The 56202-nt window shown below is 72.3% G+C and carries 52 protein-coding genes and 1 tRNA gene; 25 read left to right on the top strand and 28 right to left on the bottom strand.

Annotation, left to right across the window (positions count from 1 at the left end):
• Nucleotides 1-211 precede the first annotated feature (211 nt).
• Genes PZ894_RS08395 through PZ894_RS08380 form a run of 4 tightly spaced genes read right to left on the bottom strand, consistent with a single transcriptional unit; the run spans nucleotide 212 to nucleotide 2984 of the window.
• Nucleotides 212-832, bottom strand: coding sequence for an HAD-IA family hydrolase (locus PZ894_RS08395; protein WP_275744049.1), 621 nt, complete (start codon nucleotides 830-832; stop codon nucleotides 212-214).
• 7 nt (nucleotides 833-839) lie between these two features.
• The gene (locus PZ894_RS08390) at nucleotides 840-1628 is read right to left on the bottom strand and encodes a 3'(2'),5'-bisphosphate nucleotidase CysQ (RefSeq protein ID WP_275744048.1); all 789 of its coding nucleotides are present in this window, start codon (nucleotides 1626-1628) and stop codon (nucleotides 840-842) included.
• 22 nt (nucleotides 1629-1650) lie between these two features.
• Entirely contained in the window at nucleotides 1651-2247 is a 597-nt protein-coding gene (pth, locus tag PZ894_RS08385; RefSeq protein ID WP_275744047.1) for an aminoacyl-tRNA hydrolase, read from the bottom strand.
• Nucleotides 2248-2300: 53 nt separating this feature from the next.
• Entirely contained in the window at nucleotides 2301-2984 is a 684-nt protein-coding gene (locus tag PZ894_RS08380) for a 50S ribosomal protein L25/general stress protein Ctc (protein WP_275744046.1), read from the bottom strand.
• A 268-nt stretch (nucleotides 2985-3252) separates the two neighbouring features.
• On the opposite strand from PZ894_RS08380, the gene pepN reads away from it, so the two are divergent.
• The 3 genes from pepN to PZ894_RS08365 all read left to right on the top strand — a co-directional run bounded on the left by pepN (nucleotide 3253) and on the right by PZ894_RS08365 (nucleotide 7446).
• Entirely contained in the window at nucleotides 3253-5679 is a 2427-nt protein-coding gene (pepN, locus tag PZ894_RS08375) for an aminopeptidase N (RefSeq protein ID WP_275744045.1), read from the top strand.
• Nucleotides 5680-5778: 99 nt separating this feature from the next.
• Nucleotides 5779-6435, top strand: coding sequence for an acyltransferase (locus tag PZ894_RS08370; protein WP_275744044.1), 657 nt, complete (start codon nucleotides 5779-5781; stop codon nucleotides 6433-6435).
• Between the two features lie 252 nt (nucleotides 6436-6687).
• Nucleotides 6688-7446: a response regulator transcription factor gene (locus tag PZ894_RS08365; RefSeq protein WP_275744043.1), complete on the top strand. Its 759-nt coding sequence runs from the start codon at nucleotides 6688-6690 to the stop codon at nucleotides 7444-7446.
• 16 nt (nucleotides 7447-7462) lie between these two features.
• On the opposite strand, the gene PZ894_RS08360 is transcribed toward PZ894_RS08365, so the two are convergent.
• Complete coding sequence (locus PZ894_RS08360) at nucleotides 7463-8110, bottom strand: LuxR C-terminal-related transcriptional regulator (protein WP_275744042.1); 648 nt, start codon at nucleotides 8108-8110, stop codon at nucleotides 7463-7465.
• Between the two features lie 415 nt (nucleotides 8111-8525).
• Between PZ894_RS08360 and PZ894_RS08355 the strand changes: the two genes are divergently transcribed.
• The 4 genes from PZ894_RS08355 (at nucleotide 8526) to PZ894_RS08340 (ending at nucleotide 13228) form a co-directional block, all read left to right on the top strand.
• Nucleotides 8526-9956 (top strand): sensor histidine kinase, encoded by a 1431-nt coding sequence (locus PZ894_RS08355; RefSeq protein ID WP_275744041.1) that lies wholly within the window; start codon nucleotides 8526-8528, stop codon nucleotides 9954-9956.
• A complete protein-coding gene (locus PZ894_RS08350) occupies nucleotides 9953-10639 on the top strand; it encodes a response regulator transcription factor (protein WP_275744040.1) in 687 nt (228 codons plus the stop codon). The genes PZ894_RS08355 and PZ894_RS08350 overlap by 4 nt, the downstream gene beginning before the upstream one ends.
• Nucleotides 10640-10780: 141 nt before the next feature.
• A complete protein-coding gene (locus PZ894_RS08345) occupies nucleotides 10781-12217 on the top strand; it encodes a sugar transferase (protein WP_275744039.1) in 1437 nt (478 codons plus the stop codon).
• A 309-nt stretch (nucleotides 12218-12526) separates the two neighbouring features.
• Nucleotides 12527-13228, top strand: coding sequence for a LuxR C-terminal-related transcriptional regulator (locus tag PZ894_RS08340; protein ID WP_275744038.1), 702 nt, complete (start codon nucleotides 12527-12529; stop codon nucleotides 13226-13228).
• A 163-nt stretch (nucleotides 13229-13391) separates the two neighbouring features.
• Here PZ894_RS08340 and PZ894_RS08335 read toward each other — a convergent pair whose 3' ends face one another.
• The 3 genes from PZ894_RS08335 to PZ894_RS08325 form a co-directional block, all read right to left on the bottom strand.
• On the bottom strand, nucleotides 13392-14363 hold the full coding sequence (locus PZ894_RS08335) for a ribose-phosphate diphosphokinase (protein ID WP_345799143.1): 972 nt from the start codon (nucleotides 14361-14363) through the stop codon (nucleotides 13392-13394).
• Nucleotides 14364-14407: 44 nt separating this feature from the next.
• Entirely contained in the window at nucleotides 14408-15862 is a 1455-nt protein-coding gene (gene glmU, locus PZ894_RS08330; protein ID WP_275744036.1) for a bifunctional UDP-N-acetylglucosamine diphosphorylase/glucosamine-1-phosphate N-acetyltransferase GlmU, read from the bottom strand.
• Nucleotide 15863: 1 nt separating this feature from the next.
• Nucleotides 15864-15942, bottom strand: a tRNA-Gln gene (locus tag PZ894_RS08325).
• 320 nt (nucleotides 15943-16262) lie between these two features.
• Between PZ894_RS08325 and PZ894_RS08320 the strand changes: the two genes are divergently transcribed.
• Together PZ894_RS08320 and PZ894_RS08315 are read left to right on the top strand one after the other, a co-directional pair.
• Nucleotides 16263-17348: an ATP-dependent DNA ligase gene (locus tag PZ894_RS08320; RefSeq protein ID WP_275744035.1), complete on the top strand. Its 1086-nt coding sequence runs from the start codon at nucleotides 16263-16265 to the stop codon at nucleotides 17346-17348.
• 11 nt (nucleotides 17349-17359) lie between these two features.
• Complete coding sequence (locus PZ894_RS08315; RefSeq protein WP_275744034.1) at nucleotides 17360-17917, top strand: hypothetical protein; 558 nt, start codon at nucleotides 17360-17362, stop codon at nucleotides 17915-17917.
• A 90-nt stretch (nucleotides 17918-18007) separates the two neighbouring features.
• Here PZ894_RS08315 and tsaE read toward each other — a convergent pair whose 3' ends face one another.
• The 6 genes from tsaE to glmS all read right to left on the bottom strand — a co-directional run bounded on the left by tsaE (nucleotide 18008) and on the right by glmS (nucleotide 24769).
• Nucleotides 18008-18922 carry a tRNA (adenosine(37)-N6)-threonylcarbamoyltransferase complex ATPase subunit type 1 TsaE gene (gene tsaE / locus PZ894_RS08310; RefSeq protein ID WP_275744033.1) on the bottom strand — a complete coding sequence of 305 codons (915 nt, stop codon included), beginning with the start codon at nucleotides 18920-18922 and terminating at the stop codon, nucleotides 18008-18010.
• Complete coding sequence (locus tag PZ894_RS08305) at nucleotides 18919-19956, bottom strand: alpha/beta hydrolase (protein WP_275744032.1); 1038 nt, start codon at nucleotides 19954-19956, stop codon at nucleotides 18919-18921. The genes tsaE and PZ894_RS08305 overlap by 4 nt, the downstream gene beginning before the upstream one ends.
• Nucleotides 19957-19958: 2 nt before the next feature.
• On the bottom strand, nucleotides 19959-21092 hold the full coding sequence (gene alr / locus PZ894_RS08300; protein ID WP_275744031.1) for an alanine racemase: 1134 nt from the start codon (nucleotides 21090-21092) through the stop codon (nucleotides 19959-19961).
• A 17-nt stretch (nucleotides 21093-21109) separates the two neighbouring features.
• Nucleotides 21110-22489 (bottom strand): NAD(P)H-hydrate dehydratase, encoded by a 1380-nt coding sequence (locus tag PZ894_RS08295; RefSeq protein ID WP_275744030.1) that lies wholly within the window; start codon nucleotides 22487-22489, stop codon nucleotides 21110-21112.
• Nucleotides 22490-22564: 75 nt separating this feature from the next.
• On the bottom strand, nucleotides 22565-22915 hold the full coding sequence (locus tag PZ894_RS08290; RefSeq protein WP_275744029.1) for a holo-ACP synthase: 351 nt from the start codon (nucleotides 22913-22915) through the stop codon (nucleotides 22565-22567).
• Between the two features lie 9 nt (nucleotides 22916-22924).
• Nucleotides 22925-24769 carry a glutamine--fructose-6-phosphate transaminase (isomerizing) gene (gene glmS / locus PZ894_RS08285; protein WP_275744028.1) on the bottom strand — a complete coding sequence of 615 codons (1845 nt, stop codon included), beginning with the start codon at nucleotides 24767-24769 and terminating at the stop codon, nucleotides 22925-22927.
• Nucleotides 24770-24835: 66 nt separating this feature from the next.
• Here glmS and coaA point away from each other — a divergent pair, with 66 nt between their 5' ends.
• On the top strand, nucleotides 24836-25819 hold the full coding sequence (gene coaA / locus PZ894_RS08280) for a type I pantothenate kinase (protein ID WP_275744027.1): 984 nt from the start codon (nucleotides 24836-24838) through the stop codon (nucleotides 25817-25819).
• Here coaA and PZ894_RS08275 read toward each other — a convergent pair.
• The 6 genes from PZ894_RS08275 to rplM form a co-directional block, all read right to left on the bottom strand.
• Entirely contained in the window at nucleotides 25805-26230 is a 426-nt protein-coding gene (locus PZ894_RS08275; protein WP_275744026.1) for a hypothetical protein, read from the bottom strand. The genes coaA and PZ894_RS08275 overlap by 15 nt on opposite strands.
• A 161-nt stretch (nucleotides 26231-26391) precedes the next feature.
• Nucleotides 26392-27192 (bottom strand): ABC transporter permease, encoded by an 801-nt coding sequence (locus PZ894_RS08270; RefSeq protein ID WP_275744025.1) that lies wholly within the window; start codon nucleotides 27190-27192, stop codon nucleotides 26392-26394.
• A 67-nt stretch (nucleotides 27193-27259) separates the two neighbouring features.
• Nucleotides 27260-28165, bottom strand: coding sequence for an ATP-binding cassette domain-containing protein (locus PZ894_RS08265; RefSeq protein ID WP_275744024.1), 906 nt, complete (start codon nucleotides 28163-28165; stop codon nucleotides 27260-27262).
• A 2-nt stretch (nucleotides 28166-28167) separates the two neighbouring features.
• Nucleotides 28168-29514, bottom strand: coding sequence for a phosphoglucosamine mutase (gene glmM, locus PZ894_RS08260; RefSeq protein ID WP_275744023.1), 1347 nt, complete (start codon nucleotides 29512-29514; stop codon nucleotides 28168-28170).
• 124 nt (nucleotides 29515-29638) lie between these two features.
• Complete coding sequence (rpsI, locus tag PZ894_RS08255; protein ID WP_275744022.1) at nucleotides 29639-30136, bottom strand: 30S ribosomal protein S9; 498 nt, start codon at nucleotides 30134-30136, stop codon at nucleotides 29639-29641.
• 53 nt (nucleotides 30137-30189) lie between these two features.
• On the bottom strand, nucleotides 30190-30633 hold the full coding sequence (rplM, locus tag PZ894_RS08250; RefSeq protein ID WP_275744021.1) for a 50S ribosomal protein L13: 444 nt from the start codon (nucleotides 30631-30633) through the stop codon (nucleotides 30190-30192).
• A gap of 280 nt (nucleotides 30634-30913) precedes the next feature.
• Here rplM and PZ894_RS08245 point away from each other — a divergent pair, with 280 nt between their 5' ends.
• Together PZ894_RS08245 and PZ894_RS08240 are read left to right on the top strand one after the other, a co-directional pair.
• A complete protein-coding gene (locus PZ894_RS08245; RefSeq protein WP_275744020.1) occupies nucleotides 30914-32203 on the top strand; it encodes a citrate synthase in 1290 nt (429 codons plus the stop codon).
• A complete protein-coding gene (locus PZ894_RS08240) occupies nucleotides 32200-32808 on the top strand; it encodes an HAD family phosphatase (protein ID WP_275744019.1) in 609 nt (202 codons plus the stop codon). Before PZ894_RS08245 ends, PZ894_RS08240 begins: the two co-directional genes overlap by 4 nt.
• Nucleotides 32809-32827: 19 nt before the next feature.
• On the opposite strand, the gene PZ894_RS08235 is transcribed toward PZ894_RS08240, so the two are convergent.
• Entirely contained in the window at nucleotides 32828-34096 is a 1269-nt protein-coding gene (locus tag PZ894_RS08235; protein WP_275744018.1) for an MFS transporter, read from the bottom strand.
• A gap of 58 nt (nucleotides 34097-34154) precedes the next feature.
• On the opposite strand from PZ894_RS08235, the gene PZ894_RS08230 reads away from it, so the two are divergent.
• Nucleotides 34155-34676, top strand: a complete 522-nt coding sequence (locus tag PZ894_RS08230; protein ID WP_275744017.1) for a MarR family transcriptional regulator — start codon at nucleotides 34155-34157, stop codon at nucleotides 34674-34676.
• Between the two features lie 236 nt (nucleotides 34677-34912).
• Nucleotides 34913-36187, top strand: coding sequence for a trypsin-like peptidase domain-containing protein (locus PZ894_RS08225; RefSeq protein WP_275744016.1), 1275 nt, complete (start codon nucleotides 34913-34915; stop codon nucleotides 36185-36187).
• Between the two features lie 177 nt (nucleotides 36188-36364).
• On the opposite strand, the gene PZ894_RS08220 is transcribed toward PZ894_RS08225, so the two are convergent.
• Nucleotides 36365-37378 carry a GNAT family N-acetyltransferase gene (locus PZ894_RS08220; RefSeq protein WP_275744051.1) on the bottom strand — a complete coding sequence of 338 codons (1014 nt, stop codon included), beginning with the start codon at nucleotides 37376-37378 and terminating at the stop codon, nucleotides 36365-36367.
• 5 nt (nucleotides 37379-37383) lie between these two features.
• A complete protein-coding gene (locus PZ894_RS08215; protein WP_275744015.1) occupies nucleotides 37384-39084 on the bottom strand; it encodes an ATP-binding cassette domain-containing protein in 1701 nt (566 codons plus the stop codon).
• A gap of 65 nt (nucleotides 39085-39149) precedes the next feature.
• On the opposite strand from PZ894_RS08215, the gene PZ894_RS08210 reads away from it, so the two are divergent.
• A complete protein-coding gene (locus PZ894_RS08210) occupies nucleotides 39150-40139 on the top strand; it encodes a phosphatase PAP2 family protein (protein ID WP_275744014.1) in 990 nt (329 codons plus the stop codon).
• Here PZ894_RS08210 and mgrA read toward each other — a convergent pair.
• The gene (gene mgrA, locus PZ894_RS08205) at nucleotides 40108-41151 is read right to left on the bottom strand and encodes an L-glyceraldehyde 3-phosphate reductase (RefSeq protein WP_275744013.1); all 1044 of its coding nucleotides are present in this window, start codon (nucleotides 41149-41151) and stop codon (nucleotides 40108-40110) included. The genes PZ894_RS08210 and mgrA overlap by 32 nt on opposite strands.
• 351 nt (nucleotides 41152-41502) lie before the next feature.
• On the opposite strand from mgrA, the gene PZ894_RS08200 reads away from it, so the two are divergent.
• Nucleotides 41503-42753 (top strand): HNH endonuclease signature motif containing protein, encoded by a 1251-nt coding sequence (locus tag PZ894_RS08200; protein WP_275744012.1) that lies wholly within the window; start codon nucleotides 41503-41505, stop codon nucleotides 42751-42753.
• A gap of 5 nt (nucleotides 42754-42758) precedes the next feature.
• On the opposite strand, the gene PZ894_RS08195 is transcribed toward PZ894_RS08200, so the two are convergent.
• Nucleotides 42759-43322, bottom strand: coding sequence for a winged helix-turn-helix domain-containing protein (locus PZ894_RS08195; RefSeq protein ID WP_275744011.1), 564 nt, complete (start codon nucleotides 43320-43322; stop codon nucleotides 42759-42761).
• 67 nt (nucleotides 43323-43389) lie between these two features.
• Here PZ894_RS08195 and PZ894_RS08190 point away from each other — a divergent pair, with 67 nt between their 5' ends.
• Entirely contained in the window at nucleotides 43390-43959 is a 570-nt protein-coding gene (locus PZ894_RS08190; protein WP_275744010.1) for a dienelactone hydrolase family protein, read from the top strand.
• Nucleotides 43960-44020: 61 nt separating this feature from the next.
• Here the strand turns inward: PZ894_RS08190 and PZ894_RS08185 are convergent, their stop codons facing one another.
• The 3 genes from PZ894_RS08185 to PZ894_RS08175 all read right to left on the bottom strand — a co-directional run bounded on the left by PZ894_RS08185 (nucleotide 44021) and on the right by PZ894_RS08175 (nucleotide 47770).
• Nucleotides 44021-44827, bottom strand: coding sequence for a PIG-L deacetylase family protein (locus tag PZ894_RS08185; RefSeq protein ID WP_275744009.1), 807 nt, complete (start codon nucleotides 44825-44827; stop codon nucleotides 44021-44023).
• Nucleotides 44828-45049: 222 nt separating this feature from the next.
• Entirely contained in the window at nucleotides 45050-47095 is a 2046-nt protein-coding gene (locus PZ894_RS08180) for an acyltransferase family protein (protein ID WP_275744008.1), read from the bottom strand.
• Nucleotides 47096-47155: 60 nt separating this feature from the next.
• Entirely contained in the window at nucleotides 47156-47770 is a 615-nt protein-coding gene (locus PZ894_RS08175; RefSeq protein ID WP_275744050.1) for a TetR/AcrR family transcriptional regulator, read from the bottom strand.
• Nucleotides 47771-47824: 54 nt separating this feature from the next.
• Here PZ894_RS08175 and PZ894_RS08170 point away from each other — a divergent pair, with 54 nt between their 5' ends.
• The 8 genes from PZ894_RS08170 to PZ894_RS08135 are packed head-to-tail and all read left to right on the top strand — an operon-like array spanning nucleotide 47825 to nucleotide 56023.
• Entirely contained in the window at nucleotides 47825-48577 is a 753-nt protein-coding gene (locus PZ894_RS08170) for an SDR family oxidoreductase (RefSeq protein WP_275744007.1), read from the top strand.
• The gene (locus PZ894_RS08165; protein ID WP_275744006.1) at nucleotides 48577-49380 is read left to right on the top strand and encodes an SDR family oxidoreductase; all 804 of its coding nucleotides are present in this window, start codon (nucleotides 48577-48579) and stop codon (nucleotides 49378-49380) included. Before PZ894_RS08170 ends, PZ894_RS08165 begins: the two co-directional genes overlap by 1 nt.
• Complete coding sequence (locus PZ894_RS08160) at nucleotides 49377-50423, top strand: phosphotransferase family protein (RefSeq protein WP_275744005.1); 1047 nt, start codon at nucleotides 49377-49379, stop codon at nucleotides 50421-50423. Before PZ894_RS08165 ends, PZ894_RS08160 begins: the two co-directional genes overlap by 4 nt.
• Nucleotides 50424-50432: 9 nt before the next feature.
• Entirely contained in the window at nucleotides 50433-51662 is a 1230-nt protein-coding gene (locus PZ894_RS08155; protein ID WP_275744004.1) for an acyl-CoA dehydrogenase family protein, read from the top strand.
• Nucleotides 51663-52841, top strand: a complete 1179-nt coding sequence (locus PZ894_RS08150; protein WP_275744003.1) for an acyl-CoA dehydrogenase family protein — start codon at nucleotides 51663-51665, stop codon at nucleotides 52839-52841.
• Nucleotides 52838-53905 carry an acyl-CoA dehydrogenase family protein gene (locus PZ894_RS08145; RefSeq protein ID WP_275744002.1) on the top strand — a complete coding sequence of 356 codons (1068 nt, stop codon included), beginning with the start codon at nucleotides 52838-52840 and terminating at the stop codon, nucleotides 53903-53905. The genes PZ894_RS08150 and PZ894_RS08145 overlap by 4 nt, the downstream gene beginning before the upstream one ends.
• Before the next feature lie 4 nt (nucleotides 53906-53909).
• Nucleotides 53910-55073: an acyl-CoA dehydrogenase family protein gene (locus PZ894_RS08140; RefSeq protein ID WP_275744001.1), complete on the top strand. Its 1164-nt coding sequence runs from the start codon at nucleotides 53910-53912 to the stop codon at nucleotides 55071-55073.
• A gap of 11 nt (nucleotides 55074-55084) precedes the next feature.
• Nucleotides 55085-56023 carry an alpha/beta hydrolase gene (locus tag PZ894_RS08135; protein WP_275744000.1) on the top strand — a complete coding sequence of 313 codons (939 nt, stop codon included), beginning with the start codon at nucleotides 55085-55087 and terminating at the stop codon, nucleotides 56021-56023.
• Nucleotides 56024-56202: the final 179 nt, after the last annotated feature.

Here is a 56202-nt window from a genome sequence, read left to right as displayed (position 1 = left end):
GTCTCGAAACCACCCGAGCCTCACGGTGGTTGAGGAAGGCGCCCTGGCGCCTGTCTCGAAACCCCCGCAGTCGGCAGGTCACGGTGGTTGAGGAAGGCGCGCTGGCGCCTGCCCTTCGAGACGGTTACCAGCGCAACCTCCTCAGGAACCATCTCGAAACCACCGCAGTCGTGCAGGTCTCGGTGGTTTCGAGACGGGACTTCGTCCCTCCTCAACCACCGTCTGGCTCGACCTCGACGCCGTGCCGCGCGAGGACACTCAGCAGGCTCGGCAGGCCGTCGTCGAGCCGCCAGTGCTCGGCGGCCAGGCCGGCCGACCGGGCGCCCTCCACGTTGGGGAGGCTGTCGTCGACGAAGAGCACCTGGCCCGGGTCGGCGCCGATCATCGCCACGGCTCGCTCGAAGTAGGCCACCTCGGGCTTGGCCAGGCCGAGCTCGCAGGAGTAGCAGCTGACGTCGAAGAGCTCGTCGTACCCGAGCTCCGTCCGCATGTACGCCGCCCGCTGGCGGTGCTGGTTGGTGGCGAGGTGCACGCCGTAGCCGGCGCCGCGGAGCCCGCGCACCAGCTCGACCACCTCGTCCGAGACCTCGATGCGGTTCCAGAGCGCGGCGTACAGCTCGTCGGCGTCGCCGTCGATGCCGTGCCGCTGGAAGGCGCGCCTCAGCTCGGGCACGAAGTCGCCCTGCCCGCGCAGCGCGGGCAGCTCGGCGACGAGGAGCTCCTCGAGGATCTCCGGCGACCGGTCGCCGAGGAGCCGCCGCGCCGGCTCCTCCCAGCCACCGGGGATCCTCTGGACCACGCCGTCGGCGTCGAGCAGCAGGTGTCGGATCATCGGCGGGTCACCCGGCGGAGGTGACGCCGTGCTCCTTGACGAAGGCGACGATCCGGTCCGCGAGCTCGGGACGACACACGATGAGGTCGGGCAGGTAGACGTCGTCCTGGTTGTACTCCAGGGGTGAGCCGTCGATGCGCGAGGTGAAGAGGCCGGCGGCCCGGGCGACCGCCACCGGCGCGGCGGAGTCCCACTCGTACTGGCCACCGGCGTGCACGTAGGCGTCGGTGACGTCGCGTGCCACCGAGATCACCTTGACCCCGGCCGAGCCCATCGGGACGAGCTCGGCGCCGAGCTCCTCGGCCAGCGCGTGCACGAACTCCGGCGGCCGGCTGCGGGAGACCGCGATCCGGGGCCGGGCCGCGCTGCTGGGCGGCACGACCGGCGGTTGACCGGTGTTGAAGGTCTCGCCGAGCGCCGGGTGCGCCACGGCGCCGGCGACCAGGTCGCCGTCCTGCCAGAGCGCGACGTGCACGGCCCAGTCGTCGCGCGGGACCTCGGAGAACTCGCGGGTGCCGTCGAGCGGGTCGACGATCCAGACGCGGCTGCTGCGCAGCCGGGCCTTGTCGTCCTTGCCCTCCTCCGACAGCACGGCGTCGCCGGGACGGTGCTCGGCGAGCAGGCTCATCAGGAGCTCGTGCGCGGCGCGGTCGCCGGCGTCCTTGAGCTCGCGACCCTCGAGGCCCTCGCCGCGCACCTCGAGCAGACGGGCGCCGGCGGTCGTGGCCAGCCAGGTCGCGAGGACGTGGTCGTCGGTGGCGGCTGCGGCGGGCGGGGTACGGGGTTCGAACGTCACGGGGTCACCTTAGGAGAGGGGATCAGGAGTTGAACTGCTGCTGGGTCCGCTCGAGGCCCTCGGTCACGAGCGACTCGACGGCGTCGGCCGCCTTGTCGATGCCGAAGGGCAGCACCTTCCGCTCGACCGAGGAGTAGTTGGAGAGCACGAAGTCGGAGACGTCCTGGCGGCCCGGGGGCCGGCCGATCCCGACCCGGACCCGGTGGAAGTCGCCGGTCCCGAGCGAGGAACGCATCGACCGCAGGCCGTTGTGCCCGTTGTCGCCGCCGCCGAGCTTGACCCGCATCGTGTCGAACGGGATGTCGAGCTCGTCGTGGATCGCGACGACCCGCTCCGGGGGGACCTTGTAGAAGCCGGCGAGCTGCTTGACGGGACCGCCCGACTCGTTCATGTAGCAGCGCGCCTTCATCAGCACGACGCGCGGACCCGGCGTACCGGGCGTGCCGAGGCGACCCTCGACGACGTCGGCGCGGCCCGACTTGTGGGCGCGGAACGACGCGCCCATGCGCCGGGCGAGCTCGTCGACGACGAGGTAGCCCACGTTGTGCCGATGGCCGGCATAGGTCGGGCCGGGATTCCCCAGCCCGACCACCAGCCACACGGGCGTGGAGTCGGCCATGGAATCCCGGCCCTTTCTGGGTCTCGACAGGCTCGACGACCGCGAGCGGAGGATCACTCCTCCGAGGCGGCCTCACCCTCGGCCTCGGCGGGGGACTCGCCCTCGGCGGTCTCGCCCTCCGCGACGCCCTCGTGCTCCTCGCGCTCGATGCCGGCCTCGGCCTCGGCCTCCTCCAGCTCGGCCTCGAGGGCCTCGGCGGAGATCTGCTCGGTGACGTTGACGATCAGCGTCTCCGGGTCGAGGAGCAGGGTGCTGCCGGACGGGAGCTTGAGGTCCGAGGCGTGGATCTGGGTGCCCGCGGTCGCCCCGTCGATGTCGATCTCGACGTACTCGGGGATGTGCGTCGCCTCGGCCTCGAGCTGGATGGTGGCGGTCTCGGTGACGACGACCGTCTCGCGGGCGGCGTCGCCGTTGAGGTGCACGGGGACCTCGACGGTGACCTTCTCGCCCTTCTTCACCGCGACGAAGTCGACGTGCTCGAGGTGGCGCTTGATCGGGTCGATCTGGACCTGCTTGGTCAGCGCGAGCTGGGTCTTGCCGTCGATGTCGAGCTCGAGCAGCGCGTTCGCGCCACCGTGCTTGAGCGCCATCATGGTCTCGTGGCCCGGCAGGGTCACGTGGACGGGGTCGTTGCCGTGGCCGTAGATGACGGCGGGGACCTTGTCGTCGCGGCGGATGCGACGGGCGGCACCCTTGCCGAACTCGGTGCGGGCCTCGGCCTTGATCTTCTCGCTCATCGCGACTGTCACTCCTCGTGCGTGCTGGCTGTGGTCGTGCTTGCGTCTCAGGGGCCTCGGCTCGACACGCTGCAGATCGAGCACCCTGCAGATCGAGCGGGCAGACCCGGGAGGTCCAGCCAGCCCTGTCGATCACGGAGCACGTGACGCGCTCCCTCGCCGAGGCAACCTCGCAAGCCTAGCGGCGCCGCCGCGATCAGGCGAAATCCAGCTCCTCGGCTGCCCGGAGCGCGAGGTCCGACACCTCGGCGTCGTAGTGTCCGAAGCTGTGCCCTCCCTCACCCTCGCCGAGGCCCGCGCCAGGGCCGCCGCCCTCTCCGACGTCGAGTACGCCGTCGCGCTCGACCTGAGCGACGCCGGAGGTGCGACGTTCGGGTCCCGGACGGTCGTGCGCTTCCGCTCCACCCTCCCGTCGACGTTCCTCGAGCTGACGGCGGCCGAGGAGCTGTCGGTCACCGTCAACGGCGCGACCACGGACGCGTCGTACGACGGCCACCGGATCCGCCTCGAGCACCTGCGCACCGACCCCGACGGTGAGGCGAACGTCGTGGTCGTCGACGGCCGGCTCCCGTACGTCACCGACGGCGACGGCATGCACCGGTTCGTCGACCCGGCCGACGGCGAGACCTACGTGGGCGCCTACCTGGGCATGGACATCGCACAGAAGGTCTTCGCGTGCTTCGACCAGAACGACCTCAAGGCGCCGATCGCCACGAGCGTCGTGTCCGACCCGCGCTGGACCGTGCTCGCCAACGGACGCACGCTCGCCGCGGAGCACGGCCGGTGGACCTTCACCACGACCCCGCCGATCCCGCCGGCGCTGTTCGTGGTGGCCGCCGGCCCCTGGGCGTCCGAGCGCTTTGAGCACGCGGGCCTGCCCTTCGCCTGGCACGCGCGCGCGTCGCTCGCCGAGGAGCTCGCGCGGGACGCCGACGAGCTCCGCACGATCACCGAGGACTGCTTCGACCACTACGCGGAGATCTTCGACGAGCCGTACGCGTTCGACTCCTACGACCAGGTGTTCGTGCCCGGGCTCAACTGGGGCGCCCAGGAGATGCCCGGGTGCGTGACCTACCGCGACGAGCTGCTCCCCCGTGGCCAGGTGCCCGCCGACGTCCGGGTCCTGCGGGCGTCGATCATCGCCCACGAGATGTCGCACATGTGGTTCGGCGACCTGATGACGATGACCTGGTGGGAGGACACCTGGCTGCAGGAGTCCTTCGCCGACTACATGGGCTACCGGGTGGCGGCCGACGCCGCCGGCTGGTCCGGGGCGCAGGTCGCGCACGAGGTCACGCAGAAGCCGACGGCGTACGTCGCCGACGAGCGACGCTCGACGCACCCGGTCGCCCCGAGACCCGAGGAGGTGCCCGACGTCGACAGCGCGGCGACGATCTTCGACGCGATCTCCTACGCGAAGGGCAACTCCGTGCTCCGGCAGCTCGCCACCTGGCTGGGCGACGAGCCCTTCCTGCGCGGGGTCAACCTCCACCTGACGCGGCACCGGTTCGCCAACGCCACGCTGCCCGACTTCGTCGACGCGCTCGCGGAGGCGACCGACCGCGACGTCCGCGCGTGGGTGGAGGTGTGGCTGCGACACAGTGGGTTCGACACCGTGCGCGTCGAGCGCGACGGCGACGTCCCGGTGCTCCACCGCGACGGCATCCGGCCGCACCGCGTGCGCGTCACGGCGTACGACGACGCGCTGGTCGAGACCGACAGCCTGCTCGTCGACGTGGCCGACGACCCGGTGCCGCTGCCCGCCCTCGCCGGTCGGGTCGTCGTGCCCAACGCGCACGGTGAGACCTTCGCCCGGATCGTGCTCGACGACCGGTCGCGGCGGGCGATCGACGACGGCCTCTGCCGGATCGAGGACGACCTGGTGCGGGCGGTGCTGTGGGCCTCGCTGGTCGACCGGGTCGAGACCGGCGAACTCTCGGGGAGCACGTTCGTCGACGTCGTCGAGCGCCACCTGCCGGGCGAGGGGAACCCCACCGTCGTCACCGCAGTGCTCGCCCACGTCCTCCGGCGGGTGGTCGTCCTCCGGGTCCCGGCGGCGAGGGCGGGCGACGCCCTCGAGCGGCTCGCGGCGGCGTGCCGCACCGGACTCCTGCACTCCACGTCGCCCGAGCTCGCCCTGGCGTTCGCGCAGGGGGTGGCAGCGGGGTCGCACGACGCCGAGGGGCTCGCCGGCTGGCTCGAGACCGGCCGGGTCGGCGAGCTGGCGCTCCCACCGACCCTGCGCTGGCAGGTCGTCCGCCGGCTGGCGGCCCTGGGCGCCCTCGACGCGGACCGGATCGAGGCCGAGCGGACCCGCGACCCGGGCACCGACGCCGAGGTCGGCGCCGCCACGGCGCTGGCCGCTCGTCCCACCACGGACGCGAAGGAGGCGGCCTGGCGCGACGCCGCGGACCCGGCGGTCGGCAACCGCGCCTTCAGCGCGCACCTCACCGGGCTCTGGTCCCCCGAGCAGGCGGAGCTCCTCGCGCCGTACGTCGAGCGCTACCTGCGCGAGGCGCCCCGCTGGGCGACTCGCGGTCAGGCCTTCGCCCAGGTCGTCGGCCGGGCGCGTCCCGCGCTGACGCTCACCGGTGCCCAGGTGGCGCTGCTCGACGAGGCGCTCGCCGGCGACCTGCCGACGGTGCTGCGACGACAGTGGCAGGACTGGCGCGACGACGTCGGCCCTCGTCGGTGACCCTCGGCGGAGCCGATCGGCCGCCGACCCGGTCCCGACTATTGGGGAGCGGCCCGGAACTAGCGCCCGAGCACACCGACCGTGCCTTCTGATGTCGGCATGACGATCTCTCCAGAGACCACGGTCCAGGGCACCGCCGATGTCGATCCCGACGCCATCATCGGCGAGGGAACCGTCATCTGGCACCTCGCCCGGGTGCGGGAAGAGGTCGTCGTGGGCAGGGAGTGCATCATCGGCCGGGGCGCCTACCTCGGCCCGGGCGTGGTGATCGGCGATCGGTGCAAGATCCAGGACGACGCGCTGGTCTACGAGCCGGCCTTCGTCGAGAGCAACTCCTTCATCGGGCCCGCTGCCGTGCTCACCAACGACTCCTACCCGCGCGCGGTCACGACCGACGGGGTGCTCAAGACCGCCGACGACTGGCAGCCCGTGGGGGTCCACGTCGGCGAGGGCGCCTCGATCGGCGCACGGGCCGTCTGCATCGCGCCCGTGAGCATCGGCCGGTGGGCCATGGTCGCCGCGGGCGCCGTCGTGACCCGGGACGTGGCGGACTTCGCGCTGGTCGCCGGCGTGCCCGCTCGACAGGTGCGCTGGGTCGGACACGCCGGCGTACCCCTCGAGAGCGTCGGCCGCAGCACGTTCCGCTGCCCCGTCACCGACCGCCGCTACGTCGAGTGGAAGGGACGGCTGGAGGAGCAGGTCACCGACGGACGGTCGCCGAGTTTTGGTGATGACCGCCACCCGGCGCGGCGCTGATACTGCGAGGCAGGGTGACCTGACCCCCCACAGGTCACCCGATCTGGTTCGCCAGCCGGTCAGCCATCGAGACACCTGCGCGGCTCCCGCCAACCCCGAGAAGTCTGCGGGCGTCCGGGCAGCCGACGCCGCCACCCCATGGGCGGCATCGAGATGGTGCGGCCGGCTGGCGGGCCGCCGCGTCCCGAAGATGGGGTATCCCGGTCGGCATCGCGACCCACCGGCCACCGGCTCTCGGCGAGCCTTGCCGTCGTGACCACGCACGAGACCACCGCCACCGTCCGCGAGTCCGTCACCGCGCCCGCTCCGAGCGGGGTGGTGCCGCCCAGCGGTCGCGGCCTGCGCCGGCAGCGGGTCCTGCTGATCGACGACCACCCGCTCTTCGCAGAGTCGCTCGAGCTCGCGCTCTCCCGCGCCGGATACGAGGTACGCCGAGCCGAGGTGCCGGCCAGCCCCGGCCGCTCGGCCAACCTGCTGGCGCAGGTCTCGCGCAGCCGGCCCGGCATCGTCCTGCTGGACCTCGACCTCGGCCAGTTCGGCGACGGGGCGCGCCTGGTGCCCTCCCTCGTCCAGAGCGGATGCGCGGTGGTCGTCGTGACGGCCGACCAGGACCGGGCGCGCTGGGGACAGTGCCTGGCCCAGGGTGCGCGCAAGACGATCAGCAAGACCGCTCAGCTCAACGAGATCCTCGCCGTGCTGCGCCGCATCGACTCCGGCCTGCCCGTGCTCGCACCGGGCGAGCGCGACGACCTGCTCCGGGTGTGGCAGGAGCGCCGCGCGCAGCACCAGCACGTCCGCGCTCGGCTCGAGCAGCTGACCGTCCGCGAGTCGCAGGTGCTCGGCAACCTCACCCACGGCCGGACGGTGCGCGAGATCGCGGCTACGTCGTACGTCTCCGAGGCGACGGTCCGCACCCAGGTGAAGTCGATCCTCGCCAAGCTCGGCGTCTCGTCCCAGCTCGCGGCCGTCGGCCTGGCCCACCAGGTCGGCTGGCAGTCGCCGGTCGACTGACCCCGGCGCGCCGCGGTCAGAGCGCCCTGTCGATGGCGTGCAGCATCGCGACGGCGCCGAGCTGAGACCGGGCGCCGAGCTTGCGCAGCACGGCGCGGACCTGGGTGCGGACCGTCGTCTCGGACAGCCCGAGGCGCTGTGCGATCGTCTGCACCCGCACGCCCCGGTAGAGCATCACCAGGACCTCGAGCTCGCGCGGAGCCAGGCTGTCGAGCCGGCCCTGCAGGTTCCCGTGCCGCTCCTGCAGCTCGCGCCAGGCGGCGACGTACTCCTCCATCTGCTCGCTCTCGCTCTCGGGCTCCGGGTCCCCGGCGGCGATGCGGCGGACGAGCGACTCCACCTCCGAGAGGGACAGGTTGCTCGGTCGGACCGCGGCGGCGCCGGACCTGCCCAGGCCGCCCCAGACCGGGCCCGGGGACGTGCCGGTGAGCACGAGCCACGGTCCCGACCACGACCGGAGCAGGCCCCTCGCCTCCGTCATCCGCAGGGACATGTCGACGTCGTACAGGAGGACGCCCACGTCCGCGACGATCATGCCGAGCTGGCGTTGCACGGGTGTGGCGCGGCCTCCGCGCGGCCAGGCGAGCACGGTGATCCGGAACCCCCGGCTCGCCAGCGCAGCAGCCACGGCCTCCGCGATCAGGTGCTGGTCGGAGGCGAGCACGACTCCGACGGTGGGGCTTCGCTCCTCGCCGGGAGACGATCCGACCGCCGCACTCTGGGGGGGAGGAGGGGGCGCGGGCATTGCCGTCCATCGTGGCGCCGCGCGTCGAGTGCGCGCAGCAAGGGACCGGCAATGTCCCCTGCATTCGGCATGCGCCTCCACTTCGAGGAGTGGAAAGTGGCCCGGGAGGACTTCCTCCCCGGCATACTCGGGCACGAGGGATGGTCGAGTGTTGCCGGTTCCTATCCCCAATCTGGGGGATACGTCATCAACTCGGTCGAAATCAGGGGCGTTCAGTAGCGATATTGACGCCAACAGGGCATTGCACGCGGGATTCCGTCGTGAGGGCTGTCGACCGGGGGCTGGCCGAGGTCCGAGGCGGTGTCTCGGTGCAGCGCCGGAGGGGGAGGGCACGGTGACGTACGACGGAGCCGTTCGCTCGACCGTCGCTGCCGGTGCGGCGGCACTCCTGGTGGTGGCGGCGCTGACGGCCGGTGAGGCGGGCGGCGGGGCCGACGCCATCGGCGACGCGGCCACCCGGTGCATGCTCGTTTCCGGGGTGGCCATCCTGTGCGCCGCGGTCTTCTTCTACATCCAGTGGCACCTCACCCAGGACCGGTTGATGGCCTGGCTGGTGACGGCGACCGCGGCCTTCGCGCTGCAGGAGCTCAACTGGTTCATGCTGATCCTCGGCGACACCACGAACCCCGCGGCGCAGTCGACCTGGGCCGCGCTCTTCCAGATCGTCGTCACCGCCGGACTCTGGACCCTGGTCGTGTGCGGTGACCGCCTCCCCGTGCGCTACGACCCGTTGTGCGTCGGCATGCTGATCGGACTGGTGCTGGTCCTGCTCCGGATCGCCAGGCTCGAGCTCGCCCTGCCGGTCCCCTCGGCCGTGGTCTACGCGGCCGTCGTCGCCTGCCTGGGAGTCGTCGGGCTGTGGAACGCCGCGCGCCTCCTGCGCGCCCCCATCCTGACCGCCGACCTCCGGCACCGGATCGCCGTCGCCACGGTGCTCCTCGCGATCGGCCAGGTCACGGCGATGTCGGCCGGCTCGACGGAGTGGGTGCTGTTCGCCGGCGCCGTGGCGAACACGATCGCCGCCGCGCTGTTCCTGCTGACCGCGGCGGGCCGCGCGAGGGCCACCATCGTCGACGAGGTGTCCGCGCTCCGCGTGCTGCGCCGCCGCCTGGCGACCGTCGAGCACGACCGGCACACCGACCAGGCGCGCCTGCACGAGATCCGCAGCACCCTCGCCGGGATCACGACCGCCACCGAGCTCCTGCACCGCGCCGAGATCAGCCGGCCGCGGCGCGACCAGCTCCAGCACATGACGGCCGCGGAGCTGCGCCGGCTCGACCGGCTCCTCGGCAACCGCTCGACGGCCGCCCCCGGACCGACCGAGCTCGACGCCACCTTGAGGCCCGTGGTCGTGCGGCACGAGTCCGACGGGCTGCCGATCGCGTGGGAGCCCGGCGGACAGGTCGTGATCGCCCGTCCCGATGACGTCGCGGAGATCGTCAACGTCCTGCTCTCGAACGCCCGGCGACACGCCGCCGGCGGCATCGTCCGCCTGGAGGCGCGCACGGTCGGCGACGACGTCGAGGTCTCCGTCAGCGACGACGGTCCGGGGGTCGATCCCCAGCTGCGCCCACGGCTCTTCACGTGGGGTGCGCGCGGCGTCCGATCACCCGGCGAGGGGATCGGGCTGGCCAGCGCTCGCCTGCTCGCCGAAGGGCTCGGCGGTCACCTCCGGTTCGACCCGGCCCCCGGGCGCGACGGGGCGCGGTTCGTGCTGTCGCTCGCCGCGGCCGCTCACCCTGCATGCCTGGACGTCCGGTCATGAGCGAGCCGACTCCACGCAGCAAGCTCAAGGTCCTCATCGTCGAGGACCACACGCTGTTCGCCGAGTCCCTCGAGCTCGCGCTCAACCTCGAGGGGTACGACGTGCAGCGGATCCCGATCCCCGAGGAGGGCGGCGCCCAGGCCGTGCTGTCGGCCGTCGTGCGACTGCGTCCACGCATCGTGCTGCTCGACCTCGACCTCGGCGGCGTCGGCGACGGTGTCCGCCTGATCACACCGATGGTGAAGGCCGGCGCCAACGTGGTGGTCGTCACCGCCTCCAACGACCGTGCCCGCTGGGGCGAGAGCCTCCGACACGGCGCCCGCCGGGTGCTCAGCAAGTCCCAGCCGCTGAACGAGATCCTCTCGACCGTGAGGCGCATCAACCAGGGCTTCCCGGTCATCGACCGGGCCGAGCGCGAGGCGCTCATCAGCCACTGGCACGAGCAGGGGCTCGAGCGCGTCGCCCTCCAGCGGCGACTCGCCCTGCTGACGCCGCGCGAAGAGGCCGTGCTCGGCGAGCTGATGCAGGGCCGCACGGTCCGCGACATCGCAGCGAGCAGCTTCGTGTCCGAGGCGACCGTGCGCACCCAGGTCAAGGCGATCCTCTCGAAGCTGGAGGTCTCCTCCCAGCTCGCGGCGGTCGGACTGGCGAACACGGCGGGCTGGCAGCCACCTCAGCGCTGACGCCGACCTCGCAGGTTGCCTCATTTCGGGCATGCCAGCGACGCCTCCGATTTCCTAGGTTTCTGCCACGAGACCTGCACCACCACCACCACTCGGGAGGAGTGCTGGCAGGTCGGCTGCAGGCTTGGGGGGAGACCGACCGTGACTTCACTGACGTCGACGCTGCTCGACGCGCACCGGGCGACCCCGGAGGGCCGCGCCGCCTCCGGAGTCGCCCGACCCGGTGCACGCGGGCTCCGGATCCGACAGCTGCTGCCGGCCGCCGACCTGGCGGGCGCCACCGCGGTCGTACTCGTCGCGGGTGCGCTCGCCCCGGGAGAGTCGACACCCCGACTCGCCTGGGTCACCGTGCTCGCGTGGTGCCTCGCGCTCGCCGTGTCGGGCGCCTGGACCGCCTCCGACCGGGCCTCCGGCGCGCGGGCGGTGTTGCGCGCCGGCGTCGTGATGGCGCTCGCGTTCTGGGTCACCGGCGAGACGCTCGCTCCGCAGCTGGCGTCGGACGCCCAGGTCGGGGTGACCGCAGCACTCGCGCTCGTGGCCGCCGCGCCGCACCTCCTGGTCGGCGCCCGCCCGCTGCGCGTCGCGATCGCCGGCGGTCTCGACGACGTCGGCGCCCTGGTGGACGAGCTGCGTCGCGACGACGGCCGCCGGTGGGACGTCACGTCGATCTGTCTCGCCACCGACGACCCGGTGGCGCTCTCCGAGAGCCTGGATCCCGGCCTCTTCGCCGTTCCCGTGTGGCTGGGTGCCGACGCCGTCGTCGTCGCCGCGGAGGCGACCGGCGCCCAGGCCGTCATCGTGGTGCCCGGGAGCTCCCTGGACGCGGCCGCCGTACGCCGCACCAGCTGGTCGGCGCACGAGGCGGGGCTCGACGTGTACGTCGGCACCGGCCTCCTCGACGTGGTCCCCTCCCGGGTCCGGCACGTGTCGGCCGGCGTGCTGAGCCTCGCCCGGGTGCGGCCGCGCACCGGTCGCTCGGTGGCGCGCGCAGCCAAGCACCTCGCCGACCGCGCCCTGGCCGGTCTGGCGCTTCTCGCGTTCCTCCCCCTGCTGGGGGCCATCGCCCTGGCCATCCGCTGGGACTCGCCCGGGCCGGCGCTGTACAGCCAGCGCCGCACCGGACGTGGCGGCGACCCGTTCACGATGTACAAGTTCCGCACGATGCGCACCGATGCCGAGCAGCTGCTCGCCGAGCTGGCGCAGCGCAACGAGTGCGACGACGTGCTGTTCAAGATGCGCGAGGACCCTCGCATCACCCGCGTCGGCAGGATCCTTCGGCGCTACTCGCTCGACGAGCTGCCCCAGCTGATCAACGTCCTCCGCGGCGAGATGTCGCTGGTGGGGCCGCGCCCGGCGCTCCCCACCGAGGTCGCGCAGTACGAGCGCGACCCCCGGCACCGGCTGGCCGTCAAGCCGGGACTCACCGGCTTGTGGCAGGTGTCGGGCCGTTCCGACCTCAGCTGGGACGAGTCGGTCCGGCTCGACCTGCACTACGTCGACAACTGGTCCTGGGCCCTCGACCTGCGGATCCTGGGGCGCACGGTGGGCGCCGTCGTCGGGCACCGCGGCGCCTACTGACCCGTCCGCTCCTCATCTAGACCGCATGACGATCGTCTGCGGAACTGCCGCCCTGCTCTTGACAGCCGTGCTAGATAAGGACTAGTGGTCATCGACGGAAGTTCGTCGAGGGTAGCCGTCGTCCGGGTGCGTGCAGCGCAAGGCGGCGGCGCGAAGGCAGACTGGAGTCTTTCGAGCGCTGCCAACGCAGCGATGTGCGTGCCTGGGCGGCGGGGACCCCGACGAACTAGCGGAGATGGCCACTAGTTCCGGTGGGATGACCGGGCGGTGCCGGACTGGGGTCCGTCGCCGGCCGAGCAGGGAGAGGGCATGGCGGCGACGACACGGAGCCCCGCCTCCCGGCCGCGCGTCGCGGTGGCCGGGCAGTTCCGGCTGGTCGTCGAGGCGATCGGCCGCTCCCTCGCCCCCTGCGCGCGGGTGCTGCCCGTCCCCCTCGAGGCGTGCGCCTCGATGAACGGCGCCCGCGACATGGTGCTGCGGACCCGGCCCGACCTCGTCGCGATCGTGCTGGCCGCCCACGACACCATCGACGTGCACCACCTCGTCGCCGAGCTCGGCGCGCGCGGCCAGCGCGTGGTGGTCGCCGGTCAGCTGGGTCCCGACGAGGCTGCCGAGCTGCGGGGCGCCGGCGCGGTCGCCGTGCTGGAGGACGACGGGATCACCGCGCTCGTGGCGCTCATCGCGCGGTACGCCGCGGGTGAGTCGCTCCAGCCCGCCGCGGGTGCGACGCGCGCGCGTCGACCCGAACCGGCGGACGGTCGGGCGGCCGAGCGGCGCACCCGGCGCAACCTCGCCCGCCTCACGGCCGCGGAGGCTCGCATCCTGTGGCGGCTCATGCAGGGCAGCTCGGTCACGGAGATCGCGCGGGCGCACGTCGTGTCCGTCGCGACGGTGCGCTCCCAGATCCGGGCGCTGCTCGCCAAGCTCGAGGCCAGCTCGCAGCTCAGCGCGGTCGCCCTCGCCTGGCAGGTCGGCTGGACGCCGTCCGCCGCGGTCGTCGACGCGGCCTGACCTAGTGCCGCGACTGGTAACCCTTGCCCTGCGAGCGTCGTCCAGCGCGTGCTCTCGCAAGGCGCCGGAGCGAAGTCATACCGAACCGTCTTCCGAGCGACGGCAACGCAGCGAGAGTGCGTGATGGGCGGCGCGCAGCGGGCGAAGGTTGCCGGTCGCGGTACTAGGCGTGCCCGTCGAACATCGAGGTGACCGAGCCGTCCTCGAAGACCTCGCGGATCGCGCGTGCGACGAGCGGCGCGATCGACAGGCAGGTGAGCTTGTCGAACTCACGCTCCGGAGGGATCGGCAGGGTGTTGGTGACGATGACCTCGACGGCGGGACAGTTCTTCAGCCGGTCGACCGCCGGGTCGGAGAGGATCGCGTGGGTCGCGGCGATGATGACGCCCGCGGCGCCGTCGTTCATGAGGGCCTCGGCGGCCTTCACGATCGTGCCACCGGTGTCGATCATGTCGTCGGTGAGGATGCACATCTTGCCGGCGACCTCGCCGACGACCCGGTTGGCGACGGTCTCGTTGGGCCGGTCGGTGCGCCGGGTCTTGTGGATGAAGGCCAGCGGCACTCCGCCGAGCTTGGCCGACCAGCGCTCGGCGACCTTGATCCGCCCGGCGTCCGGGGAGACGACGCACAGCTGCTCGCGGCCGTACTTCTCCTTCACGTAGTCGGTGAGGATCGGCAGCGCCATCAGGTGGTCGACCGGGCCGTCGAAGTAGCCCTGGATCTGGTCGGCGTGCAGGTCGACGGCGATCAGGCGGTCGGCGCCTGCGGTCTTGAAGAGGTCGGCCATCAGCCGCGCCGAGATCGGCTCGCGCCCGCGGTGCTTCTTGTCCTGGCGGGCGTAGCCGTAGAACGGCAGCACGACGGTGATCCGCTTGGCGCTCGCCCGCTTGAGGGCGTCGACCATGATCAGGTGCTCCATGATCCACTCGTTGATCGGAGCCGTGTGGCTCTGGATCACGAAGGCGTCGCAGCCGCGCACCGACTCCTCGTAGCGCACGTAGATCTCGGAGTTGGCGAACTCGTAGGCCGAGGTCGGCACCAGCTCGGTGCCGAGCAGGGTCGCGACCGCCTCGGAGAGCTCGGGGTGGGCCCGGCCGCTGAAGACCATCAGGTTCTTCTCGGTGGTCTTCTTCATTCCGGTCACGGTGTGCTGCTCCTCGGTCGCCGGAGGGGGTCCACTCAGGATTCTGCCACGTCTCGCTCAGCGTCCGGTCGCCCGGTCAGCGCCTCCTCCGCGGCCCGTGCCTGCGGGGTGCCGGCCCGCTTGCGCAGGGCCCATTCGTCGATGTTGCGCTGCGGGCCGCTCGAGACCGCCAGGGCGCCCGGCGGCACGTCGCGACGCACGACGGCGCCGGCGCCGGTCCCGGCGCCGTCACCGATCTCGACGGGTGCGACGAAGGTGTTGTTGGAGGCGGTCTTGGCGTGCCGTCCGATCCTCGTGCGGTGCTTCTCGACCCCGTCGTAGTTGGCGAAGATCGTGCCCGCGCCGATGTTGGTGCCCTCGCCGATGTCCGCGTCCCCGACGTACGACAGGTGCGGCACCTTGGCGCCCTCGCCGATCGTGGAGTTCTTGACCTCCACGAAGGCGCCGATCTTGCCCTTGACGCCGAGGGTGGCACCGGGGCGGAGGTAGGAGAACGGGCCGACGCTCGCCTCGGCGCCGATCACCGCGAGCTCGCCGTGCGCGCGTACGACGCGGGCGCCCGGGCCGATCTCGCAGTCCTTCAGGGTGGTGTCGGGGCCGATCACCGCGTCCTCGCCGACGACCGTGGCGCCGAGCAGCTGGGTGCCAGGCAGGATCGTCACGTCGCCCCCGAGCACCACGTCGGCGTCGATCCAGGTGGTCGCGGGGTCCATCACGGTGACGCCCGCGCGCATCCAGCCCTCGACGATGCGCCGGTTGAGCTCGGCGCCCAGCCGGGCCAGCTGGACGCGGTCGTTGACGCCCTCGGTCTGCATCACGTCGTCGACGGGGTGGGCGCCGACCGTCAGCCCGTCCTCGCGCGCGATCGCGATCGTGTCGGTGAGGTAGTACTCGCCCTTGGCGTTGTCGTTGCCGATGCGCGGGAGGGCGCTGCCGAGGAAGGCGGCGTCGAAGGCGAGGATCCCCGAGTTGATCTCGCGGACCTCGCGCTGCTCACGGGTCGCGTCCTTCTCCTCGACGATCGACTCGACGTCGCCCTCGTCGTTGCGCAGCACCCGCCCGTAGCCGAACGGGTCGGCGACGATGCCGCTGAGGATGCTGACCGCGCGCTCGGCGGCGTCGTGCTCGGCCACGAACTCGCGCAGCGATTCGCCGCTGAGGAGCGGAGTGTCGCCGTACGCCACCAGCACCGTGCCCGCGCTCGTCCCGGCCGCCTCGACGGCCATCCGCACGGCGTGTCCGGTGCCGAGCTGGTCCTCCTGCACGGCGAGCACCACGTCGGGGAACGCCTGGTGGATGTGCGCGCCGACGGCCTCGCGCTGGTGGCCGACCACGGCCACCACCTGTTGCGGCTCCAGCGCGTGTGCGGCCGCCAGGACGTGCCCGATCATGCTGCGGCCCGCGAGCGGGTGCAGCACCTTCATGGTCTTGGACTTCATGCGGGTGCCGCCACCCGCGGCCAGCACGATGACCGTCAGCTCGCTACTCACGCTCCCCGGGTAGGAGTCGAACCTACGTCGCTAGTCCTGATTCAAAGTCAGGCGGGCCCTGCCGGCAGACCAACCGGGGATTGCTAACCCTGCGGGACCGCCTGGCGGGGCTGGCAGCTCCGCCCGGCAGACCAACCGGGGATAGGTGCCCAAGGCTAGGGCCCACCTGGCGGGGCAGCACACCTGCCCGGCGGTTGCGGTTTCATCAAGGGATGAAGGTCGACCGGCGGTTCCCACGGTGAGCTCGGCCAGGGAAGCGGGGCTCCGACAACATCCCGTGATGAAACCGCGCCCCGAGCGGCCCCAGCGCGAGCACGACCAGGATCGAACCCGCGCGACGACCTGCCGCCCGCCATCTCACCGCGCCCACCGGCAGCGGACCAGCCCCTATGGTGGCCCAGTGGACCTCCCCGTCATGCCGCCCGTCCAGCCGATGCTCGCCAAGTCGGTCAAGGGCATCCCCGACCGGGAGAGGTACGACGGGCTGAGCTTCGAGCCCAAGTGGGACGGCTTCCGCTGCATCGTCTTCAAGGACGGCGACGAGGTCGAGCTGGCCAGCCGCAACACCAAGCCGCTGACCCGCTACTTCCCCGAGGTCGTCGTCGCGATGCGCGAGCAGCTGCCCGGGCGCTGCGTGCTCGACGGCGAGATCTTCGTGAGCATCGGCGAGCGCCTGGAGTTCGAGGTGCTCCAGGAGCGCATCCACCCGGCCAAGTCGCGCATCGACCTGCTGGCCGAGAAGACGCCCGCGTCGTACGTCGCCTTCGACCTGCTCGCGCTCGGCGACGAGTCGTACGTCGCGCGCCCGTTCGCCGAGCGCCGGGCGGCCCTCGAGGAGGCGCTGGGCGACCTCGACGGTCCCTGCTACCTCACGCGGACGACCACGGACACGGCCGAGGCCGAGGAGTGGTTCCACCAGTTCGAGGGCGCCGGGCTCGACGGCGTGGTCGCCAAGCCGCTGGACGCGACGTACCAGCAGAACGCCCGCACGATGCTCAAGATCAAGCACGAGCGCACCGCCGACGTGGTCGTCGCCGGCTACCGCGAGCACAAGACCAGCACGCCCGAGAAGCCGCTGCTCGGCAGCCTGCTGCTCGGCCTCTACAGCGACGGCAAGCTGCAGCACATCGGCGTCAGCGCGAGCTTCACGGCGGCGCGCCGCGCCGAGCTGATCGAGGAGCTGCGGCCGCTCGTCTGCGACCTCTCCGAGCACCCGTGGGGCGAGTGGGCCGAATGGGCGGTCGCCAACCCCGACCGGGTGCCGGGCACGCAGAGCCGCTGGAGCGCGGGCAAGGACCTCTCCTTCACGCCACTGCGGCCCGAGCGGGTGCTGGAGGTCGCCTACGACCACATGGAGGGGCACCGGTTCCGGCACACGGCGCAGTTCCGGCGCTGGCGCACCGACCGCGACCCCGAGTCGTGCGGCTACGAGCAGCTGGAGGAGCCGGTGAGCTACGACCTGGCTAGAATCCTTCGTGTCGACTGAGGAAGGCAGAGATGTCTGAGAACGCAGGTGGGGACTACGACGTGGTCCTCCTGGTCGAGCAGGCCCTGAGCGACCAGGACGCCGCGCAGGTGCACTCGCTCCACGAGGGCCTCGACGAGCCGGTGACCTACCACGTGCTGCTGCCGCTGGAGGACGCCGCCGCCCGCATCGAGTCGGCCATGGGATCGCTGACCGCCGGCGACATGCTCTCGTCGCCGACGATGCCGATGAGCGAGGTCGACCTCGACGCGGTCCGCAAGGACTGCGAGGACCGCTCGCACGCCGAGCTCGAGCAGACGCTCGCGGCGCTGCGCCGCAGCGGCGCGGTCGCGCACGGCCACGTCGTGAGCGACCCGCCGATCGACGCACTGGCGGCGAAGGTCGCCGAGGTCGACGGCCGCGAGGCGATCATCCTGACGCGGCCGCACGTGGTGGCCGAGTTCTTCCACCTCGACTGGACGTCGAAGGCGCGCCGCAAACTCGGCGTACCGATCCTGCACCTGCTCGAGCACGAGAACTTCGACGAGCAGGCCGAGGGGTACGGCGAAGAGGGCGTCACCGGCCTGTAGGTCGAGTCGGGACTTCTGGACAGTCGAGTCGGGACTTCGCGCGCGTCCGGGTGTCCGAAACCCCCGATTCGCGTGTCCGAATCTCCCGACTCAACCCAGGGCGCGGAAGGACAGCGCGTGCCAGCGCGGTCCCACGGGAGTGAGCTCGACGCGGCGCGGGTCGAGCCCGTCGTGAGGGGCGTCCCCACGCACGATCTGGACCTCGAGCCGTGACTCCGACAGGCCCTCGGCGAGCCCCTCGCCCCACTCGACGACCGTGACGGCGTCGTCGAGGGAGGTGTCGAGGTCGAGGTCGTCGAGCTCGTCGAGGCCCCCGAGCCGGTAGGCGTCGACGTGCACGAGGTCCGGGCCGCCGACCAGGGACGGGTGGACCCGGGCGATGACGAACGTCGGCGACGTCACCGCACCACGGACGCCGAGCCCCGCACCGAGTCCCTGGGTGAACGTCGTCTTGCCGGCCCCGAGCTCGCCGCTGAGCACGATCAGGTCGCCGCTGGCGAGCTGTCCGGCGAGCGACCGGCCGAGCCCGCGCATGGCCTCGGCGTCCGGCGCCTGGAAGACGTGGGTGCGCAGCGGTCGTCGCAGCTCGACGTTGGGTGGCTCGCGACGGATCTCGCGGAACCCCTGCCGCTCCCAGAACCGCACCGTCTGCGGCAGCTCCTCGCGCGCGACGACGGTGAGGTCGTCGGACCCGTCGGCCGCCTCGACCGCCGCCTCGATCAGCTCCGCCGCGACGCCGTGCCCCTGGGCGTCCGGCACGACCCCGAAGCGGCGCAGGTACGTCGTGCTGCCGACCAGGTCGAGCACCAGCGCACCGACGGGGCGCCCGTCGAGCGTGGCGAGCAGTCCTCCGGCGCCGGTGAGCCGCTTGGCGATCGTCTCCTCGGTCTCCTGCAGCGCGGCGGCGGGCGGGTCCAGCGGCGGCCGCGCCTCGAACGCGGCGTGCACCACGGCGAACACCTGCTCCGCCGACTCGGGTCCGACGCGAGTGATCTCGAGGGTCACCGCGCGTCCTCGGCTCCGGTCGCGGCGAGCAGTCGGTCGAGCTCGCCGTTCACCTCGTCGCGGCGCTCCATGATCACCATGTGTCCGGCGCCGTGGCACTCGAGCAGCGTCGAGCCGTCGATGCGCGCGTGGAGCTTGCGGCTGTGGCCGATCGAGGTGAGCCTGTCCTCGGTGCCGCAGATGACCGCGGTCGGCACCTTCGCGAGCACCTCGACCGAGTCGAACTTGTCGAGCGCGGCGAAGCCGGGGAAGAACTCCGCGACCACCTCGAACGGGGTCGCCGACAGCATCCGGTCGACGAACTCGACGTAGCTGCCCGGCACGTCGTCGCCGAAGGCGAGGCCGGCGGTCGCCACGAGCGCGACGTCCTTGCCGGCGCGGCGTACGCCGTCGACGACCTTGTGGGTCCGCGCCAGTGCCGAGATCGTGCGGCCGACCGGGCCGGCGCTGCCCCAGGCCGGCACCATCGGGAAGAGGATGCGGCTGGGCTCGAGCCCGCCAGCGGTCGTCGAGATCAGCGCGGCGCCGACGACCCGGTCACCGAAGAGCTCCGGGTGCTCCTCCGCGAGCGCCGCGATCGTCATGCCGCCCATCGAGTGGCCGGCCACGACCACCGGCCCGTCGGGCGCGACGGCGTCGATGACGGCCAGCAGGTCGCGGCCGAGCTGCTCGATGGTGGCGTTGCCGAGCGGGGAGCGTCCGGAGCGGCCATGGGACCTCTGGTCGTAGAAGACCGTGCGGACGCGGCCGCGGTAGTGCTCGCGCTGGAAGTGCCAGCAGTCCATCTCGAGTGCGTAGCCGTGCGCGAAGATCACCGTCACCTCGGAGTCGGCCTCGTCGACCTCGACGTGCAGCGGCGTGCCGTCGTCGGCGACCACCGTCATCGGCTCCGAGCGCAGCGACCCGAAGTCCGGGCAGTCGTCGGGCGTGCGGTCGACGATGCGGCGTCGCTGGCGGCGTACGCCGACGCCGGCCCCTGCCGCGGCCAGGCCGACGGCGCCGACGGTGACCGCCCCGATCACGCGTCCTCGCATGCTCACGACTCGACGTACCTCCGGGTCATCCGTCCTCCGATCCGGGTGACGATCTCGTAGGAGATGGTGTCGGCGGCCTCGGCCCAGTCCTGGGCGGTCGGCTCGCCGTGCCGCCCGTCGCCGAAGAGCACGACGTCCTCCCCGGGCGCGGGCAGGTCTCCGTCGAGGTCGACGACGAACTGGTCCATGCAGACCCGGCCGCGGATCGCGCGGCGCTTGCCGTCGACCTGCACCTGGGCGGTGTTGCTCGCGTGCCGCGGGACGCCGTCGCCGTACCCGATCGGCACCAGCCCGACGGTGGTCGGGGTGTCGGCGGTCCAGGTGTGGCCGTAGGAGACCGACGCGCCGGCGGCGAGCGGCTTGCTCTGGGCGAGGGTCGCCCGCGCGGTCATCGCCGGGCGCAGGCCGAGGTCGGGGGTGTGGCCGGGGGCGGGATCGAGGCCGTACGACGCCAGCCCGACGCGCACGAGGTCGAACCGCGACGAGGGCCGCAGGATCGCCGCCGCCGAGTTGGCGAGGTGACGCGTCTCGGGTCGCAGTCCGGCCCGCTCGGCGACGGCGAGGGCGTCGCGGAAGGCCGCCTCCTGCGCGTCGTTGGCGGGGTCGCCGGGCTCGTCGCTGGCGGCGAAGTGGGACCAGACGCCGGTGACCGTCCAGGCGCCGGCGCGCTCGCCGGCCCGCGCGGCCGCCACGACGTCGGGCCAGGTCTCCAGGGTCGCGCCGCCGCGCGAGAGGCCGGTGTCGACCTTGAGCTGGAGCCGGGCCGGGCGCCCGGCGACGGCCGTGGCGGCGCGGATCTCGTCGAGCTCGGCGAGGGTGTACGCCGTGACGTCGACGTCGGCGGCGATCGCCGCGGCGTGGTCCTCCCCCGGCACCGTGAGCCAGCAGAGCACCCGTCCGTCGTCGCCCGCTGCGCGCAGCGCCAGCGCCTCGTCGATGGTGGCCACGCCGAGCCAGTCGGCGCCCGCCTCGCGGGCCGCCCGCGCGGCCTCGACCATGCCGTGGCCGTAGCCGTCGGCCTTGACCACCGTCATCATCGCGACCCCGGTCAGCTCGCGCAGCCGGCGCACGTTGTGGCGGATCGCGCCGAGATCGACGACGATCTCGGCGCGTGCCGGGGCCGGGAGGGGGGTCATCGCCCGCCATTCTCCCATCACCCGTCCGGCAGCCCCCGGACGGCGTCCGGGATGGCCGCCGCGATGTCGCTCGCGACCAGCGGTCCGCCGTGGCCGGCGAGGGTCGCCGCGGCGCCGTGCAGCCACGAGCCGACCGAGGCCGCGTCGTACGCCGTGAGCCCTCCGGCCAGCAGGGCCCCGACGAGGCCGCCGAGCACGTCCCCGGCACCGGCGGTGGCGAGCCACGGGGTGCCGGTGGTCGTCGTGCGGACCCGTCCGTCCGGGTCGGCGACGAGCGTGTGACGGCCCTTGAGCAGCACCGTGCAGCCGTAGCGCGCCGCGGCCGTCCGGGCGTGGTGGAGCGGGCGGGCCTCGACGTCGGCGCGGTCGGCGCCGGTCATCGCGGCGAGCTCGCCCGCGTGCGGCGTCAGGACCGTCTCGGGGGGGACGCGCTCCGGCAGGTGGGCGAGCGCGTCGGCGTCGACGAGCGTCGGGACGTCGTCGGCCAGGGCCGCGCGCAGCTCGTCACCGGCATGCGCGCCGCCGCCCGAGCCGACCACCCAGGCCTGGACGCGGCCCGCGCCCACGACCTCGGGGTGGCGCAGGCGCACCCGGTCGGCGACCTCGGCCGGTCCGACGTACCGCACCATGCCGACCAGCCCGCTGCCGGCGCCGGCGACCGAGAGCAGCGCGGCGCCCGGGTAGTGGGCGCTGCCGGCGCGGACGCCGACGACCCCGCGGGTGTACTTGTGCGCGTCCGGCGCCGGTCGCGGCAGGAGCGCCGCGACGTCCTCGGGCTGGAGCGCCTCGACCGTGGGGTCGGGGAGCTCAAGCCCGAGGTCGACGAGGTGGACCACGCCGCAGTGCTGGCTGGCCGGGTCGACCAGGTGGGCGACCTTGTGGGTCCCGAACGTGACCGTCACGTGGGCGCTCACGTGCGGTCCGTCGAGCTCACCGGTGTCGACGTCGACGCCGCTCGGGGTGTCCACCGCCACCACCGGCACCCCCTCGACCAGCGCCAGCGCTCGCTGCGCCTCCGGACGCAGCCCCGGGCGCCCGCCGATGCCGACGATCCCGTCCACCACCACCTCGGGCCGCGCCGGGCTCCCGTCGATCACGCGTCCGCCGGCGGCCCGCAGCGCCGCGATCCCACCCTCGTGGGCGTGGTCGGACAGCAGCCACGCCTCGACGCCGGCACCCCGCCGGGCGAGCAGCGCCCCGGCGTACAGCGCGTCCCCTCCATTGTCGCCGGACCCGACCAGCAGCAACACCCGGCGCCCGTACGCCGAGCCGAGCAGGTCGACTACGGCGTACGCCAGCCCGGCCGCGGCCCGCTGCATCAGCGCGCCCCCGGGCAGTCGGGCCATCAGCTCCGCCTCGGCGGCCCGCACCTGCTCGACCGTGTGCGCTCGCCTCATGCGCCCACGCTAGCGGGGATAGTCCCTGACGTTTTCGGGGTCGACACGCCGCCGGAACCCCGAAACCGTCAGGGACTATCCCTCCAGCACGACCACCGCTGACGCGATCCCCGCGTCGTGGGAGAGCGAGACGTGCACGGCGGCCACGCCGAGGTCGTTGGCCCGGGCGAGCACCGTGCCGCGCATCTCGAGCAGCGGCCGCCCGGAGGACTCGGAGACGATCTCGGCGTCCTGCCAGTGCAGCCCACCGGGTGCGCCGAGCGCCTTGGCGAGCGCCTCCTTGGCCGCGAACCGGGCCGCCAGCGAGGCCAGCGGGCGGGCGCCCTCCGACGCCGTGAAGAGCCGCGCCGACAGGCCCGACGTCCGCGCCAGGGACTCCCCGAAGCGCTCGATGTCGACCACGTCGATCCCGACGCCGATGATCATGGGCGACTACTACTCCACCGTGACGGACTTGGCCAGGTTGCGCGGCTGGTCGACGTCGTGGCCCATCCGGGTCGCCAGCTCGCAGGCGAAGAGCTGCAGCGGGACGACCGCCACCAGCGGCTGGAGCAGCACCGGCACGCGCGGCAGCCGCACGACGACATCGGCGTACGGCGTGATCGCGTCGTCGCCGTCCTCGACCAGGCAGATCGTGCGGGCTCCGCGGGCCCGCACCTCCTGGATGCCGCTCACCATCTTGTCCCGGAGCTGGTCGCGGCCGGCCGGCGGCACGACGCACAGCACCGGGAGCCCGGACTCCACCAGCGCGATCGGTCCGTGCTTGAGCTCGCCGGCCGCGAAGCCCTCCGCGTGGATGTAGGCGAGCTCCTTGAGCTTCAGTGCCCCCTCCAGGGCCACCGGGTAGCCGGCGTGCCGCCCCAGGAAGAGCACGGACCGCGTGTCCACGTGCTCGCCGGCCATCTCGTAGATGGCGGCGGCGTCGTCGAGCACCCGCTGGATGTGGTCCGGCATGTCCTCGAGCTGCGCCATCACCTCGTCGATCTCGTCGCCGTAGCGGGTGCCCTTCACCTGCGCGAGGTAGAGCGCGAGCAGGTAGCAGGCGACGAGCTGGGTCAGGAACCCCTTCGTCGACGCGACCCCGATCTCCGGACCGGCATGGGTGTAGATCACCGCGTCGGACTCGCGCGGGATAGTCGAGCCGTTGGTGTTGCAGATCGCGAGCACCTTCGCGCGCTGGGTGCGCGCGTGGCGGATCGCCTGCAGGGTGTCGGCGGTCTCGCCGGACTGGCTGATCGCGACCACGAGCGTGGAGTAGTCGACGATCGGATCGCGGTAGCGGAACTCCGATGCGAGCTCGACCTCGACCGGCACCCGGGTCCAGTGCTCGATGGCGTACTTCGCGACCATCCCGGCGTAGAACGACGTGCCGCACGCGATGATGATGACCTTGTCGACGTCGCGCAGCTCCTGGTCGGACAGCCGCATCTCGTCGAGGTGCAGGTGGCCCTGCGGCGTACGACGTCCGAGCAGCGAGTCGGCCACGGCCCGCGGCTGCTCGTGGATCTCCTTGCGCATGAACCAGTCGTGGCCGTCCTTCTCGGCGGCCGACAGGTCCCAGTCCACGTGGTAGCGGTGGCCCTCCGCGGGCGTGCCGTCGAACCCGACCACGGAGACGCCGGACCGGGTGATCGTGACGACCTGGTCCTGGCCGAGCTCGAGCGCCTCGCGCGTGTGCTCGATGAACGCGGCGACGTCCGAGCCGAGGAAGTTCTCCCCGTCGCCGAGCCCGACGACGAGAGGCGAGTTGCGGCGGGCGGCGACGACCCGCGACGGGTCGAGCGCGTCGACGGCCACGAGGGTGAACGCGCCCTCGAGCCGGTTGACGAGCCGGACCATCGCGGTGGTGAGGTCGGTGCCGGCGACGACGTCGGCCTCGAGCAGGTGCGCGGCGACCTCGGTGTCGGTCTCGGAGAGCAGCGTGACGTCGCCGGCCTCGAGCCCGGCGCGCAGCTCCGCGAAGTTCTCGATGATGCCGTTGTGCACGAGCGCCACCCGTCGCGCACCCCCGGTGTGCGGGTGCGCGTTCACGTCGTTGGGTGCGCCGTGGGTGGCCCAGCGGGTGTGCCCGATGCCGACGGTGGCGGCCGGCAGCGGCCGGTCGGCGATCGCCTTCTCGAGGTTGCCGAGCTTGCCGGCGTGCTTGTCGGAGGCGATCGTCGCGTTCGCGACCAGCGCGATCCCGGCCGAGTCGTAGCCGCGGTACTCCAGCCTGCGCAGACCCTCGACGACGACGTCCTGAGCCTGCTTCTCCCCGACGTAGCCGACGATGCCGCACATGGGTGTCACTGTATCCAGCGGACACCCGGGGTCCGGGCGGCCAGGTCGGCTGCAACAATCTCCGGCATGTCTTCCCACGGCGGGCAGCACGGCGCCTCCGACGAGAGCCCGCGGGAGGCGTCGCCGTACATCGAGCTCGACCGCTCCGCCTGGGCGGCGCTGGCCGAGGAGGTGGAGAACCCGCTCACGGCCGACGAGATCCGGCAGCTGCGTGGACTCGGCGACCAGCTCGACCTCGACGAGGTCCAGCAGATCTACCTGCCGGTCTCGCGCCTGCTCAGCCTGTACGTCGAGGCCGCGGGCACGCTGCACCGCCGCCAGGAGGAGTTCCTCCACCAGATCACGCCGCCGCGCACGCCGTTCGTCGTCGGCCTCGCCGGCTCGGTGGCGGTCGGCAAGTCCACGACCGCCCGCGTGCTCCAGCAGATGCTCGCGCACTGGCCGGAGCACCCCAACGTCGCGCTGGTGACCACCGACGGCTTCCTCTACCCCAACGCCGAGCTCGAGCGCCGCGGGCTGCTCCAGCGCAAGGGCTTCCCGGAGTCCTACGACCGCCGGGCGCTCCTGCGCTTCGTCGTCGACATCAAGTCCGGCAAGGACGAGGTGGAGGCGCCGGTCTACTCCCACCTCACCTACGACGTGCTGCCCGGCGAGAAGGTCGTGGTCAAGCGTCCCGACATCGTCATCATCGAGGGCCTCAACGTGCTCCAGCCGGCGCGCACCCGCGACGACGGCCGCACCGGTCTGACGCTGAGCGACTTCTTCGACTTCTCCGTCTACGTCGACGCCGGCACCGGCCACATCCGCGACTGGTACACCGAGCGCTTCCTGCGGCTGCGCGAGACCGCGTTCCGCGACCCGGATTCCTACTTCTCGAAGTACGCCGCGCTCTCGCACGACGAGGCGGTCGCCGAGTCGCAGCGCATCTGGGACACCATCAACGGCCCGAACCTGTCGCAGAACATCCTGCCGACCCGCTCCCGCGCCACGCTCGTGCTGCGCAAGGACCGCGACCACTCGGTGCGCTACGTCCGCCTACGGAAGCTCTAGCGTCACCAGGATGTCGCGGACGCTCTCGTGGGGCAGCGTGCCCTCGTCACCGCTGTCGGCCACGACCACGGCGCGGACGTCGCCGGCCCGGATCATCGCGACCTCGACGCCGGATGCCGCGCACGGCCCCTCCGGGCCCCGCAGCGCGGACCAGCGGTAGGTGGCCGGCGTGCCGTCCGCGAGCACGACCTTCTCGGTCGACGTCCCGGTGGACATCGACGAGGGCCCGCCGACCACCCCCGACACCCATGCGCCGAACGATTGTCCGGTGAAGCCCGCCAGCGCACGGAACGAGCCATCCGGCCGGGACGCGCAGTATCCCTCGTCGAGCAGGGCCGGCCCGTCGACGCGCGCCGGGCCGTAGGAGATCCGCGAGTCGGCGGCGCGCAGCCGCCACCCCTCGCCCGGCACTTCGAAGGACGCCCGACGCCGGGTCGGTGACCACGACCGGGCTCGCGGGGCCGGGCTCGTCGTCGTACGTCGCCCCGACGACCGCCCCCGTCGCCACGACGGCGAGCGCGGCGACCACGCCGAGGGCGGCGGCCGCGCGGGTCCGGGTCATGCGCCGCTTCCTACCCGATGTCGCGGCGCAGCGTCGTCAGTCTCCCCACGCCCGCGAGCACCGCGGCGTAGCCGAGCAGCACCAGCAGGGCCGCCCAGCGCGGCAACAGGTCACCCGACCCGCCGCCCATCTCGCCGATCAGGCTGGCGCCGATGAGCCCGTCGGCGGCCGCACCGGGCAGGAACCTCGCCACCGACGACGTGGCGTCGAAGGCCCCGAGCGCGAGCCGGGCGATCGGCTCCACGAACTGGGTGAACGCCAGCAGCACCACGACCGCCGCCACCTGGTTGGGCAGCACGGCGCCGAACCCGACGCCGATGACCGTCCACAGCGCGGTCACGACGACACCGAGCAGGATGACCGCCAGCACGTCGGGGTCGGTGACGAACGCACCGTCGCCCTTCAGCGCGAGCAGCGGTGCGCTCACCGCGACGAGCGCCGCCATCCCCGCCAGGCCGTAGACGAGGCCGAGCGGGATCGCCACGACCAGCTTGCCGGCGAGCAGGACGGTACGACGCGGCTCGACGAGCAGCGACTGCGTGATCGTCTGGTAGCGGAACTCGGTGGTGATCATCAGGCTACCGATCACCAGCGGGAAGACGTAGCCGATCGCGTTGACCAGCCCGTAGACGCCCGCGGCCGCGTCCGCGCCGCCCGGCATCGTCGTGTCCTGGCCGTCGGGGGCGAAGACGATCGAGAAGGCCAGCACGCCACCCACGAACGCGAGGTAGGCCGCGAGCGCGATCAGCAGCACCCACCACAGGCGGGTGCTGACGAGCTTGCGGTACTCCGCGACCAGGGCCGCCCTCATCCGGGGTCCCCGCGGAGTCGTGGGCTGGAGGAGCGGAGCGGGGGAAGACCGCGACTTCGTGGGGTGGTCATCGCACACCGCCCGTCAGCCGCAGGAAGACGTCCTCGAGACCCACACCTCGACTGACGAGCTGGTGCAGCTCGATGCCGGCGGCGTACGCCGCGGCGCCGATCTCGGCGGCCGGGACCCCGGCGACCACGAGGCCGGCGCCGTCGGCCCGGCGCGACCAGCCGCGGTCGTCGCAGAGCCCGGCGAGCGCTCCGGCCGCGGGCGACTCGACGTAGGTCTCCGGCGTCGCCAGTGCACCGAGGTCGGCGAGCGAGGAGGCGTGCACGAGGCGGCCGTGGGCGATGATCACCACGTCGTCGACGGTGTGCTGCACCTCCGAGAGCACGTGGCTGGAGATCAGCACCGTGCGGCCCTCGGCGGCGAAGGCACGCAGCAGGCCTCGCATCCACCGGATCCCCTCGGGGTCGAGACCGTTCGCCGGCTCGTCGAGCACGACCGCCGGAGGGTCGGCGAGCAGCGCGGTCGCGAGGCCGAGCCGCTGCCGCATGCCCATGGAGTAGCCGCCGACCCGGCGCTCGGCGGCCGGACCGAGCCCCACGAAGTCGATCAGCTCGCGGCAGCGCCGGTTCGAGGCTCCCACCTGCGCGGCGAACACCTCGAGATGGCCGAGGCCGGTGCGGCCGGGGTGGAACGACGAGGCCTCGAGCGCAGCCCCGACGACCCGTGCGGGCCGCTCGTGCTCGGCGTACGGCAGGCCGTCGACGAGCGCGCGGCCCGCGGTCGGCCGGGTGAGCCCCAGCAGCATCCGCAGCGTGGTGGTCTTGCCCGCCCCGTTGGGTCCGAGGAAGCCGGTGACCGCGCCCGGCCGCACGGAGAACGTGAGGTCGTCGACGGCACGCACGGAGCCGAAGCTCTTGCCGAGGCCCTCGACGGCGAGCACCGGGGCGTCCCTCGTGGGACCCATGCCTACAGGCTGAGCTCGCGCTTGACGACGTCGGCGAGCCGTTCGGCGACGGCACGGGCCTCCTCGGCCGTCGCGGCCTCGACCATCACCCGCACCAGGGCCTCGGTGCCCGACGGGCGCAGCAGGATCCGGCCGGTGTCGCCCAGCGCGGCCTCCTCCTCGGCGACCGCGGCGGCGACCACCGGGTCGTCGTCGGCGCGCGCCTTGTCGACATCGGGGACGTTGACGAGCACCTGCGGCAGCCGCGTCACCACGGACGCGAGGTCCTGGAGGGTGCGGCCTGTGCCGGCCATCCGCTCCAGCACGTGCAGCGCGGTGAGCACGCCGTCGCCGGTCGTGGCGTGCTCGCTCATGATCACGTGCCCCGACTGCTCGCCCCCGAGGCCGTAGCCGGACACCCGCATGGCCTCGAGCACGTAGCGGTCGCCGACCTTGGTCTGGCGCACCCCGATGCCGGCGGCCCTCATGGCCTGCACGAAGCCGAGGTTGCTCATCACGGTGGCGACGACGGTGTTCTTGGGCAGGTGTCCGGACTCGGCCATGCCGAGCGCGAGGATCGCCAGGATCTGGTCGCCGTCGACGTCGGTGCCCTCGTGGTCGACGGCCAGGCAGCGGTCGGCATCGCCGTCGAGCGCGAACCCGGCGTCCGCACCGTGCTCGATCACGGCGGCGCGGAGCACCTCCAGATGTGTGGAGCCGCAGCCGTCGTTGATGTTGAGGCCGTCCGGCTCGGCGTTGATCGCGATGACCTCGGCGCCGGCCGCGCGCAGCGCCGCCGGGCCGGCCTCGTACGCCGCGCCGTGGGCGCAGTCGAGCACGACCTTGATCCCGGCGAGCGGCTCGGCGATCGTGCCGACCAGGTGGGCGACGTACTCGTCGACGGGCGTGGCGTACGGCGTGACGCGGCCCACCGCGCCACCGAGGGGCCGTGCCCACGCCTGGTCGAGGTGCTGCTCGATCTCCCGCTCCACGGCGTCGTCGAGCTTGACGCCACCGCTGGCGAGGAACTTGATGCCGTTGTCGGGCATCGGGTTGTGCGACGCGCTGATGACGACGCCGAGGTCGGCGCCGAGCGCCTGGGTCAGGTAGGCGACCGCCGGCGTGGGCAGCACCCGGAGTCGGAGGACGTCGACTCCGGCCGACGCGAGGCCGGCCACGACGGCATGCTCGAGGAACTGCCCGGAGACACGCGTGTCCCGGCCCACGACGGCGAGCGGGCGATGGCCCTCGAACTCGCCCCGGGAGGCCAGGACACGAGCGGCGGCGACGGACAGGTCCAGGGCCAGCTCCGCGGTCAGTTGACCGTTGGCCAGGCCCCGGACCCCGTCCGTGCCGAAGATTCTCGTCATGACGGCAACCTTCTGGGACGCGCGCCGGAGTGCCTCGCAAGGCGGAGCCGCGAAGGCGACCGTCGAGCGAAGCGGGTCGTCGAGCGGCGACAACGCCGCGAGGTGCCCGGCACGCGTTCCAGAATCAGCGCTTCGAGTACTGCGGGGCCTTACGGGCCTTCTTCAGACCGGCCTTCTTGCGCTCGATGACGCGGGCGTCACGGGTGAGCATGCCGGCCTTCTTCAGGGTCGGGCGGTTGGCGTCGACGTCGACCGCGTTCAGGGCGCGGGCCACGCCCAGGCGCAGCGCGCCGGCCTGGCCGGTGATGCCGCCGCCGTGGATGCGGGCGATGACGTCGAAGCGACCCTCGAGCTGCAGCGCGGCGAACGGCTCGTTCACGACCTGCTGGTGCAGCTTGTTGGGGAAGTAGGAGTCGAGCGCCCGGCCGTTGATCGTCCACTGGCCGGTGCCGGGGACGATGCGGACGCGGGCGACGGCCTCCTTGCGGCGGCCGGTGGCCGCGGCGGGGGCGATGGTCGCCGGACGCTCGGGGGCGTCGGCGGACGGTGCGCTCTCGGAGCTGTAGGCGATGCCCTGCTCGTTGGTCTCGTAGGTCTCCTCGACCTCGGTGGTGTCAGCCACGATGAAAGTTCCTCACTCAGACTTCTCGACGCTCTGCTCGAGAGGGGGGACGATTACTGGGAGATCTGCTTGATCTCGAACGGAGTGGCCTTCTGGGCCTGGTGCGGGTGGTTGGGCCCGGAGTAGACCTTCAGCTTCTTCAGCATCTGACGGCCGAGCTTGTTCTTCGGGAGCATGCCCCACACGGCCTTCTCGATGGCCTTGCGGGCGTCCTTCTCGAGGACCTCGCCGATCGGGGTGGCCGAGAGACCGCCCGGGTAGCCCGAGTGGCGGTAGGCCAGCTTCGTGGTCTTCTTCGTGCCGGAGAGGGCGACCTTCTCGGCGTTGACGATGATGACGAAGTCACCGGTGTCGGCGTTCGGGGCGAAGATCGGCTTGTGCTTGCCGCGCAGGAGGTTGGCGGTCTGGGCGGCGAGCTTGCCGAGGACGATGTCGGTGGCGTCGATGACGAGCCACTCCCGGGTGACGTCACCGGGCTTCGGGGCGTACGTGCGCACGGAGGAACTTCCTTCGTTCGTGGTGGACCCGCGGGACCCAGTCGTCCCGGGGCGGTGGAGCCACGCCCTCTGACGAACACTGCCCGACATCCCCCTCGCAAGGACGGGGCACCGGGTCTGCACCTGGACTCCGTGGGGTGTCCGGGCGCGGCAGGAGGCGCGACTGACAAGAGTACGGGCGCCAAACCTGCGGTGTCGAATCCGGGCTGACGGAAACATCACAGCGTCTTCCGCGGACACCGGGTTCGCACCCCGCCACGCCGCCGACTAGGTTGGGCGGGTGACTGATTCTCTCACCGTCCGCGACAACCGCACCGGACAGGAGTACGAGGTCCCGATCTCCGACGGCGCCATCAAGGCCGCCGATCTGGGCCAGATCAAGGCCGGAGACGACACCCCGGGCCTCGCGGTCTACGACCCCGGCTTCGTGAACACCGCGTCGTGCCGCAGCTCCGTCACCTACATCGACGGGGAGAAGGGGGTCCTGGAGTACCGCGGCTACCCGATCGAGCAGCTCGCGGAGAAGTCGAGCTTCCTCGAGGTGGCCTACCTCCTCATCCACGGCTCGCTGCCGAGCAAGGCCGAGTACGACGCGTGGGTGCACGAGATCACCTACCACACGTTCGTCCACGAGAACGTCAAGTCGTTCATGCAGGGCTTCCGCTACGACGCGCACCCGATGGGGATGCTGATGGCGTCGGTGGGGGCCCTCTCGACGTTCTACCCCGACGCGCGCAACATCAGCGACGCGGAGAACCGCCACATCCAGATGGTCCGGATGATCGCCAAGATGCCGACGCTGGGCGCCTGGGCGTTCCGCCACGCGCAGGGCAAGCCGTACGTCTACCCGGACAACGACCTCGGCTACACGGCCAACTTCCTCTCGATGCTGTTCAAGATGAGCGAGTCGCGGTTCGAGGCCGACGAGCGCCTGGTCAAGGCCCTCGACGTGCTGTTCATCCTGCACGCCGACCACGAGCAGAACTGCTCGACCAACGCGGTGCGCTCGGTGGGCTCCTCGCAGGTCGACCCCTACTCCGCCGTGGCGGCCGGCATCGGCGCGCTCTACGGCCCCCTGCACGGCGGTGCCAACGAGGCCGTCCTCCGAATGCTCAAGCGCATCGGCAGCAAGGAGAACATCCCGGACTTCATCAAGGGCGTGAAGGACGGCAACGAGCGGCTGATGGGCTTCGGTCACCGGGTCTACAAGAACTACGACCCGCGCGCGACGATCATCAAGAAGGCCTGCGACGACGTCTTCGAGGTCACCGGGGTCAACCCGCTGCTCGAGATCGCCCAGGAGCTCGAGAAGATCGCGCTCGAGGACGACTACTTCGTCAAGCGCAAGCTCTACCCCAACGTGGACTTCTACTCCGGCCTGATCTACGAGGCGTTCCAGTTCCCGCCGGAGATGTTCACCGTCCTGTTCGCGATCGGCCGCACGCCCGGCTGGCTCGCCCAGTGGTCCGAGCTGGTGCAGGACAAGGAGCAGAAGATCGCGCGGCCCAAGCAGATCTACACCGGCGACCGGGGACTCGACTTCACGCCCGCCGCCGAGCGCTGGGCATGAGCCCCGCCGGGGTCGTCTTCGACCTCGGCAACGTGCTCATCGACTGGGACCCGGCCGCAGCGGTGGCGGCCGGCCTCGGGTCCGACGAGGCACGCCGGTTCCTCGAGGCCGCGGACTTCGACTTCATGGCCTGGAACCATCTCCAGGACGCCGGCCGCCGCTGGGCCGACGGGATGGCGGAGGTACGCCGTACCCACCCGCACTGGGTGTCCCACGCCGAGGCCTACCTCGCCCACTTCCCCACCTCGCTCGCCGAGGTGCCCGGCACGATCGCGATCGTGCGCGACCTCCACGAGGCGGGCGTCCCGCTCTTCGGCCTGACCAACTGGTCCGACGAGCTCTTCCCGGTCGCCCGGGAGCGCTTCGAGGTCCTGCAGCTGCTCGACGACGTCATCGTCTCGGGCGCGATCAAGGCGGCCAAGCCCGACCGGCGTGCCTACGAGGCCGTCGCCGAGCGCAGCGGCCTCCCGCTCGACCGGCTCGTCTTCGTCGACGACAAGCAGTCGAACGTCGACGCAGCGGCCGCGCTGGGCATGGACGGCATCCTCTTCACCGGCGCCGAGGGCCTGCGCGCCGCGCTGCTCGAGCGCGGGCTGCCGGCCTGACCGTCGCCGGACGGAGCGCTCACACGGGAGCGGGCGCAGTCTCCGGAGTGCCCGACCCGGGGTCGGCGGACCGGACCGGGTCCTCGCGCCGCGCCAGGTGGCGGACGTCGGAGGAGACGAGCGACAGCAGGGCGGACCCACCCATCACGCAGCCGACGACGACCAGCCAGGCGTCGAGACCGACCGCGGTCGCGATCGGCCCCGTCATCGCCAAGCCGAGGGGGCGCGCGACGAAGGAGCCGACGATGTCGAAGGAGTAGACGCGGGCGAGCTTCTCGGGGTCGACGTTCTGCTGGATCGAGAGGTCCCAGAACACGTCGAAGATCTGCAGGCCGAAGCCGTGCAGGAACGCACCGAGCAGCACCGGCCACAGCTGGTCGGAGAGCGCCATCGCGAGCGGGAACAGCGCCGTCAGGCTCAGCAGCACCGTGCCGACGAAGAGGCTGCGGCGCGGCCTCCAGCGCAGGCACACCAGGCCGCCGACGACAAAGCCGGCCATCAGCGTGCCCATCGCGACGCCCCACGCCGACCGCCCGAACCCGTCGCCGACGACGATCGGCCCGAGCACGCTCTGCGCGCCGCCGTAGAAGAGGTGGTAGAGCAGCGCCTGCCCGATCAGCAGCCAGAGCCAGGCGTGCGCGAAGACCTCGCGGGCGCCCTCGCCGAGGTCGGCGAGCATCGAGCGCCGCTCGCCCTCCGGGGCCTTCTGCTCCACCCGCAGGCGGGAGAAGCAGAACGCAGCCACGGCGTAGGTCGCCGCGTCGATGCCGATCGCCCAGCCCGACCCGACGAGTGCGACGAGGACACCGCCGACGACGTACCCGATCGTGCTGGCGGAGGTCTGGAGCAGCGCCCGGAGCGCGACCGCCGAGCCGAGCACGTCCGTCGGCACCGTCTCGCGCGTCATCGCCCGGGAGGCGGGCTGGCTGAGCGCGGCGAGGCAGCCGTCGAGCGTGCCGACCACCGCCAGCATCGGGATCGTCGCCCAGCCGCCGACGAGCGACGCGGCGATGAAGCCGATGGCCAGGGCACTGCCTGCCGAGGACCCCTCCATCATCAGCTTGCGCGGCAGCCGGTCGCCGAGCACGCCGCCGAACAGCGTGGTGACGACCTGGGCCAGCGCGAAGGACGCCACGACCAGGCCGAGGTCGGAGGCCGAGCCGCCCAGGTCGAGGACCGCGAACGCGAGCGCGATCGGGGTGATCGCGTTGCCGAGGGAGCTCGTCGCCGTGCCGGTGACGAGCAGGCGGAAGTCCCGGTGGCGGAGCGCGGCGAGGTCGGTACCCACGATCCGCAGAATACTTCGCTACCAAATTATTCGCTACCTAATTGAGTAGGATCGGCTCATGCCGCAGGAGAGCGAGGACTGGGCCGACCGGCACGTGGCGCGATGGCGGGACCACTGGGTCGACGTGACGTTCGAGGACGACGTCGAGGCGATCGTGGTGCGCATCGACCGCCTCAAGCGCTACTTCCGGCTGTCCACGCAGCAGGTGCTCTCCGAGCTCGGCCTCCAGGACTTCGAGTACGAGACCCTGCACCACCTGATGATCCGGGACACCCCGGGGAGCGCCAGCCCCTCGACGCTCGCGGCCGACCTCGGCATCAGCAACGCCGGCATGACCGGCCGGCTGGACGCCCTCGAGAGGGCCGGCTGGATCCAACGCCACGCCGACCCCGACGACCGACGGCGGGTGGCCGTCGAGGTCACCCGCAGCGGGGCGACGGCCTGGCGCCGCGCGATGGACCTCCGAGGCCGGGCCGAGGACGAGGTCGTGCACGCCCTGGATGCCGACGAACGAGCGACGCTGGCCGCCCTGCTGAAGAAGATGACGCTCGCGACCGAGGCGCTCGACCGGGCGGACTGAGACGGGTTGTTCCAAGGGGTCGCGCCCGCGAGCGGCGCTCAGCGCCGCGCTGGCAAGGCGCGGGAGCGACGTCGTACTTTCCCGTCCTACGAGCGACCGCAACGCAGCCAGCGTGGATGCTGAGCGTCGCGCAGCGTGCGACCCCTTGGAACGAGTCGTCTGAGCCCGCTCGGGTTCTTCGTGGGCGTCCAGCGACGTCTCAGGCTCGTCACAGGCAGCACCCACACAGTGGAGGCATGTCCGACGACCAGCCGACCGGCCCGCAGACTCCGCAGAACCCGTACTTCTCCTACCCCTCCCCCCAGGGGCCGCCCCCCGAGGGCCCGCCGGAGAGCCCGTACGCCGCGCAGCCGACCGAGCAGACGACGACGCTGCCCGTCCAGCGGCGCCCGCGGCGGGCCGGCCTGGCCGCGGCCGTCGTCGCGACCGCGCTCGTCGTCGGCGGCGGTGCCGGGATCGGCGGCGCCGCGGCGTGGAGCGCGCTCGACGACGACAGCGGCTCGATCGGCGGCAGCAGCGCCGACCCGCGCACCTCGCAGGTCGTCGACACCCCCGACTCGCCCGCCGCCGACGGCTCCGTCGAGCAGGTGGCGGCGAAGGTGCTCCCGTCGGTCGTCAAGATCGACGTGAGCGGCAGCCAGGGCCAGGGCTCCGGGTCGGGCATCATCCTCAGCTCCGACGGCGAGATCCTCACCAACAACCACGTCGCGTCGATCGCCGGAGACGGCGGCTCGATGACCGTCTTCCTCAACGACGGCTCCTCCGCCAAGGCCTCGATCGTCGGGTCCGACCCGCTCACCGACACCGCGGTCATCAAGGCCGAGGACGTCTCGGGCCTGACCCCGGCGACCATCGGCAAGTCCGGCGACCTCGAGGTCGGCGAGGGAGTGGTGGCGATCGGCTCGCCGTTCGGTCTCGACTCCACCGTCACGAGCGGCATCGTGAGCGCGCTGGACCGCCCGGTCGACGTCGGCAGCGACGGCGAGGGCAACAGCACGACCTACCCCGCCATCCAGACCGACGCGGCGATCAACCCCGGCAACAGCGGCGGCCCGCTCGTCGACATGGACGGCAACGTCGTCGGCATCAACTCCTCGATCCGCACGACCAGCTCCTCCCAGGGCGAGGCCGGGTCGATCGGCCTCGGCTTCGCGATCCCGATGGACGAGGTGCTGCCGATCGTCGAGCAGATGCGCGACGGCGACGCCCCGACCCACGCGCGGCTCGGCATCTCGGTGACCGACGCCGCGAACCAGGACGGAGGCGAGGTCGTCCAGGGCGCCGCGGTGATGGAGGTGATCGGCGACTCGACCGCCGACGAGGCCGGCATCGCCAAGGGCGACGTCATCACCAAGGTCGACGACCACGTGATCACCGGTGCCGACTCGCTGGTGGCGACCATCCGCTCCTACCGTCCGGGCGACGACGTCGCCGTCACCTACACCCGCGACGGCGACGACAAGACCGCGACGCTCACGCTCGACTCGGACGCCGACGCGTCCAGCTCCTGATCCACCGACTCCCCTCCCAGGCCCGAGACTTCGGGAGGGGCCGAGGGCCCCACCGGCCAGCAGGTCCGTCTCCCGTCAGCCGGTGGGGCCCTTCTCCTTGCTCCGACGCCGGGGGGCGTCGACCTCGCCGACATCCTGGGCGTCGAGCTCTGGCGCGCGGGCTCGACGGGCCGCAGCTCACGGGCGCTTCTGGAACTCACCGAGGCGGGCGACCGGGACGAACCCCAGCCGCTCGTTGACCCCGATCATGTGCCGGTTGACCTCGGCGTTGTACGTCGTGAGCACGGCGATGTCCGGAGCCTCGGACTGCAGCAGCCGCAGGTTCGCGACCTTCACCGCCAGGCCGAGCCGGCGGCCTCGGGCGTCGCGGCGTACCAGCGTCCCCCACTGGTAGGCCCGGCCCGGCTCGTGGATCGTGGCCGCGATGTCGGTGAAGGCGACCAGGTCGCCGGTGGGGTCGAGCGCGACGGTGTTGTACTTGGTGCGCCCCTGGCGGGCGAGCACGGCCTCGTTCTCGCGCACCAGGGCGGGGTCGGGCGACTCGGCCTCGACCTCGAGCTCACCGGTGGGCGCCTCGATCGCCAGCGAGGCGACCATCCGCGCCCAGCCGTCCAGCAGGTCGTCGGGCACCGGACCGACGAAGGAGCGCAGCCGGTAGCCGGTGTGCCGCTCGGCCGCCTCGGCCGTCAGCGCGTCGAGGATCGCGTCGTCGACCGGGAGCGCGAGGGTGCGCTTCACGTCGCCGAGCGCCAGCTCGAAGCCGCGTGCCCTGGCGAACTCCGCACCCGGCTCACCGGCGCCCGACGCGCCTGCGTCGTAGCGCCACGCGGTCTCGCCCACCAGGATCGACCGGCCGCGTTCGCGGGCCACCCGGTCGAGGTGCTCGAGCATCGCCGTGCCGTGGCCGCGGCGGCGGTGGGCGGGGGCCGTCTGGATCATCAGCTCGGCGCGCTCGACGTTGTCGAGCAGCGGAGTCCGGATCCATCCCGCCGACACGACCTCGCCGTCGACGACCCCGGCGTAGCCCCTGATCCAGTGCTTCGCGACCGTGGCCTGCAGGAGGGCGCGGACCTCCTCGAGCTGCCAGGGCGCGGCCACCCCCTCGCCGGCCGCGAGCTCCGCCTCGAGGTAGACCGCGTGCCACGGGTCCAGCAGCTGCGCGTCGAACGGGTCGACCTCGACGATCTCCATGCCGCTCACCGGACCCGCTCCACGCGGGTCTCGTCCCAGACCGGCTCGTCGGACTCGTAGACACCGCCGTCCGCGCCGTACACGAGGAACCGGTCGAAGCCGCGGGCGAACCAGCGGTCATGGGTCACGGCGAGCACGGTGCCCTCGAAGGCGGCGAGACCGTCCTCGAGCGCCTCGGCCGACTGGACGTCGAGGTTGTCGGTCGGCTCGTCGAGCAGCAGCAGCGTCGCGCCGGAGAGCTCGAGGAGCAGGATCTGGAAGCGCGCCTGCTGTCCGCCGCTCAGCGACTCGAACCGCTGGTCGGCCGCGTGGCTGAGCTCGTAGCGGTCGAGCACGCGGCTGGCCTGCTCGCGGCCCATGCCGGCCCGGCCCCGTCCGTCCGGCTGGGCGTCGCCGCGGTGCAGGATCTCCAGAAGCGTCCGGCCCACCAGCTCCGGGTGCTCGTGGGTCTGCACGAACCAACCCGGGCGCACCCGGGCACCGAGGCGGGCCATCCCGCGGTGCTGCACCGGCTCGATGACGACGTCGCCGACCGGCTCGTGCTCCTTGTCGGGCCGCGTGCCACCCGCGGCGAGCAGACGCAGGAAGTGCGACTTGCCCGAGCCGTTGGAGCCGAGGACCGCGACCCGCTCGCCGTACCAGACCTCGAGGTCGAAGGGCCGCATCAGGCCGGTGAGCTCGAGATGCTCGCAGACGACGGCGCGCTTGCCGGTGCGGCCGCCCTTCAGGCGCATCCTCACCTGCTGCTCGCGCGGCTGCTCGATCGGCGGCCCGGCCTCCTCGAACTTCCGCAGCCGGGTCTGCGCCGCCTTGTACTGGCTGGCCAGGCCGTCGTTGTACGACGCCTTCTGCTTGTACATCAGCACCAGCGCCTTGAGCTTGGCGTGCTCCTCGTCCCAGCGGCGGCGCATCTCCTCGAAGCGGAGGAACCGGTCGCGCCGGGCGTCGTGGTAGGACGCGAACCCACCGGGGTGGGTCCAGACGAGGTTGCCGGCCGAGCCGAGCTCGACGGTCACCACCCTGGTCGCGGTGTTGTCGAGCAGCTCGCGGTCGTGGCTGATCATCAGGATCGTCTTGTCGGACTCGCGGATCCGCCCCTCGAGCCAGATCTTGCCGGGCACGTCGAGGAAGTTGTCGGGCTCGTCGAGCAGCAGCACCTCGTCGGGACCGCGCAGGAGGTACTCCAGCACCAGCCGCTTCTGCTCGCCCCCGGAGAGCGTGCGCAGCTCGCGGTACTGCGCGCGGTCGTACGGCACCCCGAGCCCGGCCATGGTGCAGACGTCCCACGTGACCTCGAGGTCGTAGCCCCCGGCGTCGGCGTACTCGGCGAGCGCGGCGGCGTAGCGCATCTGCGTCTTCTCGTCGTCGACGTCCATCAGGGCCCGCTCGCAGGAGTCGACCTCGTCGGCGGCCGCGCGGATCCGGGCGGGCGCGACGCTGCGCAGCAGGTCGGCGACCGTCGGCTCGGCGCCCAGGTCGGCGCTCACCATCTGGCGCATCACGCCGAGCCCACCCGAGCGGGTCACGACGCCCGCGTGCGGCGTCAGGTCGCCGGTGATGATGCGCAGGAGCGTCGTCTTGCCGGCTCCGTTGGCGCCGACCAGCGCCACCTTGGCGCCCTCGCCGACGCGGAAGGACACGTCGTCGAGCAGCACCCGCCCGTCCGGCAGCTCGTATCGCACCCCTGCCACGTCCACGTGTCCCACGTCGGAGGATTGTCCGTCATCCGCGCCCCGGTGGCACGGTGTTTTCGGCCCCCTAGACTTCCGGCATGGCGCGGGGAGCAGACGAGATCGATCACGTCAGCCTCCGCTTCCGTCCGATCCCCTACCCCGGCACCCGCCGGAGCGTCCGGGCGATCGCGATGGCGGCGTACGCCGCGGCCCTCGCGACGTGGTCGCTGACCCTCGGGATCCCCAACGACACCGTCCAGGTCTTCCTGTGGCTGTGGGTCGGCACGATCGCCTGGAACATCGAGGCGCGGCCGCGCTACCACCTGAACTTCCTCAAGGACTGGTGGCTGCCGGTCGTCGGGCTGGTCATCTACTTCTACAGCCGTGGTCTCACCGACGAGCTCGGGCTGCCCGTCCACGTCTACCCGCCGATCCACTTCGACGAATGGATCGGCGGCGGCACCACGCCGACCGAGCGGCTGCAGGACGCGTGGTGCGGCGACCCCTGCCTCAAGACGAGCGAGCCGCGCTGGTACGACCTCTTCTTCACGACCGTCTACGCCACGCACTTCCTCACGGGCCTGACGATCGCTGCCGTGCTGTGGGTCCGCAATCGGCCGGCGTGGATCGCCTGGATGCGCCGCTACCTGGCGATCAACTTCGGCGCCCTCGCGGTCTACATCCTCTACCCCATGGCGCCGCCGTGGATGGCCTCGGAGGAGGGCTGGCTCGACGCCGACGTCACCCGGATCACCGGGAGGGGCTGGTCGGACATCGGCCTGGACCGCGTCGACCTAATCCTGCACGGTGTCGGCAACCCGGTCGCCGCGATGCCGTCGCTGCACGCCGGCATCACGTTCCTCATCGCGGCGTACGGCATCCAGCGGCTCCGGTCTCCCTGGCGCTGGCTGCTCGCGCTCTACCCGCTCGCGATGTCCACGGCGCTCGTCTACTACGCCGAGCACTACGTGATCGACGTGATCGCGGGCGCGCTGCTCGCCGGACTGGTGCTGGTCGGGTGTCAGCTGTGGGAGAACTCCCGCGGCCGGGGCAAGCTCACTCCGACGAGTGGGTCGCCCACAGGTTGATGCCCGCCTCGACGGCGTCCTCGTCGATGAGCCGCAGCTCCTCGTCACTGAGCGGCGGGAACGCCAGGGCGTCGAGGTTGGTGTCCAGCTGCTCGACGGAGCTGGCGCCGATCACGGCCGAGGTGACCCGGGAGTCGCGCAGGGTCCACTGCAGCGCGAGCTGGGCGAGCTTCTGGCCACGACCTCGCGCGATCTCGTCGAGCCGGCGCACGTGGCGCAGTGTCGCCTCGTCGAGGTGGCTCTCGCCGATCGTCGACCCCTCCCGCGCGGCGCGCGAGTCGGCCGGGACGCCGTCGAGGTAGCGATCGGTGAGCAGGCCCTGGGCGAGCGCGGTGAAGACGATGCAGCCCATTCCCTGCGCCTCGAGCTCGTCGAGCAGGTCCTCCTCGATCCAGCGGTTCAGCATGGAGTAGGACGGCTGGTGGATCAGCAACGGCGTGCCGAGCTCGCGGGCGATCGAGGCCGCCTCGCGGGTCTGCGCGGCGGAGTACGACGAGATGCCGACGTACAGCGCCTTGCCCTGGCGCACGGCGTGGTCCAGCGCCCCCATCGTCTCCTCGAGCGGTGTCTCCGGGTCGAAGCGGTGGCTGTAGAAGATGTCGACGTAGTCGAGCCCCATCCGGGTCAGCGACTGGTCGAGCGACGCGAGCAGGTACTTCCGCGACCCGCCGCCCTCACCGTACGGGCCCGGCCACATGTCGTAGCCCGCCTTGGTCGAGATGACGAGCTCGTCGCGGTAGGGCCGGAGATCGTCGGCGAGGTAGCGGCCGAAGTTCTCCTCCGCGCGGCCGTACGGCGGGCCGTAGTTGTTCGCCAGGTCGAAGTGCGTCACCCCGCGGTCGAACGCCCGCCGCAGGATCGCCCGCTGCGTCTCCTCGGGCCGGTCGGTCCCGAAGTTCTGCCACAGACCCAGCGAGATCGCCGGCAGCTTCAGCCCGCTGCGCCCCGTGTAGCGGTACTGCGTCCCCGTCGCGTCGGTGTCATAGCGGCCTGCGGCTGCCTCATAGCTCATGCCCCGATCCTGCCCTGTCACTGGTCGAGCTCCGAAGCCACCTCGACGAAATGCTGCCCGCAGGGACGACGCCGACCTGCGGTCGGGACACACGGTGGTTGAGGAAGGCGCCCCTGAGCGCCGCGCCCGGTGGTTGAGGAAGGCGCCCTGGCGCCTGTCTCGAAACCATCCCAGGGGTGCAGGTCTCGGTGGTGTCGAGACGGGACTTCGTCCCTCCTCAACCACCCGTCCACCGACACCAGTCCGGGTGTGGAGGAGGGCGCTGGATCGTGACCTGTTCGTGACCCAGACCCCTGTGGATTAGCGGGTTCTGAGCGTCGCAGTGTCGGTGGCCGGTGCTTGAGTAGACCCATGACAGCAGCGACCACACCACGACACCGGGTGTCGACGACGACCGCGCAGATGCGCGACCTCGCCGACACCGTGGCCGATGCGTCGGTGTGGTCGATGGACCCCGCCGAGACCGGGACCACGCTGGTCGAGCTCACCCGATTGGCAGCACAGGTCAGTGAGCTGCAGGCCCGGGTCGCCGCGCACGCCGACGACCTCCACATCGGGCACGAGGTCGGCGCCTCCAGTGCGGCGAACTGGCTCGCCCATGAAACCAAGGCGACGCGGGCGGAGGCGCACCGGGCGGTCCGGTTCGGCCACGCCCTCGAGGCCCACTCGTTGACCCGCGATGCCCTCGCAGCCGGACGGCTGTTGGTGGAGCAGGCGCGGGTGATCCTGCGGTGGGTCGACCGGCTCCCGGCCGACCTCGGCGCCGAGACCCTGGGCAGGGCCGAGCAGCATCTGCTGGAGCAGGCGAAGGATCACGACGCGAAGGCGCTCAACGTCCTGGGCCGGCACCTCTACGAGGTGATCGCGCCCGAGGAGGCCGACGCCCACGAGGCCGCGCAACTCGAAGCAGAGGAGACCGCCGCGGCGAAGGCGTGCCGGTTCACCCTCTACGACGACGGACAGGGCCAGGCGCACGGGACCTTCACCATCCCCACCTACCACGCCGCCGCGCTGAGGAAGGCGCTGACGGCGATCACCGCACCCAAGCACCAGGCCGCGACCCACGGTGCTGGTGCGACCGCCGAGCGCCGGCCGACCCCCGAGGCGCTCGGGGAGGCGTTGTGCGAGCTCATCGAGCGCTACCCCACCGACAAGCTCCCCCACACCGGTGGCGTGAACGCCACCGTCACCGTGCTGATCGACCTCGACGTCCTCCTCGACCGCCTGGAGAAGGCCTGCGTCCTCGACACCGGGGAGAAGATCTCACCCGGACTGGCCCGGCGGCTCGCGTGCGAGGCCGGGATCATCCCCGCCGTCCTCGACGGCCACTCCACCCCCCTCGACCTGGGCAGGAAGCGGCGGTACTTCACCGAGCACCAGCGGGTCGCGATGCTCCTCCGCGACCACGGCTGCACCGCCGAGGGCTGCGACCACACCACCGGACTCCACGCCCACCACCGCACCCGCTGGGTCGACGGAGGCCAGACCGACCTCGACAACGGGGTGTCCCTGTGTCACTGGCACCACAACCGCGCCCACGACCCCAGCTACGACACCACCTACCTGCCCACCGGGAAGGTCCAGTTCCACCGCAGAACGTGACGCCGCTACTCCGCTGTCGGCAGGGTCGGGTGGTCGGTGGGATAGACGCCGACCGCGAACCCGTACACGGTCTCGCCGGACCTGGGCATCCGGTCGAACTCATCGACCAGCTCGGCCATCCGGTCCCAGAACCGAGATGCCTGGTCCTCCGAGAGTCGTGCGTGCCGGATGAAGCCCCAGAGCCTTCCCTGCTCGAACGCCGGCGCGGACTCGCGCGCGGCCACCTCGAAGTCGTTGAAGTCGCGCGGCATCTCCTCGCCCGCGGGTGAGGGCTCGGCTGCTACGTGGAACATGCGCGCGGTGCGCCCGTAGGAGCGCTCCTCGATCGCCCGCACCTTTCGCGTGCGCACCACCCGGAGCAGGCCGTTCCGGGCGAGCACCTCGACGTGGTGAGCGACCGTGCTCTTGGGGCGTTCCAACGCCGCCGCCAGCTCGGTGACGGTAGCCGCACGCTCGTGGAGGAGCTGCAGGATCGTCGTGCGGAGCGGGTGACCGATGGCCTTGACCTGTGCTGGCGTCGTCAGCGCCAGCCGATCGGCCAGCGGGTAGTCCGGAGGGTTGTCCGCCATGATGAAAGAGACTAGCATCGCGGAATGTTCCAAAAGAGTCGATCAATGAGCAGGGGAGACCGCCGACATGGCTGAGGTGCTGCTGTACCACCACATCCAGGGACTCACCGACGGAGTCCGGGCCTTCGCCGACGACCTGCGAGAGGCGGGGCACACCGTGCACACGCCGGACCTGTTCGACGGCCGCACCTTCGCCAGCATCGAGGAGGGCTTCGGCTTCGCTCGTGAGGCGGGGTTCGACGCGATCCGGGAGCGCGGCGCGGCTGCGGCCGACGAGCTCGGGCCCGGGCTCGTCTACGGCGGGTTCTCCTTCGGCGTGACGATCGCCCAGCGGCTCGCGCAGACGCGCGCCGGTGCCCGAGGCGCACTGCTCATGTGCTCCTGCCTCCCGGTCGCGGAGTTCGGAGAGGCGTGGCCGGAGGGCGTGCCGGGGCAGATCCACGGCAAGGAGGACGACGAGTTCTTCGACGAGGACCTGCCTGCCGCACGCGAGCTCGCCGGCTCCACGAACGCCGTCGAGCTCTTCGTCTACCCCGGCGACCAGCACCTCTTCGCCGATTCGTCGCTCGACGCCCACGACCCCGAGGCGTCCGCGCTGCTGATGGAGCGAGTGCAGGCGTTCCTCGCCTCGGTCTGACCGGCCGGGCCCGGCGGACCGGTCGGTGGCGTCCCCGCCGCGGTGAGCGCCGGCCGGATCGTCAGGTCGCGCCTGCGCCGCCGTCCGCGGCGATGGCCTCGGCGAGCTTCATCGCCTCGAGCGCGATGGGCGGCGGCGCGTGGAAGTCGAACGCGCGGAACAGCACCGCGTGGGCGACACCCAGTCGCGGTCCGAAGACCGCGGTGACCCCGCTGATCATCGGGCGCGGCGGCGGGTGCCCGGGGATCCCGGCGAGGTACTCGCGGTGGGCCTCCAGCGACTCGATGCCGCGCTCGAGCGCGTCGCCCGTGACGTCGACGCCGTGGGTGGGCGCGTCGTCGCCCGCCACGAGCAGCCACTGCGGCGACCACGGCTCGAGGCCTTCCTCGAGGAGCTCGGGGAACACCCACCGGTTGCCGGCGTCCCGCACCGCGTCCAGGGTGGCCAGCCCGGCGACCCGGTGGTCCGCCTGGTTGAGGCCGGCGGTGAACTCGACCTCCCACGAGCCCACGACGACCGCATCGGGTCGGTAGCGCCGGATCGTCCTGGAGATGTCGCGACGCATCTCCAGCGAGTAGACGAGCACCCCGTCCGGGTAGTCGAGGAAGTCCACTTCGGACACGCCGACCGCGGCCGACGCCGCGATCTGCTCGCGCACGCGCAGCTGGGCCGTCTGCTCGGGCCGACTGGAGTCCATGCCGGCCTCGCCGCGAGTCAGCAGCAGGTAGGCGACGTCCACGCCGCGACTCGTCCACGCCGCCACGGCCGACGAGGTCCCGTACTCGACGTCGTCGGGGTGCGCCACCACGCACAGGACGCGCTCGAACGCGTCGTCCGGGAAGGGAGGCAACCTGCCGTCCGCGCTCATCCGGTGAGGCTAGCCCCGCCCGAGCGGCCGCGACAGCCCCACGTGGGCGATCGGCCGACTAGTGTCGTGCGTCGGATGTTGTTGAACGGTTGGCGTGCTCAGGGTGCGTGCGCTGCAAGGCGCCGGAGCGACGCCATACCCGCCCGTCTCGCGAGCTTCGGCAACGCAGCAGAGCGCGTGCCATGTGTGCGCGAAGCGCACAAGAACTTCCGACGCGCGGCACTAGTCCGGCACGAGCCCGGTGTCCTCGATGGCCGACCAGATCTGCTTGCTCCGCGCGATGGTGATCTCGCCGGTGAGGTGGTCCACGTTGCGCCAGACGACGACGTCGTCGAGCACGGGCAGGCAGACGGGAGCGTCCGGGCAGACGATCGGGTTCACGTCGACGGTCGCGACGTCGTCGCGCCTGGTGGCCACCGTGTCGTAGAAGCTGTCGACGGTCGGCCGCTCGATCGGCGGCACGACCACGCAGTCGCCGAGCGTCCGCGCCCGAGCGAGGCAGTCGAGCGGGTCGGGACCCTCGCTGTCGAAGCCGCCGGTGCCCATCACGCTGCGGATGATCACGAGCGGCGCACCGGTGTCACCCACCAGGTCGGCGGTGCGCTCGGTCGCCTCGAGCTGCAGCTGGGCGAGGTCGCCGGTGCTCCCGTCGCGGTCGACGATGTGCTCCTGCCACCGGTCGGCGCTGCGGGCCAGCGAGGTCGCGATCACCAGGTCGGGCTCCAGTTGCGGGAGTGTCTCGCGGTAGAAGTCGTCGCGAGCCTCGTGACACTGGTCCTGGTTGAGGCCCGACGCCCAGTCGTTGTAGAGCCCGTCCTGCCAGGGGCACGATGACACGATGTCGACGTACAGCTGGAAGCCCTGCTCCTGCGCCAGCCGCTCGAACGCCGGCGCGAGCATCCGCGCCTGGCTGTCGCCGACGAGCACGACGTGCATGCCGTCCCCGCGCGTCAGCAGGCAGTCCTCGATGGCGTCGGGCGTGCACCACTGGTCGTCCGGCCCGCGGTCCTCGGAGACGGCCTGGAAGTCGATGTCCGGCACCGGGTCGTCGAGCTTCGCCGAGGCCGAGTCCGGCACCGCACTGCCGCCGGCGGACCCGGCCACCGCGGGCGCCCGATCGGACTCGAGCACGGGCGGCACGACGGCGAAGGCGACCACCGCCGACACCGTCAGGCCACCGAGCACCGTCGGCCAGCGGTACGGCGCGAGGCGGGTCGACTGCCGGATCGGCCTCTCGAGCACGGCGGACGACAGTGCCGCCAGGCCGGTGCCTACCGCGGCGGAGAGCAGCGCGATCACCCACGGATCGGTGTCGAAGACCTGGTCGAGCACCAGGATCACGGGCCAGTGCCAGAGGTAGATGCTGTAGGAGATCCGGCCGAGGTAGGCCATCGTCGGCCGGCCGAGCAGCCACCCCACCGGCGAGCCGACGGCGTACACGCCGGCGATCGCGGCGACCGATGCCACCATCGCCAGGATGCCCCGTGTCGAGATCGAGAGGTCGACCAGGCCGCTGGCCAGCACCATGAGCGCGGCGACGCCGATCCCCGCGACGGCAGCCCCCCGCGCCGGGGTCCACCAGCCGGGTCCGTCGGCGCCGCGGTCGCGGCCGAGCTCCCGGAAGGCGACCGCGAGCGCGGCGCCCGCGAAGAGCTGGTAGAGCCGGGTGTCGGTGCCGTAGTAGGCCCGGTTGACGTCGATCTGCGCGTAGACGACCTGCGCGACCAGCGAGGCGGCGCCCAGCACCACCAGCAGGCCGAAGAAGAAGCGGCCGCGGTGCCTGCGCAGCTTCACCAGGAGCGCGACCAGCAGCGGGAAGACGACGTAGAACTGCTCCTCGATCGACAGCGACCAGAAGTGCAGGAACGGGCTCCGGTCGGTGTCGGTGGCGAAGTAGTCGTTGGCCGCGGCGATGAAGTGCCAGTTGGAGACGTAGAGGAGCGCCGACTGGGCGTCCTGCACGAGGGGAAGGCGCTCCGGCAGCGACGCGGTCAGCACGAAGAGCAGGCTGGTCAGCAGGACGACCACGACGGCGGCCGGCAGCAGCCGCCGGACCCGGCGGGCGTAGAAGCCGCTGAGGCTGAGGTGGCCGGCCGCGTCGACCTCGGCGAGCATGACGTTCAGCACGAGGAATCCGGAGAGGACGAAGAACAGGTCGACGCCGATGAAGCCGCCGGCCGCCCAGTCCGCGCCCGAGTGGTAGAGGAGGACCAGGTACACCGCGACCGTGCGCAGGCCGTCGATCTCGGGGCGGTATCTCCAGGACATGGCTGCGCCACGCTACCGGGGGGCCATGACCGCGGGCGATTCGCCGGATCGGTCCGTGGCTCAGGTCACGCCCACCATGCGCAGCGCCAGCACGCGATAGTGAGCGGCCACCTGGTCGGGGCTCCAACGGCCTTCGTCCCGGAACCACCGGGCGACGTCGACCCCGAGCGAGAGCACCGCGAGCGCGGTCATGTGGGGGTCCGGGGTCTCGAAGGCGCCACTTGCGACGCCCCGGTCGATGACGTCGCGCACCACCAGGTCGATCTGGTGGCGGATCTCGACGATCTCGGCGAGGTGCTCGTCGCTGAGGGCCGCGAGCTCGTAGTTGATGACGCGTGCTCCGGTGTGCACGACGGCGTGGTCGCGCACGAACTCCTCGACCACGCCACCGAGCTGCTGCACCGGGTCGTCGGTGCCGGCGACCGAGGCGCGCACCATCTCGAGCACGCGCTCGTGCCCGGCCCGGGAGAGCTCGAAGAGCAGCTCCTCCTTCGATCGGTGGTGCACGTAGAGCGCCGCCGGGCTCATGCCGGCCGCGGTCGAGATGTCGCGGGTCGTGGTGCCGTGGAAGCCGCGCGCGGCGAACGCCTCGACCGCCGCCCGGGCCAGCCTGGCCCGGGCGTCGGGACCGTCCGGGACCGGCCGGGTGGGGGTGGACGCGCTCACGAGGTGCATGGTAAGCAAGCGCTTAGTCACGCACAAGCGCGACGCACGGGAGAGGGAGGCAGCGTGGACCGACTCGCCGGCAAGGTCGCGATCGTGACCGGAGCAAGCCGCGGCATCGGGCTGGGCATCGCCCAGCGACTGGTCGACGAGGGCGCTCGGGTGTGCCTCACGGCGCGCAAGCCGGAGGCGCTCGACGAGGCGGTCGCCGCGCTCGGCGGACCGGACCACGCGATCGCCGTGCCGGGCAAGGCCGACGACCCGGAGCACCGCGCCGACGCCGTACGCCGCACGGTCGAGACGTTCGGCAGCCTGGACCTGCTGGTCAACAACGCCGGGATCAACCCGGTGCTCTCCAGCCTGGTCGACCTCGACCTCGGCGCCGCGCGCAAGATCGTCGAGGTCAACGCGCTCGGTGCGCTCGCCTGGGTGCAGGAGGCGCATCGCGCCTGGCTGGGCGAGCACGGCGGCGCGATCGTCAACGTCTCGTCGGTGTCGGGTGTGAAGCCGGCGCCGGGCATCGCGATGTACGGCGCGTCCAAGGCGATGCTGATCAGCCTGACCGAGTCCCTCGCGGTCGAGCTCGGGCCGAAGGTGCGCGTCAACGCGGTCGCGCCGGCGATCGTGAAGACGGCGTTCGCGACACCGCTCTTCGAGGGGCGTGAGGACGAGGTCGCCGACCTCTACCCGCTCAAGCGGCTCGGCGTCGTCGAGGACGTCGCCGGCGCCGTGGCCTACCTGCTCTCCGACGACGCCGCCTGGGTGACCGGCCAGACCATCACCCTCGACGGTGGCGTGACGCTCGCCGGCGGTCACTGATGTCCCTGCAGTCGAACGCGAAGATCGACGGCCGCGGCGTGGTCGTCACCGGCGCCGGCCGCGGCATCGGCCGCGCCCTCGCCGTGCGCATGGCCGCCGGGGGCGCGCGGGTCGTCGTCAACGACCTCGACGCGGCCAACGCGCGGGCTGTCGCCGACGAGATCGGGGGTACGGCGATCCCGGGCGACGTCACCGCGCCCGAGGCACTGATCGACGCGGCGACCGAGACGCTGGGCCGGGTGGACGTCTTCTTCGCCAACGCGGGCATCGACGGCGCCGGTGGCGGCGACAGCCTGCAGACCCCCGACGACGCCTGGGACCGGGTCCTCGACGTCAACGTGATGGCGCACGTCCGCGCCGCGCGCGTGCTCGTCCCGCGCTGGCTGTCCGACGGCGGCGGCGGCCGCTTCGTCGTGACCGCGTCGGCGGCCGGCCTGCTGACGATGATCGGCAGCGCGCCGTACTCCGTCACCAAGCACGCCGCGGTCGGCTTCGCCGAGTGGCTGTCGGTGACCTACGGCGGGCGGGGCGTCGACGTCCACGCGATCTGCCCGCAGGGCGTGCGGACCAAGATGCTCGAGGAGGCCGGCCCCCTGCAGGAGCTGCTGTCACGCGACTCGGCGCTCGAGCCGGAGCAGGTCGCCGAGGCCGCGGTCGCCGCGATCGAGGAGGGCCGCTTCCTGGTGCTCCCCCACCCGGAGGTCGCGGGCTACTACGCCGCCCGGGCGGGCGACACCGACCGCTGGCTCGCGGGCATGCGACGGTTGCAGCAGAAGGTCGACGCCGCAGGAGGGCTCGGATGAGCGACCTCCCCGGACTCGACCTGGCGGCGTTCCGTGCCTGGTACGACGGGCAGCGGCCCGGCGAGATCGGCGGCGAGCTCCGCGGCGAGGTGATCGCGGGCGGTCGCTCCAACCTCACCTACGCGGTCACCGACGGCGACCGGTGGTGGATCGTACGGCGGCCGCCGCTGGGGCACGTGCAGGCGACCGCCCACGACATGGGCCGCGAGTTCACGGTGATGAGCGCGCTGCAGTCGACCGACGTGCCGGTGCCCACGACGTACGCCCACTGCGCCGACGACGGCGTGCCCGGCGCGCCGTTCTACGTGATGGAGCGGATCGAGGGCACGGCCTACCGGCGAGCGAGCCAGCTCGAGGAGCTCGGCGCGGAGCGCACGGCGACGCTCGCGGGTCGGCTCATGGACGTGCTCGCGACGCTGCACCGGGTCGACCCGGCCGAGGTCGGGCTGGCCGAGCTGGGCCGGCCGGCGGGCTTCCTCGAGCGTCAGGTGCGCCGCTGGGGCAAGCAGCTCGAGGGGTCGAAGACCCGCGAGCACCCGGACGCCGAGGAGCTGCACCGGCTGCTGGCCGCCCGGGTGCCCGAGGACGACGCGACGGCCGGGCAGTGGTCGGGCATCGTGCACGGCGACTACCGCCTCGACAACGTGCTCACCGGCGCCGACGACGAGATCAAGGCCGTCGTCGACTGGGAGATGGCCACGCTCGGCGACACCCGCACCGACGTGGCGCTGATGCTGGTCTACGACCGGCTGGCGAAGCTGCCGTCGGCCGGCCTGGTCTCCGACGCGAGCTCGGCGCCGGGCTACCCGGACACCGCCACCCAGCTCGCGCGGTACGCCGCGGCGCTCGGCCACGACGACCCCGGCGGGCTCGGCGACATGGGGTTCCACCTCGGGCTCGCCTACTTCAAGCTCGCGGTGATCCTCGAGGGGATCAACTACCGCTTCGAGCAGGGCCAGACGGTCGGCGAGGGATTCGACCAGATCGGCGCCGCCTTCGACCCGCTGATCGCCGCAGGGCTCGACGCCCTCGGCCGCAACTAGAGGACTGACATGCACTTCGCGCACGACGAGCGCACCCAGGAGCTGATCGACCGGCTCGAGACCTTCATGGCCGACCGGATCGCGCCGTCCGGACCGACCTTCCACCAGCAGCTCGGCGAGCTCGAGGACCGCTGGGCGTGGAGCGAGGCACCGGTGCTCGAGGAGCTCCGGGCCGAGGCCCGCGAGCTCGGGCTCTGGAACCTCTTCCTGCCCCGGGAGCACGCCGACTCCCCCGGTCTCTCCAACCTGGAGTACGCGCCGCTCGCCGAGATCACCGGCCGCGCCGGACACCTCGCGCCGGCGGTGCTCAACTGCGCGGCGCCCGACACCGGCAACATGGAGGTGCTCTCGCTCTTCGGCACGCCGGAGCAGAAGGAGCGCTGGCTGCAGCCGCTGCTCCGGGCCGAGATCCGCTCCGCCTTCGCGATGACCGAGCCCGACGTGGCCTCCTCCGACGCGACCAACATCGCGACCCGCATCGAGCGGGACGGCGACGAGTACGTCCTCAACGGTCGCAAGTGGTGGATCACCGGCGCGATGAACCCGCACGCCGCGGTCCTCATCGTGATGGGCAAGACCGACCCGTCGGCCTCGCGGCACCGCCAGCAGAGCATGATCCTCGTCCCGCGGGACGCCCCCGGCCTGGAGGTCGTGCGCGGCATGGAGGTCTTCGGGTACGACGACCACGAGCACGGCGGCCACGCGGAGCTGCGGTTCACCGACGTGCGGGTCCCCGTGACCAACCTGATCGGCGAGGAGGGCGCCGGGTTCGCCATCGCGCAGGCCCGGCTCGGGCCTGGCCGGATCCACCACTGCATGCGGTCGATCGGCGTCGCGGAAGCCGCCATCGACCTGATGTGCCGGCGCGCCTCCCAGCGCGTCGCCTTCGGCCGGCCGATCGCGCAGCAGGGAGTCGTCCGCGACTGGATCGCCGAGTCGCGGGTGCGCATCGAGCAGCTGCGCCTGCTCGTGCTCAAGACCGCGTGGCTGATGGACACCGTCGGCAACCGAGGCGCGCACAGCGAGATCCAGGCGATCAAGATCGCGACGCCCCAGACCGTGCAGTGGATCCTCGACAAGGCGATCCAGGTGCACGGCGCCGGCGGCCTGTCGCAGGACTTCCCCCTGGCCTCGGCGTACGCCGGCATCCGCACGCTGCGGTTCGCCGACGGCCCCGACGAGGTGCACAAGAACTCGCTCGCCAAGGCGGAGATCGCCCGACACACGACGGAGGCATGAGTGGACGAGACCGAGCTGAGGGAGCGCGTCGACGCGCTGCTCGCCGAGCACCCGCCGGCGTCGACGCAGCGGATGGACTTCCTGCACGCGCGCTTCGACGCCGGACTCGCGTGGGTGCACTTCCCCGAGGGCCTCGGCGGGCTCGGCCTCCCGCGCAGCCTGCAGACGGTCGCGGAGAAGGCGCTCTACAAGGCGGGCGCGCCCGACAACGACCCGCGCAGGATCGGCATCGGGCTCGGCATGGCCGCGCCGACGATCCTGGCCTTCGGCACCGACGAGCAGAAGCAGCGGTACCTGAAGAAGCTCTGGTGCGGCGAGGAGGTGTGGTGCCAGCTCTTCTCCGAGCCCGGCGCCGGCTCCGACCTCGCCGGGCTCGCCACGCGCGCAGTGCTCGACGGCGACACCTGGATCGTGAACGGCCAGAAGGTGTGGACCTCGTCGGCTCACCTTGCCGACCGCGCGATCATGCTCGCCCGCACCGACCCCGACCAGCCCAAGCACGCGGGCCTCTCCTACTTCATCGTCGACATGCACGACCCCGGCGTCGAGGTGCGGCCGCTGCGCCAGATCACCGGCGAGGCGGAGTTCAACGAGGTCTTCCTGACCGACGTGCGCATCCTCGACTCCGACCGGCTCGGCGACGTCGGGGAGGGCTGGAAGGTCGCCAACGCGACGCTCTCCAACGAGCGCGTGGCGATCGGCGGTGGCGCGTTCCCCCGCGAGTTCGGCATGGTCATGAACGTCGCGAAGGCCTGGCGCGAGCGCCCCGACCTGCGCACGCCGGAGACCCACGAGAGGCTGCTGCGCGGCTGGATCGACACCGAGGTCGCGCGCATCACCGCCACCCGCCTGCGCCAGAAGCTGGCGGCCGGCGTACCCGGCCCCGAGGGCTCCGCGATGAAGCTCTCCTTCGCCCGCATCAACCAGCAGCTGTCGGCACTCGACGTCGACCTCCGGGGAGACGAGGGGCTGCGCTACGAGAGCTGGGAGATGCGCCGGCCGACCCACGTGGACTTCTTCGGACGTGACGCGGGCTTCCGCTACCTGCGCGCCAAGGGCAACTCCATCGAGGGCGGCACCTCGGAGGTGCTGCGCAACGTCGTCGCCGAGCGGATCCTCGGCCTGCCCACCGAGCACCGCGTCGACAAGGACGTCGCCTGGAAGGACCTGCCGCGATGACGCTCTCCCCATCCTCGGCCGCACCCGCCGACGTCTCGCTGCTGCCCGACGACGTCGAGACCGATCTGCGCGCGTCGGTGCGCAAGGTGCTCGAGAAGCGCGCGCCGACCGACCGCGTCAACGCCCTCTACGACGGGACGGACGACGTGACCGGCCCGCTGTGGTCGGCGTTCGTCGAGCTCGGCCTGCCGGGCCTGCTGGTGCCGGAGTCGCTCGGTGGTGCCGGAGCGTCGGCGCGCGAGGCGGCAGCCGTGCTGGAGGAGCTCGGCCGGGCGGCCGCGCCGTCGCCGTTCCTGACCTCCAGCGTCATCGCGACGACGGTGCTCGTCGCGCTCGGCGACACGACGATCCTGCCGGCGCTCGCCTCCGGCGAGCAGACCGCCGCGCTGCTGGTGCGGCCGACCGCCCGCCAGCACGGCCCGACCGCCCTCACGGCCGTGGGCCTGCCCGCCGACGTGCTCCTCCTGCCCGAGGGCGACGCCCTCTACGCGGTGCGGGGAGCAACGGTCACGCCGGTGTCCTCGCTCGACATGACGCGCCCGCTCGCCGAGGTCGACCTCGACGGCGCCGAGAGGACGCTCGTGTCCGCCGATGCCGCGGCCGCCGTCGACGCCGGCCTGCTGACGGGTGCCGGACTGCTCGCGAGCGAGCAGGTCGGCGTCGCCCGGTGGGCCCTGGAGACGACGATCGCCTACCTGAAGGAGCGTCGCCAGTTCGGCCGCGTCGTCGGTGGGTTCCAGGCGCTCAAGCACCGGCTCGCCGACCTCTACGCCGAGGTCGAGCAGGCCGACGCGGCGGCACGGTACGCCGCGGCCACGCTGGCACTCGGCGACGCCGACGCCCCGGTGGCGGTCGCCGTCGCCGGCTCGTTCTGCGCAGAGGCCGCCGTGCACGCGGCCGAGGAGGCGATCCAGCTGCACGGCGGCCTCGGCATGACCTGGGAGCATCCCGCCCACCTGCACCTGAAGCGCGCCAAGGCGGATGCGATCCTGCTCGGGTCGCCCGAGGCACACCGCGCCGCGCTCGGCGTACTCGTCGACCTTCCGGCACCGACGGCAGGATGACCACATGGACATGACGCTCAACGACGAGCAGCAGGCGTTCCGCGACCTCGCGCGCGAGTTCCTCGACCGCGAGGCGATCCCGCACCGCACCCAGTGGGACCGCGACGAGCAGGTGGACCTCGCGATCCTGCCGCAGATGGCGGAGATCGGGTTCTTCGGGCTCACGATCCCCGAGGAGTACGGCGGGCTCGGGGGCGACTACCTGACCTACGTGCTCGGCATGGAGGAGCTCGGGCGCGCCGACTCCGCGCTGCGCGGCATCGTGTCGGTCTCCAACGGGCTCTTCGGCAAGTCGGTGCTGGGCTTCGGCACGCCAGCGCAGAAGCAGGAGTGGCTGCCGCAGATCGCGAGCGGTCGGGCGCTGGGCTGCTTCGGGCTGACCGAGCCCGACACCGGGTCCGACGCCGGCAACCTCACCTCGCGCGCCCGCAAGGACGGCGACGACTACGTCATCAACGGCCAGAAGCTCTTCATCACCAACGGCACCTGGGCGAAGGTCGCGCTGGTCTTCGCACGCACCAGCGACCCCGAGACCCAGCCAGGGCCGCGGGGCGTCTCGGCGTTCCTGGTGCCGACCGACACCCCGGGCTTCGAGGCCCGCGAGATCAAGGGCAAGCTCGGGCTGCGCGGTCAGGCCACCGCCGAGCTGTTCCTCTCCGACGTCCGCGTGCCCGCCTCGGCGCTGCTCGGCGAGGAGGGCCAGGGCTTCAAGATCGCGATGACCACCCTCGACAAGGGCCGGGTCTCGGTGGCCGCCGGCTGCGTCGGCATCGTCCAGGGCTGTCTCGAGGAGTCGGTCGCCTACGCCACGAGCCGCACCCAGTTCGGCAAGCCGTTGGCGGGCTTCCAGCTGGTGCAGGAGCTGATCTCGGACATGTCGGTCGACGCGGACGCGGCCCGGTTGCTGGTGTGGCGCTGCGCCGACCTGATCGACCGCGGCGAGCCCTTCGGCACCGCCGCGTCGAAGGCCAAGCTGTTCGCGTCCGAGGCCGCCGTACGCGCGGCCAACAACGCGATCCAGGTCTACGGCGGGGCCGGCTACGTCGACGAGTACCCCGCGCAGAAGTACCTGCGCGACGCCCGCGTGATGACCCTCTACGAGGGCACCAGCCAGATCCAGAAGCTGCTCATCGGCCGCGCCGAGACCGGCGTCAACGCCTTCGTCTGACAGGAGACCCGATGCCCGTCGACCCGTCCCTCGCCAGCCTGCTCGAGTTCCTCGCGTCGGCCGGCAACCCACCGATGTCGCAGCAGACGCCGGCCCAGGCGCGCGCCGGCTTCCGCGCGCTCACCGTCGACCTGCGCGACCCTGCGGCGTTGCCCGCCGTGGCGTCGGTCGAGGACGTCGAGGTGCCCGGCGGTGCCGGCCCTCGACCCGCCCGCATCTACCGGCCCGACGCCGTGGGGCCGCTGCCGACGATCGTGATGTTCCACGGCGGCGGCTTCGTGATCGGCGACCTCGACACCCACGACCTGACCGCCCGGACCCTCGCGAACGGCGCCGAGGCCGTCGTCGTCTCCGTCGACTACCGGCTGGCGCCGGAGGACCCGTGGCCGGCCGGGGTCGAGGACGCGGTCGCCGCCACGCGCTGGGCGGTGTCCGCCCTCGAGACGCTGGGCGGCGACTCCCGCCTCGCCGTGGCCGGTGACAGCGCCGGCGGCAACCTCGCGGCCGTCACCGCCCAGACCATGCGCGACGAGGGCGTCGAGCTCGCCGGCCAGCTGCTGATCTACCCGGTGACCGACGGCGGCACGTCGTACCCCTCCCACACGGAGAACGCCGCCGGCTACTTCCTCGAGGTCGAGACGATGGTGTGGTTCGACCAGCAGTACGTCGGCCACCTCTCCGACGTCGACCGGACCGACCCCCGGCTCGCCCCTCTCCACGGCTCGCTCAGCGGCCTGGCGCCCGCGGTCGTCGTGGTCGCCGAGTTCGACCCCCTCCGCGACGACGGCCTGGCCTACGCCGCGGCCCTGGCGTCCGCCGGCGTGCCGGTGGAGGTTCGCACCTTCCCCGGCCTGGTCCACGGCTTCGTCGACATGGGCCGCCACTCCCCCGCCGCGCAGGCTGCCGTCGACGAGACGTTCGGGCTGTTCCGCAAGGTCCTGCGCGACTGACGGCGACGTCCACGGGTCAACCACCGGGTGCGGGTGGTCGTCGGTGGGTGAGGAAGGCGCCCTGGCGCCTGTCTCGAAACCACCGCAGGGGCCTCGGTGGTTGGGGAAGGCGCCCCGGCGCCTGTCTGTAAGGAAGGTTCCGGTGACTTTGCCCTCGGCCTCGGGGTCAGCTGGCGGGT

Source organism: Nocardioides sp. YIM 152315 (assembly GCF_029210375.1).
Taxonomy (GTDB): Bacteria; Actinomycetota; Actinomycetes; order Propionibacteriales; family Nocardioidaceae; genus Nocardioides.
Note: the sequence above shows the minus strand (reverse complement) of the source record. Positions and strands in the feature narration are given on the sequence as shown.

Excerpts from the sequence above, each read along its gene's own strand:
- PZ894_RS08315 (WP_275744034.1), top strand. The coding sequence starts at position 17,360 with ATGTCTGAGAACGCAGGTGGGGACTACGACGTGGTCCTCCTGGTCGAG.
- PZ894_RS08210 (WP_275744014.1), top strand. The coding sequence starts at position 39,150 with ATGGCGCGGGGAGCAGACGAGATCGATCACGTCAGCCTCCGCTTCCGT.
- pth (WP_275744047.1), bottom strand. The coding sequence starts at position 2,247 with ATGGCCGACTCCACGCCCGTGTGGCTGGTGGTCGGGCTGGGGAATCCC.
- PZ894_RS08140 (WP_275744001.1), top strand. The coding sequence starts at position 53,910 with ATGGACATGACGCTCAACGACGAGCAGCAGGCGTTCCGCGACCTCGCG.
- PZ894_RS08350 (WP_275744040.1), top strand. The coding sequence starts at position 9,953 with ATGAGCGAGCCGACTCCACGCAGCAAGCTCAAGGTCCTCATCGTCGAG.
- PZ894_RS08290 (WP_275744029.1), bottom strand. The coding sequence starts at position 22,915 with ATGATCATCGGCGTCGGGATCGACGTGGTCGACATCGAGCGCTTCGGG.
- PZ894_RS08395 (WP_275744049.1), bottom strand. The coding sequence starts at position 832 with ATGATCCGACACCTGCTGCTCGACGCCGACGGCGTGGTCCAGAGGATC.
- PZ894_RS08185 (WP_275744009.1), bottom strand. The coding sequence starts at position 44,827 with ATGAGCGCGGACGGCAGGTTGCCTCCCTTCCCGGACGACGCGTTCGAG.
- PZ894_RS08165 (WP_275744006.1), top strand. The coding sequence starts at position 48,577 with ATGTCCCTGCAGTCGAACGCGAAGATCGACGGCCGCGGCGTGGTCGTC.
- PZ894_RS08230 (WP_275744017.1), top strand. The coding sequence starts at position 34,155 with ATGCCGCAGGAGAGCGAGGACTGGGCCGACCGGCACGTGGCGCGATGG.
- alr (WP_275744031.1), bottom strand. The coding sequence starts at position 21,092 with ATGACCCCCCTCCCGGCCCCGGCACGCGCCGAGATCGTCGTCGATCTC.
- PZ894_RS08190 (WP_275744010.1), top strand. The coding sequence starts at position 43,390 with ATGGCTGAGGTGCTGCTGTACCACCACATCCAGGGACTCACCGACGGA.
- PZ894_RS08305 (WP_275744032.1), bottom strand. The coding sequence starts at position 19,956 with ATGCGAGGACGCGTGATCGGGGCGGTCACCGTCGGCGCCGTCGGCCTG.
- PZ894_RS08240 (WP_275744019.1), top strand. The coding sequence starts at position 32,200 with ATGAGCCCCGCCGGGGTCGTCTTCGACCTCGGCAACGTGCTCATCGAC.
- PZ894_RS08175 (WP_275744050.1), bottom strand. The coding sequence starts at position 47,770 with ATGCACCTCGTGAGCGCGTCCACCCCCACCCGGCCGGTCCCGGACGGT.
- glmM (WP_275744023.1), bottom strand. The coding sequence starts at position 29,514 with ATGACGAGAATCTTCGGCACGGACGGGGTCCGGGGCCTGGCCAACGGT.
- PZ894_RS08160 (WP_275744005.1), top strand. The coding sequence starts at position 49,377 with ATGAGCGACCTCCCCGGACTCGACCTGGCGGCGTTCCGTGCCTGGTAC.
- PZ894_RS08380 (WP_275744046.1), bottom strand. The coding sequence starts at position 2,984 with ATGAGCGAGAAGATCAAGGCCGAGGCCCGCACCGAGTTCGGCAAGGGT.
- PZ894_RS08180 (WP_275744008.1), bottom strand. The coding sequence starts at position 47,095 with ATGTCCTGGAGATACCGCCCCGAGATCGACGGCCTGCGCACGGTCGCG.
- PZ894_RS08265 (WP_275744024.1), bottom strand. The coding sequence starts at position 28,165 with ATGGGTCCCACGAGGGACGCCCCGGTGCTCGCCGTCGAGGGCCTCGGC.
- glmS (WP_275744028.1), bottom strand. The coding sequence starts at position 24,769 with ATGTGCGGCATCGTCGGCTACGTCGGGGAGAAGCAGGCTCAGGACGTC.
- PZ894_RS08295 (WP_275744030.1), bottom strand. The coding sequence starts at position 22,489 with ATGAGGCGAGCGCACACGGTCGAGCAGGTGCGGGCCGCCGAGGCGGAG.
- coaA (WP_275744027.1), top strand. The coding sequence starts at position 24,836 with ATGTCTTCCCACGGCGGGCAGCACGGCGCCTCCGACGAGAGCCCGCGG.
- PZ894_RS08145 (WP_275744002.1), top strand. The coding sequence starts at position 52,838 with ATGACGCTCTCCCCATCCTCGGCCGCACCCGCCGACGTCTCGCTGCTG.
- PZ894_RS08225 (WP_275744016.1), top strand. The coding sequence starts at position 34,913 with ATGTCCGACGACCAGCCGACCGGCCCGCAGACTCCGCAGAACCCGTAC.
- PZ894_RS08220 (WP_275744051.1), bottom strand. The coding sequence starts at position 37,378 with ATGGAGATCGTCGAGGTCGACCCGTTCGACGCGCAGCTGCTGGACCCG.
- PZ894_RS08370 (WP_275744044.1), top strand. The coding sequence starts at position 5,779 with ATGACGATCTCTCCAGAGACCACGGTCCAGGGCACCGCCGATGTCGAT.
- PZ894_RS08270 (WP_275744025.1), bottom strand. The coding sequence starts at position 27,192 with ATGAGGGCGGCCCTGGTCGCGGAGTACCGCAAGCTCGTCAGCACCCGC.
- PZ894_RS08155 (WP_275744004.1), top strand. The coding sequence starts at position 50,433 with ATGCACTTCGCGCACGACGAGCGCACCCAGGAGCTGATCGACCGGCTC.
- PZ894_RS08195 (WP_275744011.1), bottom strand. The coding sequence starts at position 43,322 with ATGGCGGACAACCCTCCGGACTACCCGCTGGCCGATCGGCTGGCGCTG.
- PZ894_RS08335 (WP_345799143.1), bottom strand. The coding sequence starts at position 14,363 with ATGAAGAAGACCACCGAGAAGAACCTGATGGTCTTCAGCGGCCGGGCC.
- PZ894_RS08200 (WP_275744012.1), top strand. The coding sequence starts at position 41,503 with ATGACAGCAGCGACCACACCACGACACCGGGTGTCGACGACGACCGCG.
- PZ894_RS08135 (WP_275744000.1), top strand. The coding sequence starts at position 55,085 with ATGCCCGTCGACCCGTCCCTCGCCAGCCTGCTCGAGTTCCTCGCGTCG.
- mgrA (WP_275744013.1), bottom strand. The coding sequence starts at position 41,151 with ATGAGCTATGAGGCAGCCGCAGGCCGCTATGACACCGACGCGACGGGG.
- PZ894_RS08340 (WP_275744038.1), top strand. The coding sequence starts at position 12,527 with ATGGCGGCGACGACACGGAGCCCCGCCTCCCGGCCGCGCGTCGCGGTG.